This is a genomic window from Stenotrophomonas sp. B1-1 (assembly GCF_010894375.1).
Classification (GTDB): domain Bacteria; phylum Pseudomonadota; class Gammaproteobacteria; order Xanthomonadales; family Xanthomonadaceae; genus Stenotrophomonas.
The window spans coordinates 1-54512 of sequence record NZ_JAAIUZ010000017.1 but is presented as its reverse complement, the minus strand read 5'-3'; the positions used below and the strand labels follow the sequence as shown (position 1 = coordinate 54512).

Genomic DNA, 54512 nt, shown 5'->3' with positions numbered 1-54512 from the left:
CCGCGCACAGGTTGCCGCGGTTGTGGCGGCCGGGCAGCGGCGTGTTGCGGGTATCGAACACCGCCTGCTCGCCACGGTGCACGATGTCGCCGCGCATGTGCCAGCCCTGCGGCTGGTTGAACCAGACCACCTCGCTGTCAGGCAGCACCAGCGCGGCCAGATGCGGATCGGCGGCATTGAGCACGGCGATGCGCGGCGCCGCTTCGGTCACCAGACGCAGCTTGTCTTCAATGTAGCGCTGCTCGCTGCCGTGCCAGTCCAGGTGTTCGGGGAACAGGTTCAGCACCACCGCCACCTGCGGCCGTGCGCCACTGCGCGCCACTTCGCCGGTCTGGTAGCTGGACAGTTCCACCGCCCAATAGTCCGGCGCGGGCTGCGGGTCCAGCACCTCCAGCAGCGGCAGGCCGATGTTGCCGACCAGGCCGGTGCGATGGCCGGCGGCACGCAGCAGGTGCGCAACCAGCGCGGTGGTGGTGCTCTTGCCCTTGGTGCCGGTCACGCACACGGTGTCGTGCACGATGCCATCGGCACCGGCATGTTCGGCGAACCACAGCGCGGTGCCGCCGATGAAGACCGTGCCCTGCGCGGCCGCCGCCAGCGCGATCGGCTGGTACGGGCTGATGCCGGGCGACTTGATCACCACATCGAACGCGGCCAGCGCCTCGGCGGTGGGTTCACCGCGCACGTCCAGCCGCCCCTGCGTTTCCGCACGCGCCGCCTCGGCCTCGGCGGCAGGGCAGAACAGGCTCAGGGCCAGCGCGGGCAGGCGCGCACGCAGCACCGCGAATGCCGCACGGCCCTCACGTCCCCAGCCCCACAGCGCGACGCGCCTTCCTTCAAGCTGCGAAATCTTCACGCACCTGTTCCCACAACGCGGCCGGAATGCGGTGCTCGCCCTGCAACAGCAGCAGCGGCGCCAGTTCCAGTTCGGCGGCGTCCAGCTGCGGCTGGATCTCGTTGCAGAAGCGCTTCACCAGCACGTCTTCCTTCCATTCCGGGCGCTGCGCCAGGGTCGCCATCGCCGCACGCGATTCGCGGCCTTCGCCCACGCATTCGAACGGCTTGTGGTCCTGGAATTCCAGCAGCGCATCGAAGCCAGCGGCCTGCTCGGCATCGTCCAGCAGGTTGCGGCCGAAGATGCGCACCAGGCGCGTCTTGGGCATGAACGGGGCCAGCGCCAGGAACACGAAATGGCACTTCGGGCAGACGCCGCACCAGCGGTTCACCGGGCGCTCGCCCAGGATGTGGAAATTGCGGTTGCAGCTGGAGAAATGCGCGTCGTAGAAATCGGTCTTGGCGAACTGGCGGGCCACTGCCAGCTCGGACATCGGCCGCAGCAGCGAGTAATAGTGCAGATCGGCGGCCACCTGCTGCTGCACGTGGTTGCCGAAGGCCTGCTCGAAGGCCCAGCCCTTGGACCACTGGTGGTTCACTTCACCGGTGCCGGGAATCTGGCTGCCGTAGCTGGCCGAACGTTCGTTGGAGAACACCACCTGGTCCACGCCCTGCAGCAGCGCGGCCAGCACCATGATCGCCGAGTTCACCGCGGTGACCGGAATGTGCCCGTTCCACGCGCCCTGGCGGTTCAGCTCGAACAGTTCCGGGGCCAGCGCGCGGCCCAGGTTCAGGGTCGGCAGGCCGGTGCGTTCGGCACAGGCGCGGATCAGCTGCGAACCGCCGATCCAGGTCACCGTCTCGTCCACGCCGGCACGGCGCAGCGCTTCAATGCTGACCAGCGAATCCTTGCCGCCGCCGATGGCCACCAGCGCGTGCGGCTGCAGGCCCAGTGCCGGCGCCTGCACCGCCTCGCCCTGCACCGGCAGGCGGAAGCGCCCGCGCAGGTTCAGGCCGTTGCGGTAGGCGAACTCGCCCAGACCATTCAGGTAGATCGTTTCCACCAGCGCAGCGGTATCGGCATCGATCGCATAGCTGTCGATGCTGACCGTCTCCGGCACGCCCGCCTTGTAGTAACTGACGCCGGCGATCAGGTGCAGCAGCTGCAGTGCGCGCTGCACGGCGGCGGTGCGCGCGTCGTCCAGTACGAACGGCGCACCGGGCACGCTGATGGTTTCCACCATCTCAGGGCCGTCATCGAAAGCGTAGACCAGCTTGGCCACGCCGGTGTCCGCGGCGAATTCGCAGCGGACGAAGCGGAAGCGGGAAACCTGGTGTTTATCGAAAGCAGTCATGGTGGATCCAGTTCAAGCGCGGTCAGGCACGGGCCCGCGCGCGTGCGCGGGTCGTGTCGGTGGGCGGGTGCAGGGTGCGAAGGCTGGCGATCACTCGATCACGTCTTCGCGCGGCATCGCCCGCTGGTTGTAGGTGTTGGACATCACATAGCCGTAGGCACCGGCATCGGCGATCAGCATCACATCGTCCGGCGCGGTGGACACCGGCAGCTTGCGGCGCTTGCCGAACACATCGCTGGATTCGCAGATCGGGCCGACCACATCGAATGCCGCCTCGGCATAGCCGCCCTGGCGGCTCAGGTTCTCGATGTCATGCCAGGCGTCGTACAGGGCCGGGCGCATCAGCGTGTTCATGCCGGCATCCAGGCCGACGCGGCGCACGCCGTCCTTTTCCACCACCTGGGTGGCGTGGGTCAGCAGTACGCCCGATTCGGCCACCAGGTAGCGGCCCGGCTCGATCGCCAGGCGGAACGCCGGGTGCAGCGCCTTCACTTCGGCCAGGCCTTCGGCCCAGGCGTCCAGGTCGAACGGCTCGTCTTCTTCGCTGTACGGAATCGGCAGGCCGCCACCGATATCGATGGTCTGCACGCTGCCGATGCGGCGGGCGAAACCGGCCAGTTCATCGCACATCAGGCGCCAGTGCTGCGCCGTTTCCACGCCGCTGCCCAGGTGCGCGTGCAGGCCGACCACGCGGGTGCCCAGCTCGGTGGCCGCGCGCACGAATTCGTCCACGCGGGCAATCGGCAGGCCGAACTTCGACTCCTTGCCACCGGTGCGCACCTTGGCATGGTGGCCTTCGCCACGGCCCAGGTCCACGCGCAGCCACAGTTCGCGGTTGCGGAACAGGTCCGGCCAGCGCTGCAGCGCCTCCACGTTGTCCACGGTCACGGTCACGCCCAGGGCGAACGCGGCTTCGTATTCGCTGCGCGGGCAGAAGCTGGGGGTGAACAGCACGCGCTTGGGCGACAGTTCCGGCAGGTGCTGGAACACGTGCTTCAGTTCACCGTGCGATACGCATTCCAGGCCGAAGCCTTCGGCTTCCAGCAGCTGCAGGATGGCCGGGTGGCTGTTGGCCTTGATCGCGTAGTAGCGCTGGTCGATCGGCTTGATAGCGGCCAGCGCGCGGGCGCGGGCGCGCACGGTGGGCAGGTGGTAGACGTAGCGCGGCGTGCCGGCGTCGGCCAGCTGCAGCAGGTGCGCACGCTGGCCACGCCACCACGGCGTGCCGCGCGGGCGCACGGTGCCGGCAATCTCGCGCCAGCGCGGGCCGAACACTTCGGTTTCTTCCACCGGCATGGCGCCGCTGTCGATCAGCTCGGCATGCAGGATCGGCAGCAGGCCATCGGCATCGGCCTCGTCGATCACGAAGGTCAGGTTCAGGTCGTTGGACGACTGCGAGATCATGTGCACGCGCTCGCGGCCGAACGTGGCCCACACGTCCGACAGCTTGTGCAGCAGCGAACGCATGCCACGGCCGACCAGGGTGATGGCCGCGCACGGCACGATCACCTTCACCTTGCAGATCTGCGACAGGTCCGCCGACAGCGCGGCCAGCACATCGGTGTTGACCAGGTTCTCGGACGGGTCCAGCGACACGGTGACGTTGGTTTCGGCCGAACCGATCAGGTCCACCGACAGCCCGTGCTTCTTGAACAGGCCGAACACATCGGCCAGGAAGCCGACCTGCTGCCACATCCCGATGCCTTCCATCGACACCAGCACGATGCCGTTGCGGCGGCTGATCGCCTTCACCCCCGGCACCGGCGCGGCTGTGCCGTCGATGCTGGTGCCCGGCAGTTCCGGGCGCTCGGTATCGAGGATGGCCATCGGCACGCCGGCGTCGCGGCAGGGCTTGATCGAGCGCGGGTGCAGCACCTTGGCGCCGGTGGTGGCGATTTCCTGCGCCTCGTAATAGTCCAGGCGGGTCAGCAGGCGCGCGTCGGGCACGTCCTTGGGATTGGCGCTGAACATGCCCGGCACGTCGGTCCAGATTTCCACGCGGCTGGCGCCCAGCAGCGCACCGAAGTACGCCGCCGAGGTATCCGAACCACCGCGGCCGAGGATGGCGGTACCGCCGTCGGCATGGCGGGAAATGAAGCCCTGGGTGATCAGCAGGCGGGTCGGCTGCGCACGGAAGCGCTGCGCCCATTCGCCGTCGGCACGCCACTGGCAGTTCACCGACAGGCGCTGCGACCAGTCGCTCTGGTTCGGCTGCGGCGGCATCGCGTCCAGCCACTGGCGGGCATCCATCCAGCCCATGTCCAGGCCCGAGGCGTGCAGGTAGGCCGCGCCCAGGGTGGAAGACAGCAGCTCGCCCTGGCCCAGCACTTCGGCCTGCCAGTCCAGCGTACGGGTGGCGGCGCGGGCATCGTCCAGCAGACCCTGCAGCACGGCCAGGCGCTCGGCCAGCACGTCGTGGCCCAGGCCCAGTTCATCCAGGAAGCCCAGGTGGCGTTCGACCAGCGCTGCCACGCGGTCACGGCTGTCGGCCGCGCCATCGGCAATGGCGGTCAGTTCATTGGTCACCCCGGACAGCGCCGAAACCACCACCAGCACGCGCGAGCCGGTTTCTTCCGCGCGTTTTTTCGCCAGCTTCCCGATCGTGTCCCAACGGTGGCGACGCGACACCGAGGTGCCGCCGAACTTCAGTACGATCCAACGATCGACAAGGGGGGAAGCTGACATGGATAGGCTATGTGTAATGTGGGGAAGCCGCCCACGGGGGCGGAACCTTCGATTCTAAGCCCAATGGACCCGCCGATGCCCGCCTTCCGCTACCTGCAGCTCGATGTCTTCGCCGCCCAGCCCGGCCGCGGCAACCCGCTGGGGGTGGTGCTGGGCGCCGAGGGCCTGTCCGGGGCCCGCATGCAGGCCCTGGCCGCCTGGCTGAACCTGTCGGAGACGGTGTTCTTCCTGCCCCCCAGCGCGCCCGGCGCCGACTACCACATCCGCATTTTCACCCCGGCCAGCGAACTGCCGTTTGCCGGCCATCCCAGCGTGGGCGCGGCCTGGGCGGCGGTCACCCGGTGCCTGGCGCACCCGCGCGACGGCGCGCTGGTCCAGCAGTGCGCGGCCGGGCTGCTGCCAGTGCGGGTGAGCGGCGCGGCCGATGCCCCGCACATCGAACTGGCCAGCCCGCCGGCCCGCCGCCTGCAGACCGCCCCCGGCGCGGTGCCGGACGCGCTGCAGGCACGGGCCGCCGACGGTCAGGCGCCCGAGCTGTGGGACAACGGCCCGCGCTGGTGGCTGCTGCCGCTGCGCGATGCCGCCGCAGTACGCACGCTGGCGCCGGACATGGCCGCCCTGCGCGACTGGAGCAATGCCACCGACGCCACGGGCGTGGCGGTGTTTGCCGCCGAAGACGCCGCGCAGCACCAGTGGGTGGTGCGCGCGTTCTGCCCCGGTGATGCGGTGAACGTGCCCGAAGACCCGGTGACCGGCAGCGCCAACGCGCTGATCGGCGCCTGGCTGGGCGAGCGCGGCGTGCTGCCCGGCGGCAGCGGCAGCTACGTGGCCAGCCAGGGCCGCGAGGTCGGCCGCGATGGCCGCGTCCATGTGCGGGTGGATGCCCAGGGCACGGTGTGGATCGGCGGCCATGTGCAGTGCGTGATCGACGGCCACATCAGCTGGTAGCGCCGGGCCATGCCCGGCGGCATCACCGCACCGCGCTGCGCGCTCGCGGGGCATGGCCCCCGCGCTACCATCCCCCATTTCGTTGGAGTTGCCCCTGATGTCCGCACGCCGTTTCCTGCAGTTGGATGTGTTTTCCCCGCGCGCCGGTGCCGGCAATCCATTGGCCGTGGTGCTCGATGCCGAAGGCCTGGACGACACCACCATGCAGGCCATCGCGCGCTGGACCCGCCTGCCGGAAACCACCTTCGTGTTCCCGCCCGAAACGGCCGGCAGCAGCTACCGCCTGCGCATGTTCAGCCCGCAGAAGGAAGTCCCGTTCGCCGGCCACCCCAGCGTCGGCACTGCCCATGCGGTGCTGCTGGCCGGGTTGGCCACGCCGGTGGACGGCGTGCTGGTGCAGGACGGCATTGCCGGCGCGCTGCCGCTGCAGGTGATGGGCGAAGGCGCGCAGCAGCGCATCGCCATCCGCACCCCGCGCGCGCAGCTGGCCGAGACTGCGACGGCCGATGACCCGCGCCTGGCCGCTGCGCTGCAGGGCTGGCCGCTGGGCACCCTGCCCCCGGCACGCATGCAGGGCGGCCGCAGCTGGTGGGTGGTCCAAGTGGCCGATGAAGCACAGCTGCGCGCACTGCAGCCGGACTGGGACGCGATCGCCACCCTGGCCGAATCCACCGACAGCATGGGCGTGTTCGCCTACGCCTTCAGCGATGGCGACGAGGGCTACGATCTGGCCGTGCGCGCCTTCGTGGGCAACGGGCGGCGCTTCGAAGATGCCGCTTCGGGCGCGGCGAATGCGGTGCTGGCGGCCTGGCTGGACCTGCGCGGGGTGCTGCCGCGCGGCCGCGAACCGTATGAAGTCAGCCAGGGCCGCGAGGTCGGCCACGATGCGCGCCTGACCCTGCGGGTCGATGCGGACGGCGAAGTGTGGTCCGGCGGCCAGGTGCAGACGGTGATCGCCGGCACCCTCGATTGGTGATCGCTGTGGGGCGCCGGGCATGGCCCGGCGCTACCCGGCCTCAGCCCAGTTCGGCATCCAGGCTGATCGGCACCGCACTCAACGCCTTGGACACCGGGCAGTTCTGCTTGGCGTCATCGGCAATGGCGCGGAACTGGGTCGCATCGATGCCCGGCACCACGGCCTTCACCTTCAGGCGGATCTGCGAAAGCTGCGGGCCGCCTTCCATCGACAGATCCACCTTGGCTTCGGTGTCCAGCGAGGTCGGTGTAAACCCTGCTTCGCCCAGTTTGGCCGACAGCGCCATGGTGAAGCAGCCCGCGTGCGCGGCGGCGATCAGCTCTTCCGGATTGGTGCCCTTTTCCTCGCCGAAGCGGCTGTTGAAACCGTAGCGGGTCTTGTCCAGCAGCCCACTCTGCGGGGTGCTCAACTGGCCCTTGCCCGACTTCAGATCCCCTTCCCAGTGCGCGGTGGCGTGTCGCGAGATTCCCATGTGCTGCTCCTGCGTGGCGTTGGTGAACGCTTACCCTGCCACGGCCGGCGTTAGCCCTGCGTCGCTCCGCCGCAGTGGCAAACGCTGTCCCGGGCCAGCGCCGTGGACACTTCTTCGCCAGGCGATGGCGCATTTTTCCCTTGTTTTCAGTACTTTCGCGCAGATCGCCCGCATCCCGCAGCGCACCAGAGCCGCGCAATCCCCTGCCGCGCGCCATGTACTGAATCGGTCTGGATATGAAAAAACCTGCACTTTCAGCACTCCGGGCTATTGGCGGCGCCCACGAGTTGCCCTACATTGCGCTTGCCGACGGGGTTCGGCGCCGACCAAACAACCAACCGTTCACGGAACAGGAAACCATGGCAAAGACCGCTAAGAAGGCTGCCCCGAAAAAGGCAGTGAAGAAAGTCGCGACGAAGGCAGCCGCCAAGCCGGCCGCTCCGAAGCCGATCAAGGAAGTGCTGACCAAGTCGGGCCTGGTTGCACACATCGCTGAAGCGTCCGGCGTTGTCGCCAAGGACGTGCGCGCTGTGCTGGCCTCGCTGGAAAGCGCTGTCGCTTCCTCGGTGCACAAGAAGGGCGCTGGCTCCTTCACCCTGCCGGGCCTGCTGAAGATCTCCACCGTCAATGTGCCGGCCAAGCCGAAGCGCAAGGGCATCAACCCGTTCACCAAGGAAGAACAGTGGTTCGCCGCCAAGCCGGCCACCACCAAGCTCAAGGTTCGCCCGCTGAAGAAGCTCAAGGACGCTGCGCTGTAAGCGCGCGCCCCACGGCGATCTTCTGACGGGACGGCCCAGGCCGTCCCGTTTTTTTTGCGCGCAATGTACCCACGCCCAGACAACCCGCCAGTAGATCCACGCCATGCGTGGATGCGCGCCACCCCAGGACAGTCCGCAACACAGCGTTTCCCTGCGCGTGCCCTGCCCGCCCACAGCCGCGCCAGCATTGGCCGCAGCCGGCATTTTCCGCTTCGGGAACGAACCGGGTGGAACACTGCGTGCAGCGCGGGCCGTCGCCGCCGGTCACCGCCTTGCCTATGGTGGGCACATCCCCCACCTACAGGCGAGCACACCTCTCATGGCCAGCCCCTCCACCCGCTACCGGATCTCGGTGACCCCCATCGAAAAGGACGGGCACCAGTGCACCGGGCGCTGCACCATCGAACTGGAACACCGCGCCAGCCGCGACCTGATGCGCCTGCTGGAAGCCGCCCCGCGCACGCCCGGCCTGAGCGGTGACGAGCGCGCCACCCTGGTGGTCGCCGCGCAGTTGCTGCGCGATATCGTCCAGCGCCATGCCGACAGCGAAGGCCACGCCCTGGCGACGGTGGCGCCCGACCTGCTGGCCGCGCTGCAGGCGTTGGACCAGCGCATCGCATCGCGCTGATTCCCGCCCAGCCGATACACTGCCGCCTCCCATTGGCCTCGGGGAGGAGGCAGACATGCGCAGTATGTTGGGCGGGTGCCTTGCCCTTGCCCTGATCGGGTGTTCGCGCGCCCCGGTGGACGCACCCGCGTCGGCCGCCACCACCGCCGCGGCGGCCGACGCAGCTGTCGCGACGGCCCCTGCTGCCGACGCCCCGCCAGGCGCCCTCGCAACGCAGACGGTTGACCCGCTGTTCGGCGCAGTCGCAGCCGGCAGCGAAGCACCCGCCCATATGCTCAACCGCTACATGCTGGACCTGCTCAACGGCAACCGCAGCAGCAGTGATGCGGCCTGGACCTTCGCCCCGGCCGACCCGCGGCATGCCGACGACGCGCTGCTGCGGCAGCTGCCGGACCTGCGCAGCCTGCGGCTGGACAGCGAACCGCCCGTTCCCCGCGACCACGAACGCCCCAGCCGACTGCTGGAAGTGCCGGTACGGGTGCGTGCCACGACCGGCCAGGGCAGCTTCCGCTTCCACGGCTGGTACCGCGTGCAGCCACGCGCGGACGGCCAGGGCTGGCAGATCCAGTCGGCGAAGCTGGAACCCACGCTGGACTGAATCCCTTTCGCAGCGTGCACCCGCGATTCAGCGGCCACCGCTACTCTGTGAGCCACCCCACCACCTGCCCGGTCACCGCCATGCGCCTGCGTTCCCTGCTGACCCGTGTTGCTGCATCCACTGTCCTGATCGCCGCGGCGATCGGCGCACAGGCAGCCCCCTCGATTTCCGGCCGCGAACTGTCGGTCGGTGCCAGCGACGTCCAGCAGTATCTGGATGGCAGCTTCCCGCGTACCCAGGACGCGCTGGGCGGACTGATCGCCCTGACCATGAGCCACCCGCAGCTGAGCCTGCCGGCTGGCGAACGCTTGAACCTGGGCATGGACCTGGCCTTGGCCACCGCGGGCGGCAACCCCACCAACCTGGGCAAGGTGAAGCTGAGCAGCGGCCTGCGCTACGACGCACAGACCCAGGGCTTCCACCTGCAGGAGCCGACCGTGGACGATTTCACCCCGGCCAGCCAGGGCGGGCGCCTGGATTCGCGCACCCGCGCCCTGCTCAACGCCGCCCTGAGCGACTACGCGCGCCGCGAACCCATCTACAAGCTGGACCCGGCCGTGGCCGGCGTGCTGGGCGCCCTGCAGGTGCAGTCAGCGCAGGTGAAGAACGGCAAGCTGGTGGTCACCTTCAACCAGAACCTGGGCAGCCTGGTGCCCGCCGGCCTGCTGGGCAAATAAGGTAGCGCCGGGCATGGCCCGGCGCTACCGCTCACGCCGCCAACGGGATATCGTCGGGCACGCCAGGTGCAGGCGGCCCTTGTAGAGTCGAGCTTGCTCGACTGCCCTTAGCAAAGCAGTCGAGCATGGCCCGACGCTACAGATACCGCTCAGCGCTTGGGCTGCAGCATCGTGCCGGTGCACTTGGGCGAACCGCAGCGGCACTCCCAGATCTTCTTCAGCTTGGCGGTGTGGCGCTCGGCCAGCACGATGCCGTAGTTGTAGGTCAGCTCTTCGCCGTCCTTGATATCGCGCACCGCCTCGATGAACACCTTGTCGCCGCGGCTGTCACCGTCTTCGTCTTCCTCGATCACCGCTTCGCAGTTCGGGTCGCAGCTGTGGTTGATCCAGCGCGCGTCGTTACCCTTGTAGTTGGCATCGATCACCCAGTCATCGTTCAGGGTGAACAGGAAGGTGTGGCCGCTTTCCACATCGCCGCTGTCATCGGCATCGACATCGCCATGGCTGCGCAGCAGGCCCTTGTACTGGATCACGCGCTCGCCCTGCTTGATCGGGGCCACGGCGAACACGCCGTTGCCATGGATGGCGGACTTGCGGGCTTGGATCTTCTTGGGCATCGGCAAGGGGGTTGGCAGCAATAGGAACCCCGATTCTCACCCATTCACAGTGATTGCGAAAATCACCCCCATGCCGCAGCATGTCGCCCCACCCCGCTGCCGGGGTGCCCCGCCGCCGGCCCAGCGCCGGCTGAATGGCCGGGTTGGATGCCGGCGAAGAAAAGCGTACAATTTCAGTCCGCTTTAAGAACCACTCGCATCCCCATGTTGCGCGTCACCAAGCTCACCGATTACGCCACCGTCGTGCTGACCGTGCTCGCCGCCCGCCCGGGCGAGGTGCTCAGTGCCACCGAACTGGCTGAATTCACTGGTCTGGAACCGCCCACCGTCAGCAAGGTGCTCAAGCCGCTGGCCCAGGCCGGTCTGGTCGAAGGCCTGCGCGGCGTGCGCGGCGGCTACCGGCTGACCCGCGCGCCCGGGCAGATCACCCTGTTCGAGGTGGTCGAAGCGATGGAAGGGCCGCTGGCCCTGACCGAATGCAGCCACGACCACCACCAGTGCGGCATGGCGCCCAAGTGCGGCGCGCGCAGCAGCTGGCGGCTGATCAACGATGTGGTGTCCGAGGCCCTGCGCGCTGTCAGCCTGGCCCAGATCCTGCCCCCTCTTCCCCTTGTCGATGACGAACAGCGCCGCACCATCGCTGTCGACGTCGTCTCCTGATCCGTAGGCAGCCCCCCCATGGCCACCGAAACCATCGAAACCGTCGCCCACGACGACACCCCCAACCGCGAGATCCACGAGCAGCTCGGCCGCAAGTACTCGGCCGGCTTCATCACCGAGATCGAATCGGACTCGCTTCCTGCCGGCCTGGACGAGGACACCATCCGTGCCCTGTCGGCCAAGAAGGAAGAGCCGGAATGGATGACGCAGTGGCGCCTGGACGCCTACCGTCACTTCCTGACCATGCCGATGCCGAACTGGGCCAAGCTGCAGATCGCCCCGATCGACCTGCAGGCGCTCAGCTACTACTCCGCGCCGAAGGGCCCGAAGTACGCCTCGCTGGATGACGTGCCCAAGGAACTGCTCGATACCTACGACAAGCTGGGCGTGCCGCTGCACGAGCGCGCCAAGCTGGCCGGCGTGGCGGTGGACGCCGTGTTCGACTCGGTGTCCGTCGGTACCACCTTCCGCAAGGAACTGGCCGAGAAGGGCATCATCTTCTGTTCCATGTCCGAGGCCATCAAGGAACACCCGGAGCTGGTGCGCCAATACCTGGGCACCGTGGTGCCGGTGGGCGACAATTACTTCGCCGCGCTGAACTCGGCCGTGTTCTCCGATGGCAGCTTCGTGTTCATTCCCAAGGGCGTGCGCTGCCCGATGGAACTGAGCACCTACTTCCGCATCAACGCCGGCCACACCGGCCAGTTCGAGCGCACCCTGATCGTGTGCGAGGACAAGGCCTACGTGTCCTACCTGGAAGGCTGCACCGCGCCGATGCGCGATGAGAACCAGCTGCACGCCGCGGTGGTGGAACTGGTGGCGCTGGAAGACGCGGAGATCAAGTATTCCACGGTGCAGAACTGGTACCCGGGCGACGAGAACGGCGTGGGCGGCATCTACAACTTCGTCACCAAGCGTGCCGAATGCCGTGGCGCGCGCAGCAAGGTCACCTGGACCCAGGTCGAGACCGGTTCGGCCATTACCTGGAAGTACCCCTCCTGCGTGCTGCTTGGCGACGATTCGGTGGGCGAGTTCCATTCGGTGGCGCTCACCCACCACCGCCAGCAGGCCGACACCGGCACCAAGATGATCCACGTCGGCAAGCGCACCAAGAGCAAGATCGTCAGCAAGGGCATCAGCGCCGGCCGCGGCCAGAACACCTACCGCGGCCTGGTCAAGGTCGACCGCAACGCCGATGGCGCGCGCAACTACACCCAGTGCGATTCGCTGCTGATCGGCAAGCAGTGCGGCGCCCACACCTTCCCCTACATCGAGGTGAAGAACCCGGGCGCCACCGTCGAGCACGAGGCCACCACCTCGAAGATTTCCGACGACCAGCTGTTCTACTGCCGCGCCCGTGGCATCAGCCAGGAAGACGCGGTGTCGATGATCGTCGACGGCTTCTGCAAGCAGGTGTTCCGCGAACTGCCGATGGAATTCGCAGTGGAAGCCAAGAAGCTGCTGGAAGTCTCGCTGGAAGGGTCGGTGGGTTGACCCGCCTGCTGCCTTCGTTCTGATTATTCAGCCACGCACGGCGTGGCGCTACTGGATTCGTATCATGCTGAAGATCGACAACCTCCACGCCCGCATCGGCGACAAGGAAATCCTCAAGGGCCTGTCGCTGGACGTGAAGCCCGGCCAGGTGCACGCCATCATGGGCCCCAACGGCGCCGGCAAGTCCACCCTGGGCAATGTCCTGGCCGGCCGCGACGGCTACGAAGTCACCGAAGGCAGCGTGCAGTTCGACGGTGTGGACCTGCTCGACCAGGACCCGGAAGCGCGCGCCGCCGCTGGCCTGTTCCTGGCGTTCCAGTACCCGGTGGAAATCCCCGGCGTGAACAACACCTACTTCCTGCGCGCCGCACTGAATGCACAGCGCAAGGCGCGCGGCCAGGACGAGCTGGATTCCATGCAGTTCCTCAAGCTGGTGCGGCAGAAGCTGGCCGTGCTTCACCTGAAGGACGAGCTGCTGCACCGTGGCGTGAACGAAGGCTTCTCCGGTGGTGAGAAGAAGCGCAACGAGATCTTCCAGCTGGCCGTGCTGGAGCCGAAGCTGGCGATCCTGGACGAAACCGATTCGGGCCTGGACATCGACGCGCTGAAGAGCGTGGCCGACGGCGTGAACGCGCTGCGCGCGGCCGACCGTTCGTTCCTGGTCATCACCCACTACCAGCGCCTGCTGGACTACATCAAGCCGGACGTGGTGCACGTGCTGGCCGACGGCCGCATCGTCAAGACCGGTGGCCCGGAACTGGCGCTGGAACTGGAAGCCCACGGCTACGACTTCCTGAAGGATCGCGTGGTGCGCGAGGCGGCCGTCTGATGAGCGCCCTGCTCGACTCGATGGCCCAGGCCTTCTGCGGCAGCGATGCGCGCCGCGACGTGCTCGATGCCGCCCTGCGCGACGGCCTGCCGGCTGCACGCAGCGAAGCCTGGAAGTACACCTCGCTGCGCCAGCTGGAGCGCCGCGCCTTCGCCCCCGCACCGCAGGCCCCGGCCGCGCTGGATGCCGAGGCACTGGCGGACATTCCCGCACCGCGCCTGGTGTTCGTCAACGGCCGTCTGCACGATGGCCTGAGCGACACCCACGGCCTGCCGGCCGGCGTGCAGCTGGAAGCGCTGTCCAGCGCACTGGCCGCCGGCGAGGATGCCGCGCGCTTCCTTGGCCGCCGCTACGAGCGCAGCGACGAAGTGTTTGCCCGCCTCAACGCCGCCCTGGCCGATGAAGGCGTGGTGCTGCGCGTGGATGAAGGCGTGCAGGTTGAAGTGCCGCTGCAGCTGGTGTTCGCCAGCGTGGTCGGCGATACCGACCTGGCCTGGCACCACCGCCACCTGATCGAACTGCGTGCCGGCGCCAGCCTGGGCGTGGTCGAGCACCGCTTCAGCGTGGGCGATTCGGCCCACCTGGACAACACCGTGCTGCACGCCCACGTCGCCCGCGATGCCGTGCTCACGCACGCCCGCGTGCAGGCCGGCAGCGCGCGCCAGACCAGCTTCCTGCGTACCGATGCGGTGCTGGCGCGCGATGCGCAGTACCACCGCGTGGATCTGGAACTGGGCGCCGCACTCAGCCGCCACGAGCTGAACGTGCGCCTGGAAGGCGACAACGCACAGCTGACCGCCAACGGCGTGCTGCTGGGCAATGGCCGCCGCCACGTCGACACCCGCCTGGGCATCGACCACATTGCCCGCGATACCCGCAGCGAGCTGCTGTGGCGCGGCGTGGCCGCCAACCGCAGCCGCGTGGTGTTCCATGGCGGCATCCAGATCCGCGAAGGCGCCGATGGCACCGACGCGAACCTGTCCAACAAGAACCTGCTGCTGTCGGCCGATGCCGAGATCGACACCCAGCCGGTGCTGGTGATCGACGCCGACGAAGTGAAGGCCGCACACGGTGCCACCGTCGGCCAGCTCGATGCCAACGCGCTGTTCTACCTGCGCTCGCGCGGCCTGCCGCAGGCCGAGGCGCAGGCGCTGCTGAGCGCCGCGTTCTGCCACGAACCGCTGAAGGTGCTGCCCGACGCGCTGCGCGAGCAGCTGGCACGGCGCCTGGACAAGGCCCTGGCCGAGGCAGGCGTGGCATGAACCTGTCCACCCCGCGCCCGATCGAAGAACGCGCCGCTGCCCCCGACTGGGACCGCGTGCGCCTGGACTTCCCGCTGCTGATGCGCGAAGTGCACGGCAAGCCGCTGGTCTATTTCGACAACGCCAACACCGGCCAGAAGCCGGTGCAGGTGATCGGCGCGGTGGACGAGTTCTACCGCCGCTACAACGCCAATGTCAGCCGTGCGGTGCACGCGCTGGGCACCGAAGCCACCGACGCCTACGAAGGTGCGCGCAACAAGCTGGCGCGCTTCCTGAACGTCCGCGCCAGCGAGCTGGTGCTGTGCAGCGGCACCACCTTCGCACTGAACCTGGTGGCGTATTCGTGGGCGCTGCCGCGGCTGAAGGCCGGTGATGTCATCCTGGTCTCGCGCATGGAGCACCATGCCAACATCGTGCCGTGGCAGCTGGTCGCCCAGCGCACCGGCGCGACCATCCGCGTGGCCGAGATCACCCCCGAGGGCGCGCTGGACCTGGATGCACTGCGCCAGGCCATGACCCCCGAAGTCAAGCTGCTGGCCGTGGCCCACGTCTCCAACGTGCTGGGCACGGTCAACCCGGTGCGCGAGATCTGCCGTGAAGCGCGCAAGCGCGGCATCGTCACCGTGGTCGATGGTTCGCAGGCCGTGCCGCATCGCAAGGTGGACGTGGCCGCGATCGGCTGCGACTTCTATGCCATCACCGGGCACAAGATGTGCGGCCCGACCGGCACCGGCGCGCTGTGGGCACGCCGCGAACATCTCGACGCCATGCCGCCGTTCCTCGGCGGTGGCGAGATGATCAAGGAAGTCAGCTTCGACGGCACCGTGTTCAACGACGCCCCGCACAAGTTTGAAGCCGGCACCCCGAACATCGCCGGCTTCATCGGCCTGGGCGTGGCCGCCGATTACCTGGACGGCCTTGGGCTGGAGCACGTGGAAGCACGGGAGGCGGAACTGCTGGCGCACTTCACCGAGGAACTGCAGAAGATCGATGGTCTGCGCATCTTCGGCACCACGCCGGACAAGGCAGCCGTCGTCTCGTTCCTGATCGACGGCGCGCACTCCCACGATCTGGCCACCCTGCTCGACCTGGAAGGCGTGGCCGTGCGCTCGGGCCAGCACTGCGCGCACCCGCTGCTGCAGTACTACGGCGTCGCCGCCACCTGCCGTGCCTCGCTGGCGTTCTACAACACCCACGCCGAGATCGAGCGCTTCATCGTGGCGCTGAACAAGGTGCGCAAACTGCTGGGCTGAGCCCGCAGAGCGGGGCCAGCAAGGGGTCAGATCCCTTTCGCAGCGCGAAAGGGCTCTGACCCCGTCAATGCACCAGCCAACCGCCGCTGCGACTGCAATGCCTTCCGTATCGAAGCCAGATCCCCCGCAGGAATGCCCTGTTCGATGAACGCGGCGTAGCGCCTGCGGCGCTCCTCCACATCCGCAGCCATCAGCTCGAACGCAGAATGCGGCACCAACAGCGCGTTCACCCTGCCCGATGCATTGGCCCCGTAGCTCGACCAGCGGTAGTCCCCGGGATGCGCCACCATCTCCGCCCGCACCGGATGGAGCTCGATGTAGCGCTGGCAGGCGAGCAGGTACCGATCCGAATCCACCAGCGTGGAGTGAAAGCGCCCTTCCCAGAGGGTGCCGCTTCGGCCCTGCCGCTCGTTCACCCGGCGCACATAGGCACGGCTCACCGCCTGCATCATCCTCGAGAGCCCACCGGGCGAATCAGGTGTCACCAGCAGATGGACATGGTTGTGCATCAGGACGTAGGCGTGGACCCGGCATGCCTGCTGATCCGCCTGGCTGCACAGCAGACGCAGGTAGGCAACGCGGTCGCCATCGCTGAAGAACACCGTCTGCCGGTTGTTGCCGCGCTGGACGACGTGCTGCGGGAAACCTGGTGCATCAATGCGGCGCGGGCGGGGCATGGGCGTCTCCGATTGCCAAGGGGGTCAGAGCCCTTTGCCGGGCAAAGGGATCTGACCCCCAGCATCTGCTGCTGCCGCTCCGAAGGCAGTCGGTCGACTACCCGCCATGGCGTCGTCCGATTGGGGTCAGAGCCCTTTCGCGCTGCGAAAGGGATCTGACCCCATCCCATTGCCCCGGACCATTTGCGGGCGCGCCCACCCCACCTAGAATGGCGGCATGAGCACCCTGACTTTCCGCGCCGCCACGCCGGCCGACATCCCCGCCCTGATCACCCTGGTCACCTCCGCCTACCGTGGCGATGCCAGCCGCGTGGGCTGGACCACCGAAGCCGACCTGCTGGACGGTGCCCGCATCGACGCCGAAGGCATCCAGGCCGACCTGGACCGCCCGCGCTCGACCATCCTGCTGGCCGAACGCGAGGGCCACATGGTGGCCTGCGCCCACGTCGCCGATGTCGACGGCAAGGGCTACTTCGGCATGTTCTCGGTCGACCCGGCCCAGCAGGGCGGTGGCGTCGGCAAGCAGCTGATGGAAGCGGCCGAAGCCCATGCCGCGCGCGAGTGGCAGCTGCCGGTCATGCAGATGACGGTGATCGACGTGCGCGACGAACTGATCGCCTTCTACGAGCGCCGCGGCTACCAGCGCACCGGCATCAAGAAGCCCTTCCCCTATGGCGACGAACGCTTCGGCATTCCCAAGCGCGACGACCTGCGCTTTGAAATCCTGGAAAAGCCGCTGGCCGGGGCATCGGCATGAGCGAGGCCTGGACCTTCGTCTGCGCCGGCGCGGAACTGCTGCCGGGTGAAATGAAGAGCGTGTTCGACGAGGTGACCGGCACGCCCATCGTCGTGTTCAACCTGGACGGCGAGCTGTATGCGCTGGAAGACCAGTGCACCCACGAGGAATTCGAACTGTCCTCGGGTGAGTTCAACACCAGCGAAGGCAGCATCGAATGCGTGCTGCATGGCGCGCGGTTCGACGTGCGCGATGGTCGCGCCCTCTGTGCCCCGGCCTACACCGCCGTGCCGAAGTTTCCGGTGAAGCGCGAGCACGACGCAATCTGGACCCGCGACGACCGCGATTGACCCAGCAAGGGCGTTGCGCGCCCCGGCGCGCGCCCGTCCACCCCAGGGGCGGATTGAACCCGCACTGGCCGCCACCGGCCCGCTAGGCCGCCCCAGGCCCGTTCACGAACGCCCGCCGACTGCGCAGATGCGAATCATTATCGTTGGTGTTATCCTGCGCGCCTCATTCGTAACGGTTTGTAACGCTCCCGCGCCATGGCTTTGCCTGCGGCCACCGCCACGCTGTGCCAGCTTGCCCGTCAGGGGTGGCCGCTGCTTGCCGCAGCGCTGCTGACCCTGTTGCTGGGCTGGTCGGCCCTGCATGAGGGCCGGGGCGCGGCAGCACCGTCGATGATGGCGGCCTCCCCAGCCACTGTGCTGGACAGCGCGCCGCACGCGCCCGACGGCGGCCTGCCCCCTGACGAGCCCCTGCCGCGCAGCGAAGCGCCGGCCGAAGGTGGGCCCGAAGACGAACCCCTGCCGCCTGCGCAGCTCTGCCAGAGCACGCCGCCGGTCGCGCCGCCGCACACCACGGTCGCCCCGGCAGTCACCACGGCGGTCGCCACCGGCAACCGGCGCCAGCCGCCCTCGCACGCGCCTCCGGCCACCCTGGCCTGATCGCGGCGCGCCTGCGCGCGCTTCGCCGCATCCCGGCCACCCTGGCCTGATCGCGGCGCGCCTGCGCGCGCTTCGCCGCATCCTCGTTTCCCGCCCGCCTCCGCGGTGCGCGCGTTCCTGTTCCCGCCCTCGTTCCCGCCCCTGTCGCGCACGCGCCGACGGCCCATTCCTGTCTTTCATTCCCATGCCCATGAGCCCCATCAAGAGCCGCAAGCACGCCACCCCGCTTCGTTCCCTGCCGCTGGCCACCCTGGCCGCCGGCCTCGGCCTGGCCACCCTGCCCGCCCTGGCCCACGCCGAAGCGGCCGACAACGCACGCACCTTGGACAAGATCGACGTGCACGCCACGCGCGGCTACAAGGCCGACAAGGTGGCCTCGCCGAAGTTCACCCAGCGCCTGCAGGACACCCCGCAGACCATCCAGGTCATCACCAGCGACCTGTTCAACCAGCAGGGCGCCACCACGCTGACCGAGGCGCTGCGCAACAGCCCCGGCGTGGGCACCTTCTATGCCGGCGAGAACGGCAACACCACCACTGGCGATGCGCTGTTCATGCGCGGCTTCGACACCTCCAACAGCCTGTACGTGGACGGTGTGCGCGACCTGGGCTCGATCTCCCGCGATGTGTTCAACATCGAACAGGTGGAAGTGACCAAGGGCCCGGCCGGCACCGACAACGGCCGTTCGGCACCGACCGGTGCGATCAACCTGGTCAGCAAGCAGGCCAACCTGCAGGACGCCACCTCGGCCAGCATTTCGCTGGGCAGCGACCAGCAGCGCCGCACCACCGCCGACTGGAACCAGTCGCTGGGCGCCACCAGCGCGCTGCGCATCAACGGCATGTGGCAGGACAGCGACCAGCCCGGCCGCGACCACGTGCAGAACAAGCGCTGGGGCATCGCACCCTCGCTGGCCTTTGGCCTGGGCACCGCGACCCGCTACTACCTCAACCTGCTGTACGTGAAGCAGGACAACGTGCCCGATGGCGGCGTGCCCACCCTGGGCCTGCCGGGCTGGACCCCGCAGCCGACCCTGGAAGCACTGGCCGGGCACCCGGTCAATCCGGAAAACTTCTACGGCACCCGCGCCGACCACGATGACGTGACCGCGCAGATGGCCACCTTCCGTTTCGAGCACGACTTCAACGACAGCGTGCGCCTGACCAACACCGCGCGCTGGGGCCGCACCGAACAGGACTACCTGCTCACCGCCTTCATGGGCACCGGCGTGCGCGGCGCGGGCGGCCGCCCGACCGGCAACATCACCTACACCAACCCGGCCGACCTCTCCAGCTACGCCATCGCGCGCAGCCTGCCGACCTTCAAGGACCAGCGCAATACGATCCTCACCGATCAGCTGAACCTGCGCGCGGACTTCGCCACCGGCGCGGTCGGCCACGCACTCAGCGCCGGCCTGGAATTCACCCGCGAAGAACTGGACAGCTACGGCCAGGCCGCCGCTGCCGGCACCAGCTGGCCGGCCGCCAACCTGTACGACCCGGACTGGAACGTCAGCGGTCTGAACTGGGCGCACAACGGTGCCGACGCGCACGGCAAGACCACCACGTCCTCGGTCTACCTGTTCGACACCCTGTCCTTCGGTGAAAGCTTCCTGCTGACCGCCGGCGTGCGCGCCGACCACTACAGGACCGAGTACGCCAGCGCGTCGGTGTGTGGCGGTCGTGGCGGCCCGGTGTGCGGCAGCAACCCCACCGGCACCGTGCTGCGCAACCCCACCCTGGAAGCCAGCGACACCCTGCTGAACTGGAAGCTGGGCGCGCTGTACAAGGTGGGCGACACGGTCAGCCTGTACGCCAACTACGCCATTTCCCAGCAGCCGCCGGGCGGCGCGAACTTCCAGCTGAGCAGCTCGGCCAGCAGCGCCGACAACCCCAAGCTGGACCCGCAGAAGGCCAAGACCTTCGAAGTGGGCAGCAAGTGGGGCTTCATGGATGACGCACTGGCGGTGAACCTGGCGCTGTTCCAGACCGACGTGGACAACGAGATCAACACCACCGTGCTGGACGATGCCGGCAACCCCACCCAGACCGGCAGCAAGCGGGTGAAGGGCGTGGAACTGTCGGCGGTCGGCCGGGTGACCGAGAACTGGTCGGTCAGCGCCGGCTTCAGCCATCTGGATACCGAAGTGAAGGAAGGCGCGAAGGTGGCCGCCGACGGCACCACCAACCTGACCTACACCCCGGACGATACGTTCACCGGCTGGACCAGCTACGTGCTGCCGTACGGCATCACCGTGGGCGGTGGCGTGCGCTACGCCGCCGGCATGCACCGCGGCACCGACGGCGCGGTGGGCACCCCGTCGTTCACCAAGTCCTATGCGGTGTACGACGCCATGGTCTCGTGGGACGTGAACGAGCACGTGTCGCTGCGCTTGAATGGCTACAACCTGTTCGACAAACAGTACGTGGCCAGCATCAACAAGAGCGGCTACCGTTACACCCCGGGTGCACCGCGCACCTTCCTGCTCAGCGCGGACATCCGCTTCTGATGCAGCGCGCGGGGGAGCCCGTCTCCCCCGCGCCTTTGAAGGAACCGCCATGCTGCTGCACATTCCGCAGGTCCTGTCTTCCGACGATGTCGCCCAGCTGCGGCAGCGCCTGGATGCGGCCGACTGGGCCGATGGCCGCGAAACGGTGGGCGTGCAGGGTGCCCGGGTGAAGCACAACCAGCAGTTGCCCGATGCATCGCCGTTGAAAGCCGAACTGGGCAGCATCGTGCTGGCCGCGCTGCAGCGCCACCCGCTGTTCTTCGCCGCGGCCCTGCCGCTGAAGATCCTGCCGCCACGTTTCAACCGCTACACCGGTGGCGGCACCTACGGCTTCCATGTGGACGGCGCAGTCATGAACCTGGCCCACGGCGAACAGCTGCGCTCGGACATTTCCTGCACCCTGTTCCTGTCCGCGCCGGAGGAATACGACGGCGGCGAGCTGGTGATCAGCGATACCTACGGCGAACACGAAGTGAAGCTGCCCGCCGGTGACCTGATCGTCTACCCGTCCAGCAGCCTGCACCAGGTCACTCCGGTCACCCGCGGCGCGCGCGTGGCCTCGTTCTTCTGGGTGCAGAGCATGATCCGCGACGATGCCCAGCGCCGCCTGCTGTGGGAAATGGACACCTCCATCGAGCGCCTGCGGCAGACCAGCGCCGACCCCGGTGCCGTACTGCAGTTGACCGGCGTGTACCACAACCTGCTGCGGCGCTGGAGCGAGGTCTGAGCGATCTACCCGGCACGCGACGCCACATGACAATCGTTCTCATTTGCAACTGCTAACCGCTCTCATTATAATCACGCCCCGTTGACGCCGGCGGTTCCGGCCGCTCCCAGGGTTGCCGATCTTGCTTGGCCCGCTTCGCCCCCGCCCGCTTCGCCACGTGCAGCTTGGTACCGCCATGCGCGGCCGCCGGCCTGCACTGGCCAGTCTGTTGGCGTGGATCGCGATGCTGGCGTTGCTGCTGGGCACCCTGCCGCTGTTGCCGGTTGCCCACGCGGGCCTGGCCCAGGCGCAGCAGCAGCCGCTGGAAGAGCGTGGCGGTGAGCGCGGCGCGCACGAAGAGGCACCGGCCAAGCTGCGCCGTTGCGCTGCAACCCCGCAGAAGAAAACCGACACGTCGCCGCCCCTGCTGCTGGCGCGCCAGTGGCTGCACAGCGAACTGCAGTTGATCCCCACCGCGCCGGCGCATGCCGTCGCGCAGACGGACTGGCCGCTGGCCGCTCCGGACACGCCCTGGGCCGACGCGCCCGGGCGTCGCCAGCAACGCGGCCAGGCGCCGCCGCTGGCCTGATCCCCGGCCCTGGCTGACCGCATCGGCGGTACAGCCAGCGCGCCGCTGCGTGTTCGTTCCCTGCCGCCCCTGACCGGGCATTCCTGCCGCCACCGCGCCTGCCGCGCGGTTCCGCGCGCGCTCGCATCCTTCGAGGTTCCTGCCATGGCCCAGCGCCATCGTGTTCGTTCGTCCCTGTCCCGCCACCTGCTGACCAGCGCCGTGCTGGCAGCCTTCGCCGCCCCTGCCTACGCCAACGGTGCCGCCGCCGGCGCACCGCAGACCCTGGATACCGTGGTGGTCACCGCCTCGGGCTTCGAACAGAAGATCACCGACGCCCCGGCCAGCATTTCCGTCATCACCCAGGAAGAGCTGACCACCCGCCCCTACATGACCCTGCTGGACGCGGTGCGCGACCTGGAAGGCGTGGACGTGGGCGAAACCCGTGACAAGACCGGCCAGGGCACCATTTCCATGCGTGGCATGGGCTCGGATTACACGCTGATCCTGGTCAACGGCCGCCGCCAGAACAACCACGGCGACATCTATCCGAACAACTTCGGCGGCAACCAGTTCAACCACATCCCGCCGCTGGATGCGATCGAGCGCATCGAAGTGATCCGCGGCCCGGCCTCCACCCTGTACGGCGCCGATGCCATGGGCGGCGTCATCAACATCATCACCAAGCGTTCGCTGGACCGCTGGAGCGGTTCGGCCACGCTGGGCGGCACGTTCGAAACCGACGACCAGTTCGGCGACGACCGCACCGCCGATGTCTACGTGACCGGCCCGCTGGTGCCCAACGTGCTGAACCTGTCGGCGCGTGCCAGCTGGTACGACCGCGATGCCTCCAACCCGGTGTACAGCCCGGTGCTCGACCCCAGCGGCGTGGCCCATGACCGCTCGCTGGGCTTCGGTGGCGGTGGCAAGACCGTGGACAACACCAACAAGGCCGGCGGCATCAGCCTGGACTGGAACATCAGCGATGCCCAGCGCCTGACCCTGGACTACGACACCTCGCGCCAGGAGTACGACAACGCGATCAAGATCAACGATGCCGGCGAAGAGGAATATCCGGTCGGCACCGTGGACAGCATCAGCAGCATCTGGCGCAGCAGCAACTTCTGCCGCGGTGCCAGCGGCGCCAACGCCAACGCCTGCCGCAACAACGGCGGCACCTGGTCGCGCCGCGCCGATCCGCGCGTGGGCTACAGCCCCAGCCAGGAATTCACCCGCGATGCCTGGGCGATCACCCACGAAGGCCGCTGGGGCTTTGGCAACAGCCTGGTTTCGCTTTCGCACGTGGCCACCAACAACGACGGGCGCACCATGCCCTTCACCGTGGCCGAGCGCGTGCAGCTGCTGCAGATGATCGATGCCACCGGCCCGTATGCCGGGCTGCCGCTGGCCGAGCGCCGCGCGCTGGCCGAATCGACCTTCCTGCCGCGCCCGGCGCGCACCCTGGAAAGCGAGCAGTACACCCTGGATGCGAAGCTGGACATTCCGTTCCAGGCCGCCGGCCAGCACGTGGCCGTGGTCGGCGCGCAGGTGATCCGCGGTGAACTGACCGACGGCGTGTTCGGTACCGAACGCGGTACGCCGGGCCTGAGCCAGGACCACAACATGTACTCGCTGTTCGCCGAGGACACCTGGACCGTGCTGGCACCGTTGGCGATCACCTACGGCCTGCGCTACGACGACCATGAAGTGTTCGGCGACCAGCTCAGCCCGCGCCTGTACGGCGTGTACACCGTCAACGAAGCCTGGACGGTGAAGGGTGGCATCAGCACCGGCTTCAAGACGCCCAAGACCACCCAGCTGTACGACGGCGTGATCGGTTTCGGTGGCCAGGGCACCTCGCCCATGTTCGGCAACCCCGACCTGAAGCCGGAAACCAGCACCAGCACCGAACTGGCCGTCTACTGGCAGCACCCGGCCGGGCACAGCTTCAACGCCACCGCCTTCCACAACCGCTTCGACGACAAGATCGCCTCGCAGCCCTGCGGCGCCGCGCTGACCCTGTCGTGCAGTTCCACCGGTGAATATGCCGATCTGGGCTATGCCAGCAGCACCCGCACGGTGAACATCGACGAGGTGGTGATCCAGGGTGCCGAAGTGGCCGGACGCTGGAACATCAGCGATCAGTTCAGCCTGCGCGCCAACTACACCTTCACCGACAGCGAGCAGAAGAGCGGCGCCGAAAAGGGGCGGCCGCTGGGCAACAGCGCGCGGCACATGGCCAACGCCACCTTCGACTGGCGCGCCAGCGACCGCTTCAACGTGTTCCTGACTGCCGAAGCACGCTCCAAGCGCTATGGCGGCATCAGCACGGTGACCGGCCAGGAACGCTACTACAAGGATTACACCGTGCTGCACCTGGGCGCCTCGTTCGAGGCCACCGAGTGGCTGACGGTGAACGCCCGCATCAACAACCTGCTGGACCGCGACTTCACCACCTACCAGACCTTCTTCACCGATCTGGACGGCGATGGCATCTACACCGATGACACCAACGAAGTGCTGTTCGAGGACGACTACAACAACAAGGACAAGGCCCGCAGCGTCTGGGTCAGCCTGAACTTCCGCTTCTGAGTGGCGGCACCGGCCTGATGTGGTGGGTGCCCACCGCCCTGCTCTGGTGGGTGCCAACCTTGGTCGGCACCGCCCTGCTGTGGTGGGTGCCAACCTTGGTTGGCACCGCCCTGCTCTGGTGGGTGCCCACCTTGGTCGGCACCGCCCTGCTGTGGTGGGTGCCAACCTTGGTTGGCACCGCCCTGCTGTGGTGGGTGCCAACCTTGGTCGGCACCGCCCTGCTCTGGTGGGTGCCAACCTTGGTCGGCACCGCCCTGCTCTGGTGGGTGCCAACCTTGGTCGGCACCGCTCCATCCCCGCATGGCGTGGAGCTACCCGCGCGGGATACACAACGACACCTAATTGCGAGCCATTCTCATTAATGCTGTAATGGGTGGTCTTCACCTGCCCCGAAAAACACCGTGAGCCGTCCTGCCTCGTCCACCGTGCAGCAGCAACAGAGCCGTGGCTTCTGGCTGCGTACCCTGCACCAGTGGCACTGGATCAGCTCGGCGGTGTGCCTGATCGGCATGCTGCTGTTCGCGGCCACCGGCCTGACCCTGAACCATGCGGCGAAGATCGAAGCCAAGCCGCAGGTGCAGAACCAGCAGCTGGAACTGCCGCAGGCACTGCTGGCCCAGCTGGGCACACGCGAAGACGGCAACGCGCCGATCCCGCGCCCGGCGCGGCAGTGGCTGGACCAGCAGCTGGGCATCGCCATCGGCGGCCGCCCGGCCGAATGGTCGCCCGAAGAAATCTATCTGTCGCTGCCGCGCCCCGGCGGCGATGCCTGGTTGAGCATCGACCGCGAAACCGGCGCCGTGGAATACGAATCCACCTCGCGCGGCGTGGTGTCCTACCTCAACGACCTGCACAAGGGCCGCAACGCTGGCCCCGCCTGGGGCTGGTTCCTGGACCTGTTCGCGGTGGCCTGCCTGGTGTTCTGCATCACCGGCCTGTTCCTGCTGCACCTGCATGCGCGGCAGCGGCGCATGACCTGGCCGCTGGTCGGCCTGGGCCTGATGATTCCGCTGCTGATCGCCCTGCTGCTGATCCACTGACTTCCAACCGTTCCCTTCGGAGCCGCCCCATGCGCGTCACCCTCACCATCGCCCTCAGCGGCCTGCTGGCCACCAGCCCCGCCTACGCCACCACGTTGGACATCAACGTTGAAGTGCCCAAGCTCAACGTAGCCGAGTACCACCGCCCGTATGTGGCGGTGTGGCTGGAAGGTGCCGACCAGAAGGTCGCCGCCAACCTGTCGGTCTGGTACCAACAGACCAGCAACAGCGAAGGCCACGGCACCAAGTGGCTGCCCGACCTGCGCCAGTGGTGGCGCAAGAGTGGCCGCACCCTGCAGGTGCCGGTGGACGGCGTGACCGGTCCCACCCGCCCGGCCGGCAAGCACGCGCTGTCGTTCACCGACAAGCAGCCGGCGCTGAAGCGGCTGGCCCCCGGCAACTACACCCTCGTGGTGGAAGCGGTGCGCGAGGTGGGCGGCCGCGAACTGCTGAAGATCCCCTTCACCTGGCCGGCCACCGCCGCACAGAACGGCAAGGCGCAGGGCGCCACCGAACTGGGCCTGGTCACCCTGGCTGTGAAGCCCTGATTCCCCTTTCCGGGGTCAGAGCCCTTCCTGCGGAAGGGATCCGACCCCGGGGTCGGATCCCTTTCCAGCGGAAAGGGCTCTGACCCCACCCACCCAACGTCCCTGGAGTCTTCCGCATGAAGCGCACGCTCGTCCTAGCCGCCGCCCTGGCCGCTGCTCTTCCGTTCTCCGCCCTGGCCCACAAGGCCTGGCTGCTGCCCTCGCAGACCGTGATCGCCGGCAACGCGCCGTGGATCACCGTCGATGGCGCCGTGTCCAACGACCTGTTCTATTTCAACCACGTGCCGCTGCGCCTGGAATCGCTGGTGATCACCGCGCCGGACGGCAGCACCGTGCAGCCGCAGAACGCGGCCACCGGCAAGTACCGCAGCGTGTTCGACATCGAACTGAAGCAGCAGGGCACCTACCGCATCGCCTCGGTGAACGATGGCCTGTTCGCCACCTACGAACTGAACGGCGAACGCAAGCGCTGGCGCGGCACCGCCGCCACCTTCGGCGAACTGCCCAAGGATGCGAAGAAGCTGGAAGTAAGCCAGTCGGTGGGCCGGGTGGAAACCTTCGTCACCAACGGCGCGCCGAACGACACCGCACTGAAGCCGACCAACCGCGGCATCGAACTGGTGGCCGTCGGCCACCCCAACGATCTGTTCGCCGGTGAGCAATCGACCTTCCGCGTGCTGGTCGATGGCAAGCCGGCTGCCGGCCTGGACTTCGAGATCGTGCGCGGCGCCACCCGCTACCGCAATGCGCAGGACGAACTGAAGGTGACCAGCGACGCCAAGGGCGAGATCAAGGTGACCTGGTCGGAAGCCGGCATGTACTGGCTGGAAACCGGCACCGAGGACAACAAGACCTCGGTGAAGCAGGCCGCCAAGCGCCGCCTGAGCTACGTCGCTACGCTGGAAGTCCTGCCGCAGTAACCACACCGCGGCGGTGCCGGGACGCTTCCGGTGCCGCCGCCTGCACCGCCTGACATGACCGATACCTCGCTCGACATCGCCCGCCTGGGTGGCACCACCATGGGCACCACCTGGAGCGTTTCGCTGGTGGCGCCGCGCCAGCGTGACCTGCACCCGCTGCATGCGGGCATCCAGGCCCGCCTGGACGACGTGGTCGCGCAGATGAGCACGTGGGAACCCGGTTCCGACCTGAGCCGCTACAACCGCGCGCCGGCGGACCAGTACTGCGTGCTGCCGGCTGAAACCCGCCACGTGCTGGCCTGTGCGCAGGCCATCGCCACCGCCAGCGACGGCGCCTTCGATCCCACGGTGGGCCCGCTGGTGGCGCTGTGGGGCTTCGGCGCGCATGCCGGTCCACGCAACCTGCCCAGCACCGATGTGCTGCAGGCCACGCGCGCGCGCTGCGGCTGGCAGCGCCTGCAGTGGCAGGGCGACGCGCTGCTGCAACCGGGCGGGCTGGAACTGGACCTGTCGGCAATTGCCAAAGGCTTCGGCGTGGATCATGTCGCAGCGTGGCTGCGCAGCCAGCAGATCGATGCGGCGCTGATCGAAGTGGGCGGCGAGCTGGCCGGCTATGGCCACAAGCCCGACGGCCAGCCATGGCGCGTACTGGTGGAATCGGCGCCGGAAGAAGATGCCGCCAGCGAGCTTCCGCCGCGCGTGCTGGCGCTGCACGGCAAGGCGGTGGCCACCTCGGGCGACCGCTGGCACCAGTACAGCACTGATGGCCAGGCCTACAGCCACAGCCTGGACCCGCGCACCGGCATGCCGGTACGCCAGGTCGCCGCGGCCGTGACCGTGGTGGCCGACGATGCCATGCACGCCGACGCCTGGGCCACCGCGCTCACCGTGCTGGGCCAGACCGCCGGCATGGCACTGGCCGAGCGCGAGGGGCTGGCCGTGCGCTACCTGCAGCGCAGTACCGGTGGCCCGCAGGAACATCTGAGCAGCGCCTTCCAGCGCCTGCTGGACGAGCAGGCCGCATGAGCCGCCGTCCCTCGCGCGCACTGCTGGGAAATCTGCTGGTGCTGGCGCTGCTGGCCGTGGCCGCCATCGCCCTGCTGCGCCTGCACCAGGGGGAAACCTGGTGGCAGGGCGCACCGACGCAGCGCCATTGGCATGCCGCACTGATCGCCCTGGTGCTGTACGCGCTGGCCTGCACGGCAGTGTGGTGGCGTGGCCGCCGCCGCGACGACCGCAGCGCCGATGGTGCCGCACCCGTGCTGCTGGTCTGGTCCAGCCAGACCGGCTTCGCCCGCGAGCTGGCCGAACGCAGCGCCGAGGCCCTGCGCGCGGGCGGGCTTCCGGTACGCCTGCGCGGCCTGCATGAAGTGGATGCCACCCTGCTGGCCGACAGCACCCGTGTGCTGTTCATTGCCAGCACCACCGGCGAAGGCGATGCGCCCGACCATGCCCTGCCCTTCCTGCGGGGCGCGATGAGCGCATCACCTGCATTGGGCCACCTGCACTACGGCGTGCTGGCGCTGGGCGACCGCAGCTATGGGCACTTCTGCGCCTTCGGCCACCAGCTCGATACGTGGTTGCGCCAGCACGGCGCCCATCCGATGTTCGATGTGGTCGAGGTCGACAATGCCGACCCGGCCGCACTGCGCCACTGGCAGCAGTTGCTGGGGCAGATCGGCGGTGGTGCCAGCGAACTGCCCGACTGGAGCCCAGCCGAATATCAGCCTTGGACGCTGCTGCAGCGCGCGCATCTCAATCCGGGCAGCCTGGGCGGGCCGGTGTACTGGCTGCGCCTGCAGCCGCCGGCGGGCAGCGATGCGCCGTGGCAGGCCGGCGACATCGCCGAAGTCGGGCCACAGCACGCCGCGCACAGCACGCGCGACTGGCTGCAGTCGAACGGCTTCGATCCGGCGCTGGAGCTGGACGACGGACAGACCCTGCTCGACCGGGTTGCGCGTTCGCACCTGCCCAACCTGGTTGCACGCGGCGACCTTGCCGGCCTGCTGGCGGCACTGCAGCCGCTGCCGCATCGTGAGTATTCCATCGCATCGGTTATGGCCGATGGCGCGCTGGAACTGCTGCTGCGCCGCCAGCTGCGTGCCGACGGTACAGCGGGCATCGGCAGTGGCTGGCTGTGCGACCACGCCGCCATCGGCGAACCGGTGCAACTGCGCCTGCGCCGCAACGACAACTTCCATGGCGTGGCCGCCAACGTGCCCCTGCTGCTGATCGGCAACGGCACCGGCATCGCCGGCCTGCGCGCGCACCTGCACGAACGCGCCCGTACCGGCGCGCAGCGCACCTGGCTGCTGTTCGGCGAACGCTCGGCGGCCCACGATTTCCACTTCGGCCACGAACTGCAGGCGATGCAGGCCAACGGCACGCTGCAGCGGCTGGATGCGGTGTTCAGCCGTGATGGCGGCGCGCACCGCTACGTACAGGACCGGCTGCTGGCCGAAGCGGCAACGCTGCGGCAGTGGGTCGATGAAGGCGCCACGATCCTGGTCTGCGGCAGCCTGCAAGGCATGGCCCCGGCAGTAGATGCAGTGATCGAGCAGGTGCTGGGTGCCGAGGGCAAGGAAGCACTGCTGCTGGCCGGCCGCTACCGCCGCGACGTGTACTGAGGGGTCGGATCCCTTTCCGCAGGAAAGGGCTCTGACCCCATCCACACATGGCCCGGCGTTACCCTACGCTCGTTACCCGTATCGCCAACAACTCACCACCGCCCTGCAACGCGTGGCGCTGGCGCTCACCGGCGGCCAACCATGCGGTATCCCCGGCCTGCAGCGGCGGCAGCCTGCTGTCGGCGCCGAAGTCGGCATGCCCGGCCAGCAGGTACAGCGCCCAGGCCACGCCCGGTTCGCAGAAGAAGAACATCGATCCCACAAGCGGCCGGTGCAGCAGCTCGGCCTGCAGCACATCGCGCTGCCACATCAGGTTGAAATCGTGGGTGGGGCCATCCACCAGCTCCCCCTGCAGCGTCTGCTCGCCCGCAAAGCGCACGCGCCCGTGCGGCGGCAGCACCTCGGCCACATGGCCATCTTCGAAGCGCAGGCGCACGCCGTTGCCATGCAGCAGCACCAGCTCGCGCTCCACCCCGGGAAACGCCGAAAACGCAGCATCCTGCTCGATCTCGGCCACCGACAGGCGCAGCGCCCAATCATCGCCGTGTGCCGGCAGGCGCAGGATCTCGCGGGTCCAGCCCAGACCATTGCGCCAGCGTTCGCGGCGGTAGTCCAGGCTGGAAATCACCTGGCTCGGGGTGTGCAGCAGGGAATCGGTGTCCATGCCCGCATTGTAGGTGCGTGCGTCAGTTCGCGCCGCCACAGCCACCGTCCAGCAGCTTGGAATGCTTCAGCCAGTCCGGATCGGGGTAGTAGGCAAAGACCAGGGCGCCACCGCGCAGCGAATCGATCAGCGGCCGCGACACCGACAGCCGCACCGCCGGGCAGCCCAGGCTGCGGCCCAGCCGCCCCTGCAGCCGCGCCACCGTCGGGTTCACGTAGGGCGCACCATGGATCACGATCGCGCGATCGCGCGCCAGGTCGTTGTAGCCCGGCTCCAGCCCATCCAGGCGCAGCGAATAGCCGTTGCCGCCCATGTAGGTTTCCTTCGCGGTGAAGGCCCCGATGCTGGACATGAAGCTGCCATCGCGGTTGGAAAAATGCTCGGTGCGGTTGCCACCGCTGTTGCGCCCGTGCGCCACCCACTCCTCGAACAGCAGGCGCTGGCGTGCCAGGTCGAACACCCACAGCCGCTGCTCGGTGGACGGCCGCGAGTAATCGATCACCGCCAGCCGTTGGCCGCTGACGCCCAGCTCGGGGCGCTGCAGGGAACAACGCAACGCCGTTGCCGCCAGCTTCAGTACCTGGCGGTCGGCATTGGGCGCGGTGCGTGCCAGCAGCGCGGTCAGGTCTTCGGTGCTGGCGGTGGCCGCCGCCGGCGGTGCGGCGGCAGAGGCCGCACCGGCCAGGATCGCCAGCAGGCCGCCAGCGGCCCGCCAGCACGTGCGTGAAACGTTCATGGGTGACGGCAATCTGCTCAGGACTTCTTCGACGTGGGCGCGGCCGGTTCCGATTCCAACACCGGCTGCATGCCCGATTCAGCCGCGCTTGGGCGTACCGCCGGCAGCGAGGTCACCAGCAGGGTCGTGCCGGGCACCAGCACCTGGTACAGCTGGTGGGCGAAATCGGCCGGCAGCGCCATCGGCAGCGAGGGCGTGGCCAGCAGGTCCGGCGTGGCCTGCGCGCTGTCCTGGCCCAGCAGCGGATACGCCGTCCACTGGTGCAACCGCTGCTGTGCATCCAGCGGGCTGGGCGTATCGCTGTAGCCCTGCCCCATCACGAACAGCGTGGTGCCCTGGAACGCCGGCAAGGCGTCGGCGCGCAGCGGCGATTCGCCGATCATCACCCCATCGCGCAGCACATACAGGCGCTGGTCCTGCAGGCTGACCAGGATGCCGACCTGGCCGGCAGGCGCGGCGGCATCGTTCCACCACGCCGCGGCAGCGCTGCCTGCTTCGCCGTCCGGCAGCGCCTGGCCCTTGGCATTCACCGGCGCCAGCACGGCCGGGTAGGCCAACGTCATCGGCGCGCTCTTGGCATCGGCCACCACCACCGTGTCGCCGCGCTGGGTGGCACTGAACAGTTTCTGCGCGAAGGCCTGCGGCAGGCGCACGCAGCCGTGCGAGGCCGGGTGACCGGGCAGGCTGCCGCCGTGCAGGGCAATGCCGTCCCAGGTCAGCCGCTGCATGTAGGGCATGGGCGCGCTGTTGTAGAGGTTGGAGCGGTGGTCCTTGTCCTTCTGCAGGATGGTGAACACACCGGTGGGCGTTTCGTGCCCGGTCTTGCCCGAGCTGATCGTGCTCAGCCCGATCGCGATGCCGTTGCGGTACACATAGGCGCGCTGCTCATCCAGGCTGACCACCAGCACGATCGGGCCGGACGGCGAGATTTCCGGGTGCCACAGATATTCGCCGGGCTTCAGATCGGTCGGCCCGCGCACCTCGGCGCTGGCCGTAGCCGTTGCAGCGGCAGGCGTGGCCGCGCTGACCGCACTGGTGGCGCAGGCCAGGGCAAGCGCCAACGGCAACGCAAGACGATGAAGGGACATCCGATGGCTCCATTCCATGGGGAGCCCCCACGCTACACCATCGCCACGTCGTGGCCGTGCGCAGAAAAAGAAATTGCCCGGCGACACCACCATGTGTCGTACCGGGCAATCGTCACGTCCCTGTCAGCCTGCTGCCATTCCCCGCGTCCTGCGGTATGGGAATGGTGCGTCCTGCACGCGGCCGCGTCTGTCCTGTTTGTATCTCAGCCCCTTCCACAGGTCTGTGATGCCACCATCCTGGTGATTGGTGTCGCCTCCGTGCGACGGTCGGTGGTCACGGCCTTCCTGTCCGCGACCAGTGAACCAGCCTCCTGCCGGTTCCGACGATCCTGTTGTCATCGCCTCGGTACGGTTCGCACCGGTACCGATCCGGGTACCGGATCCGCGGGCAACAGCCTGTTGCCGACGGTGATCCGCTGTCGATTCCGTTCAACGATTCCTGTCCCTATCCCCTTCACCTGCGCCAGATCCTCTACGCGGTGAAACGGGCCGTGTGTGCGCCGGTGCTCGACGATTGCCGCAGCCTTCCTGGCCCCGACCATCGCCAGTCCCTGCTGCAGCGCCTGGGCATCGGCCCGGTTGATGTCGATGGGCTCGGCGGCTTGCGCCCCCAGCATCCACATTCCCAGCACCAGCGCCCTTAACACGACACTCCAAGGCACGACGTGTATCTCCTTGTGGTTCTGGCCGTCCCGACCGGCAATCCCGTCGGCCGAAACAGTGTCCGTCACCACATGTGCACAGCCTATCGGTTTCACAGATTTCTAAAAGCCAGCCAACTACCCGACGTCGTGTAGGAAAAACCCTACCCCCACCACAGGCGTAGAATGCGCGGATCAGCCATGCAACCGGAGTTTCAGATGGACAGCGCCAAGCTCGGCCAATTCGTCAATGAAAAGTGGGACAGCGAAATCGTGCCGCAGTTGGTCGACTACATCCGCATTCCCAACAAGTCGCCGATGTTCGACGCCAATTGGGTGCAGAACGGCTACATGGAGCAGGCGGTCACCCTGATGGAAAACTGGGCCAAGGCCCAGCAGCTGCCCGGCCTGAAGGTCGAAGTGGTCCGCCTGGAAGGCCGTACCCCGCTGATTTTCCTGGAAATTCCGGCCACCGGCGCGGAAACCGGCGACGACACCATCCTGCTCTACGGTCATCTGGACAAGCAGCCGGAAATGACCGGCTGGGACGACGACCTGGGCCCGTGGACCCCGGTGCTGCGCGGCGACAAACTGTACGGCCGCGGTGGCGCCGATGACGGCTACGCCATTTTCGGCTCGCTGGCCGCCGTGCTGGCCCTGCAGGCCCAGGGCCTGCCGCACGCGCGTTGCGTGGTGCTGATCGAAGCCTGCGAAGAATCGGGCAGCTACGATCTGCCGGCCTACGTCGACCATCTGGCCGACCGCATCGGCAAGCCGTCGCTGGTGGTCTGCCTGGATTCGGGCTGCGCCAACTACGACCAGCTGTGGTGCACCACCTCGCTGCGCGGCCTGACCGGCGGCAACTTCACCGTGAAGGTGCTCAACGAAGGCGTGCATTCCGGCGATGCCTCCGGCGTGATCCCGTCCAGCTTCCGCCTGCTGCGCCAGATCCTGTCGCGCATCGAGGACCAGGACACCGGTCGCATCCTGATCGACGGCATGAACGTGGAGATCCCGGCCGAGCGCCAGGAACAGGCCAAGCGCGCCGCCGAAGTGGTCGATACCGAGATCTTCGAGAAATTCCCGATGGTCGACGGCCTGCGCCCGATGAACGACGACCTGGCCGAGCTGGTGCTCAACCGCACCTGGCGCCCGGCCCTGTCGGTCACCGGCATCGGCGGCATGCCGCCGCTGGAATCGGCGGGCAACGTGCTGCGTCCGCAGACCTCGGTGAAGCTGTCGCTGCGCCTGCCGCCCACCGCCGATGGCAAGACCTGCGGCGAACTGCTGAAGGAAGCGCTGCTGCGCGACCCGCCGAACGGCGCCCAGGTCACCCTGGACCTGGAAAAGGCCTCCACCGGTTGGAACGCCCCGGCCATGGCGCCGTGGCTGACCCAGGCCATCGACGATGCCAGCCAGGCCTTCTTCGGCAAGCCGGCCATGTACATGGGCGAAGGCGGCTCGATCCCGTTCATGGGCATGCTGGGCGAGAAGTTCCCGGGCGCCCAGTTCATGATCACCGGCGTGCTCGGCCCGCACTCCAACGCCCACGGCCCGAACGAGTTCCTGCACATTCCGATGGGCAAGAAGGTCACCGCCTGCGTGTCCAAGGTCATCAGCGAACACTACGCTGCCAGCCTGCGCGGCGAGACCAGCGGTTCGCCGGTGGCCGCCGACAGTGGCACCCGCCACGGCGACCACGGCTGCTGCTGATCGCGGCACACCGTGACGGACGCAGCCCGGCCTTGCTAGGCTGCGTCCACCCCCAGCGGAAACCACGCGCATGAATGGTCTTTTCGGCAGCAGCAGCTGGTTGTACATCCTGCTGGTCGGCTTCTTCGTCGGCCTGCTCGGGCGCTTCTTCATGCCCGGCAACAACCGTATGGGCTGCCTGCTGACCATCGTGCTGGGCATTGTCGGTGCGCTGGTGGCCGGGTGGTTCGGCCAGTACATGGGCTGGTACCGCCCCGGCGAACCGGCCGGCTTCCTCGGTGCCGTGGTCGGCGCGGTGGCCGTGCTGGCCCTGATGCGCCTGTTCAGCCCACGCCGCTGACATCCCCCTCTCCTCTTTCCTGAGCGTGGCGCGCCTGGCGCGCCCGGAACCGCCTGCATGACCGAACCTGCTTCCGATCCCCAGCGCAGCGCGCAGCGCCTGCAGTGGGCCCGCACCCAGCTGGACGACGCCCACGCGGTGGTCGAACGCGCTTCGGTCGATGCCGGCCTGCGCAGCTACTGGCGCACCACCAGCACGCGCGGCAGCCACATCGTGATGGATGCCCCGCCCGGCCTGGAAGATCCGCAGCCCTGGCTGCGCATGCGCGGGCTGCTGCACGACCACGGCCTGCGCGTGCCCGGCCTGTTGGCCCAGGACCTGGAGGCCGGCTTCCTGCTGCTGGAAGACCTGGGCGGGCCGACCCTGGCCAAGGTGCTGGACGAACGCAATGCCGATGCCTGGTTCGAGCGCTCGATCGACCAGCTGCTGCGCCTGCAGGCCATTGCCGTACCCGAGGATTTCGGCCACTTCGGTGAGGCCCTGCTGCAACGCGATGCCGGCCTGTTCGAAGAATGGTTCCTGCAGCGCCACCTGGGCATCACCCTGGACTGTGGCGAAGCCGAAGCACTGCAGCTGGTGCAGCGCCGCCTGATGGACAACGCGCTGGGCCAGGCACAGCTGATGACCCACCGCGACTACATGCCGCGCAACCTGATGCCGGTGGACGACGGCCCGGCCATTCTCGACTTCCAGGATCTGGTACGGGGCCCGATCGCCTACGACGCGGTCAGTCTGTTCAAGGATGCCTTCCTGAGCTGGCCGCTGCCGCGCGTGGACGGCTGGCTGGCGCTGTACCACCAGCGCGCGCAGGCGGCCGGCCTGCCGGTGCCCGACCGCGCCACCTTCCTGCGCGACGCCGACTGGATGGGCGTGCAGCGCCACCTGAAGTGCCTGGGCATCTTCAGCCGCCTGCGCTACCGCGACAACAAGGGCCACTACCTGGACGACGTGCCGCGCTTCATCGGCTATCTGGACGAAGTGCTGCCGCGCTACCGCGAGCTGGCGCCGCTGCAGCAGCTGCTGGATGCCCGGATCAAGCCGGCACTGGCCGAACACGCCGCGCCGCTGCGCGTGGCCCGCTGAAGGCGCTGCGATGAAGGCCCTGATCTTTGCCGCCGGCCTGGGCGAGCGCATGCGCCCGCTGACCCTGCATACGCCCAAGCCACTGCTGGCGGTGGCCGGCAAACCGCTGATCGTCTGGCACCTGGAACGCCTGGCCGCGCTGGGCGTACGCGAGGTGGTGGTCAACACCGCCTGGCTGGCCGAGCAGTTCCCGGCCACGCTGGGCGATGGCAGCCAGTGGGGCCTGCGCCTGCACTTCGTGCTCGAAGGCGCTACGCCGCTGGAAACCGGGGGCGGCATCCTCAATGCCCTGCCGCAGCTGGGTGATGCACCGTTCCTGGTGGTGAACGGAGATATCTGGACCGATTTCGATTTCGCCACGCTGCCGCGCGAGCCGCAGGGCCAGGCGCACCTGGTGCTGGTGGACAACCCCGCGCAGCACCCGCAGGGCGATTACCGGCTGGATGCGCAGGGCCTGCTGCACCACGACCGTGCCGGGCCGTGCCTGACCTATGCCGGCATCGGCGTGTACCGGCCATCGATCGTGGCCGACTGGCGCGCGGTGATCGGCGATGCCGCGGGCAGCGAGCGGGTGCCGCCGAAGTTCTCGGTGGTCCCGCTGCAGAAGCATTTCATGGCCCAGGGATTGATGACAGGACAGCACCATCGCGGGCGCTGGACCGACGTCGGCACGGTCGATCGCCTGCGCGCGCTGGACGCGGAGTTGACCGCCAACGGCTGAGCCCCTCGTGGCTGGGCGCCTGATCGGTAGAGTCGAGCTTGCTCGACTACAAAGCCGCGCCTGGCCGGGCGGGGTGGGTTCGCGGGGGACGCCGTAAACCCTTCCATGGGGGCTTGGCCGCGGCATCCATGCCGCGGACACCCCCGCGAACCCACCCCGCCCGGCCTCTGACAGTTTCCGTGGGCGTCCAGCCACGGAAAAGAAAAAGAAAAGCAGAAGCGGGTCGCTTCGCTGCGCTCGCTCATCTGTGTCGACCAAGGTCGACACCTACCAACAGCCGCAGGGAGCTGTCAGAGGTGGGGCGGTGTGGGCTTGCAGGACCGCAGGCGCCATGGATGGCGCCTACGAGCCCCCATGGATGGGTTTACGGCGTGTCCTGCAAGCCCACAGCGCCCCGCCCCCCCCAGGAAGCCAGCTGTTGCACTTGATCTTCAGCGGGTGCAGGGCAGCAGCCCTGCAACAAAAAAACCCCACCCTCAGTAACGCGGGCGGCCTTCTTCCAGCACCTGGCGCAGGAACGGCACCGTGATCCTGCGTTTGGCCGCCAGCGATTCCCGGTCCAGCCAGTCCAGCAGGGTAATCAGCCCACCCAGCTCGCGCCCGGTGTGCGACAGCAGCCACTCGATGGCCGCCTCATCAATGGCCAGCCCACGCCGCAGCGCACGCTCGCGCAACACCGCCGCGCGGCCTTCTTCGTCCAGCGGCTGCAGCAGCACGCGCACGCACTGCCCCAGCCGCGAACGCAGGTCCGGCAGCAACAGGCCCAGCTCGCCCGGCGCCGACTGCGCGGTGTACAGCACCGTCGCCCCGGCCGCGCGCGCGCGGTTGTGGAAGTCGAACAGCGCCACCTCGTCCTCGCGGTTTCCGGCCACGGCATCCAGGCCATCCAGAGCGATCAACTCGCGCTGTTCCAGCCCTTCCAGTGCCACCCGCACCCGGCCCGCCACGCTGGCCAGCGGCACGTAGGTCGGCAGCCGGCCCGCCTGTTCGGCGGTCGAACACATCGCCAGCGCCTGGTGGGTCTTGCCGGTGCCGGCCGCGCCTTCCAGGTACACCCAATCGTGGCTGGCGCCCAGCGCGATCGCACGCAGCTGCGCCAGCGCGCCATCCGGCGCGCCGATGAAGGTTTCCAGACGCTGGTCCCGCGGGTAATGCAGGGCCAGCGGAAGTTGCGGCACACCAATCACCTGGGGTCCGGGCCGTTCTCGTAAGGGGTGACGATGATATGGGGCGCATCGACCACGCCATCAAGCACGATGGACGGCTTCTCGCCCGCGTACAGCTCGCTCTGGCGGTAACGCTGGTGTGCATAGCGCAGCAGCACGTTGCTCACCGCCGCCACCGGCAGCGCCAGCAGCATGCCCAGGAAGCCGAACAGCTGCCCACCGGCCATCACCGCGAAGATCACCGCCACCGGGTGCAGGCCGATCTTGTCGCCCACGATGCGCGGGGTCAGCACGTAGCTTTCCAGCAGCTGGCCCACGGTGAACACCACGCCCACCAGCAGCAGCAGCTTCAGGTCTATGCCCTGCGCCTGCACCAGCGCGGCCACCACCGCCATCACGATGCCGGTGGTCGCGCCCAGGTAGGGAATGAAGCTGATCAGACCGGCCACCAGGCCGATCAGCAGGCCCAGCTTCAGCCCGACCAGCGACAGGCCGGCGGCGTAGATCACCCCCAGCGCCACCATCACCAGGAACTGGCCGCGGATGAACGCCCCCAGCACATCGTTGGATTCGCGCGCCAGGTTGCTGATGGTGCCGATATGGTTGCGCGGAATGACCGAGGCAACGCGCTCGACCAGCTTGTCCCAGTCACGCAGGAAGTAGAACGCCAGGATCGGCAGCAGTGCCAGGTTCACCACCCAGGTCACCACGGTGAAGCCCGAGCGCGAGACATAGCCCATGAACGTGGTGGCGAAGCCGCCGGCCTGCTGCCAGTGGCTGCGCACCCATTCGATCAGGCGGTCCGGGTCCATCCACTGCATCACTTCCAGGCCGGTCTTCTGCTCGAACCACGGAATGCCCTTCTGCATCAGCCACGCCTGCGCCTGCGGCACGGCCGCGACCAGGGTGGTGATCTGGCGCTCGATCATCGGCACCAGCACCAGCATCAGCCCGGTGATCAGCAGGACCATCGCCACGAACACCAGCACCACGCCGGTATTGCGCGACAGGCCACGGGCCTCCAGCCGGTCCACCAGCGGGTCGCCCAGCCAGGCCAGCGCCAGGGCCAGCACGAACGGGGTCAGGATGGGGGCCAGCAGCCACACCACCCAGCCCACCATCAGGGCCACGGCCACGTACTTCAGCCGCCGCAGGAACTGCGCGATTTCCGCCTCCGGGCTCAGGATCATCGCAGGCGGTACTCGTTGCTGACCGGCGGTGCCACCGGCGCACCGGTGCTGTCATCCAGCGGGGTGGGCAGTGCGGGCAGCGTGGCCGAGGGCACCAGCACGCCGTTGTCGCCCAGCATGCGGTTGAAGCCGGCCAGGCCCGTGGTCATTTCCAGGTTCAGTTCCAGATGGTCGGCGGTGGCGCGAAGCGGGGTGACATTGCGCACCACCGGCACCTCGCGCAGGCCCGCGGCCAGGCGCAGGTAATCATCGCTGCCGTTGATGCCGGTCACCACCACGCGGTAACTGCCAGCCTGGCCGGTGGCCGCGCCCGCCTTGGCGTAGCGCTTCACCAGCGCATCGGCGGCGCCGTCGGCACCGGCGGCCATCGCGCGCATGGCGTTGGCGTCCTTGCTGGTCCACTTGTTCAGTTCACGGCCGTTGTCCACGAACACCCAGTCGGCCTGCCAGCCGCCGTTGGCGCGGTACAGCTTGCCGATCAGCTGCATGGGCGGGGCGTAGCGCGACGAAGCGCGGGCCACCGCGGCACTGTCCTGGCGCCAGATGGCCCCCACCAGCGCCTGCTCGGCGGCGCCACCGCTGGGCAGGCCCAGCTTGTAGCCGCGCTCGATGGCCCGGTTCAGCAGCGGGCGGGCGGCGTTGGCCTGCTGCACGCTGACCAGGCGCGGGCCACTGCCATCGTCCACGGCCATCCAGACCACCGGCTTGGGCCGCGGCTGCGGCCACAGCGGCAGGCCCAGGGCCGAGACCAGTGCGTCCACATCGTCTTCGCGGAAGCGCGCGACCAGCAGGGTGCGGTAGCTGGGGGCACCGCTGGCACCCACGCTCTGGTCCTGCTTGTAGTCGTAGCTGGCCACGTAGTCCTTGGCGTTGCGCAGCGCCTGCGCCACGCCCGGGCGGCTCATTGCGCTGCGGTCGCCGGACAGCTTGCCCAGCACCACGCCCAGGGCACGGGCCAGGCCGCCATTGCGGTCGCCCTCGGCCTGGCTGTTGACCGGGACTTCGGCTTCATAGGCACCGCTGGCGGTAGCAACATCGCCTTCGGTTCGCAGGCCGCTCTGGGCCATCGTGGCCACCGGCAGGCTCAGGGCCAGAAGCAGGGGGAGAAACAGGCTGCGGCGCATCAGGACATCCATTGGCTCGACGTATCCGGGGGGAATTGTTGCCCGAATACGGCCTGTGCGCCAATCCGGCCTGTTAAAATCGCCCGTTCAACCCCTGCCAGCGCCGACGCCCGTGACCAACACCCCGTCTTCCGCCCCTTCCCCCCTCACCTACCGTGATGCGGGTGTCGACATCGACGCCGGCAACGAGCTGGTCGAGCGGATCAAGCCCCTGGTCAAGCGCAGCTTCCGCCCGGAAGTGATGGGCGGCCTGGGCGGCTTCGGCGCCCTGTTCGACCTGTCCAACAAGTACCGCGAGCCGGTACTGGTGTCGGGCACCGACGGCGTGGGCACCAAGCTGAAGCTGGCCCACCAGTTGAACCGCCACGATACGATCGGCATCGACCTGGTGGCCATGTGCGTGAACGACGTGCTGGTGCAGGGCGCCGAACCGCTGTTCTTCCTGGACTATTTCGCCACCGGCAAGCTGGACATCGACACCGCTGCGGCGGTGGTGGGCGGCATTGCCAACGGCTGCACCGAGGCCGGCTGCGCGCTGATCGGCGGCGAAACCGCTGAAATGCCCGATATGTATGCCCCGGGCGAATACGATCTGGCCGGCTTCACCGTGGCCGCCGTGGAAAAGAGCGAACTGAAGGATGGCGCCAGCGTGGCCGCCGGCGACGTGCTGATCGGCATCGCCTCCTCCGGTCCGCACTCCAACGGTTACTCGCTGGTGCGCCGCATCTATGACCGCGCCGGCCAGCCGGCCGACCTGGTGCTGGAAGACGGGGTGAAGCTGGTCGATGCGCTGATGGCGCCGACCCGCCTGTACGTGAAGCCGATCCTGTCGCTGCTGAAGTCGCACGGCGAGGCGATCCACGGCATGGCCCACATCACCGGTGGCGGCCTGACCGAGAACATCATCCGCGTGGTGCCCGAAGGCCTGGGCCTGGATATCCAGGCCTCGTCCTGGACCCTGCCGCCGGTGTTCCAGTGGCTGCAGAAGGAAGGCGCCGTGGTGGACAGCGAAATGTGGCGCACCTTCAACTGCGGCATCGGCTTCGTGCTGATCGTTGCCCCCGACCAGGTCGCCGCCGTGTCCGCCGCCGTGCAGGCACAGGGCCTGCAGCACTGGACCATCGGCCAGGTCACCCCCGCTGCCGGCGCAGAACGCGTCCGCATCGGCTGATCCGGCACAAAGGAGCCCGCATGGACGCATTGCCCCCTACCGCCAACGACCTGCCGCCGCCGGCGCCCGCCCCCGCGGCGCCGGTGCTCACCGCCGAGGACAGCAACCACCTGCGGCTGCTGTCGATCTTCCACTACGTGGTGGCGGGGCTGGCGGCAGTGTTCGCGCTGATCTTCGTGTTCCACATCGTGATGGGCGTGCTGATGCTCAACGGCACCCTGCCGATGAACTCCAACGGCCAGCCCACCTCGCTGCAGGAACAGCGCTTCATGGGCTGGATGTTCATCGTCATGGGCGGCGGCATCGTGTCCTGCGGCCTTGCGCTGGCGGCGTGCATCGCCTGGGCCGGGCGCTGTCTGCAGCAGCGCCGCCGCTATCTGCTGTGCCTGGTGGTGGCCGGCGTGTCCTGCCTGTTCACCCCGTTCGGCACCGTGCTGGGCGTGTTCACCCTGATCGTGCTGCTGCGGCCGCAGGTGAAGGCCGCCTTCGAAGCCAACGCCCCCACCCGCCGCTGAGACCGCCATGGCCGCCGTACCGCCCCCGCTGAACGCTCCCCGTGGCTGGACCGACATCCAGATCAATGGCCACCTGCATACGCTGAAGATCCTGTTCTACGTCTATGGCGGCGTGCAGGTGCTGCTGTGCCTGCTGCTCCTGCTGGGCGCGGTGGGCGGCTACGTAAGCGAAAGCCGCAGCACCGACCCGAATGCCTCGCCGCTGCTGCTGGCGGTGGTGTTTGCCGGTTTCGCGGTGGTCATCGGCGCGTTCGCCGTGCTCAGCCTGGTGGCCGCGCGCGCACTGGGTGACCGGCAGCGGCGCACCCTCTGCCTGGTCGCCTCCGGCGCCGCCTGCCTGGGCGGTGCGCTCGGCATCGGCCTGGGCGTGTACGCCCTGGTGGTGCTGCTGCGCCCGGACGTGACTGCACGGTTCGTCGCCCCCGGTAGCGCCGTCGTCGCATGACCGCACGCATTGCCGTACTCGCCTCGGGCCGGGGCAGCAACCTGCAGGCCATCCTGGACGCCATCGCGGCGGGCCGGCTGGACGCGCAGGTGGTGGCAGTGCTGTCGGACAAGCCCGACGCGGCCGCGCTGCTGAACGTGGCGCCGGCGCAGCGCTGGGCGCGTTCGCCCAAGGACTTCACCGACCGCGCCGCGTTCGATGCCGCGCTGGGCGATGCCCTGGCCGGGTTCGCACCGGACTGGATCGTCTGCGCCGGCTACATGCGCATCCTTGGCGCCGATTTCGTACAGCGCTTCAGTGGCCGCCTGGTCAACATCCACCCCTCGCTGCTGCCGCTGTACAAGGGCCTGCACACCCATGCCCGCGCGCTGGAAGCGGGCGATGCCGAAGCCGGGGCCAGCGTGCACTTCGTGGTGCCCGAACTGGACGCCGGCGCAGTGCTGGCCCAGGCACGGGTGCCGGTGCTGGCCGGCGATGACGCGCAGACCCTGGCCACGCGGGTGCTGGCAGTGGAGCACCCGCTGCTGATCGCCACCCTGTCGTTGCTGTGCCAGGGGCGCCTGGCTGAACGGCAGGGGCAGCCGCAGTTCGACGGTCACCCCCTGTTTAACCCGCTGGCCCTAGATTCCGCCGGGAACCTGAACCGGTAACGCCCGTGCACACGCCCTGCTGACTGCGGGGCTGGCATCCTGCCCCCTCCTGCGGTTCCTGCCCGCCATGAAGACCACGCCGTTGTTGCGCAAATTCCTGCTGCTGCCGATTGCTGTGCTCGCCTGCGCGGCCTGGGGACAGGCCACGCCCCCGGATGCGCCTGCCGCCGTACCCGCCGCGCCGGCGGTGCCCATGCCGCCTGCACTGGCCTGGGAACCGCCGCCGCTGCAGCCGTTCAGCGCCACCTACCAGGCCTTCTACAAGGGCAAGGAGGCCGGCGATGCCACCATGCAGGTCACCCACACCGGCGGCAACCAGTGGCGGGTGGACATGCAGGTGGTCGGCCGCCGCGGCTTTGCCAGCGTGCTGGGGCTGAACATCGAACAGAGCACCGTGTTCGAGGAACGCGCCGGCGCCTATGCACCGCTCAGCCAGAGCACGGTGCGCAAGGGCCTGTTCCTGGGCAAGAAGGCGGTGGGCACCTACAACTGGCAGGCCGGCACCGCGCAGTGGAGCGGCGATGTGAAGAAAGACCGCGCCCAGCCCATTCCGCTGCAGGCCGGTGACCAGAGTGCCCTGCTGATCAACCTGGCGATCATGCGTGACGCCCGCCCGGGCGCGACCATGCATTACCGCTATGTCGACATGGGCCGGGTGCGCCAGCACGACTACCAGGCCGCCGCCGAAACCGAGAACGTGGCCGTCGGCGATCTGTCCTACAACGCGCTGCGGGTGTTCCGCACCAACGGCGGCAGCAACGAAACCATTCTCTGGATCGCCAACGGTGTCCCCACGCCGGTGCGCATCCTGCAACGCGAAGATGGCGAGGACCGCGTGGACCTGCGCCTGATCGAATACCAAGGAGTGTGAGCATGAAGACCCTGACCCGCCCCCTGACCTGGATCGCCGCGGCCGCGCTGTCCGTCGCCAGCCTGCCGGCCATGGCGCTGCAGCCGTTCAAGGCCGACTACTTGGCCAGCTACATGGGCATGCAGGCCAACGGCACCATGACCCTGGCCAGCGAAGGCGCCAACAAGTGGCGTTACAGCCTGAACGTGAAGAACCAGCTGGCCGACCTGAGCCAGAGCACGGTGTTCGAGGAAGTGCGCGGGCAGCTGCGTCCGCTCAGCAGCCAGGACCGTTCGGCGCTGCTGGTGAAGAAGCGCAACGTGCAGGCCAACTACAACTGGAGCAGCAACCAGGCCACCTGGACCGGCGATATCAAGCCCGACCGCGCCGGCCCCATCGCGCTGAAGGCCGGCGACATGGATGCACTGCTGATCAACCTGGCCATCGCCCGCGACCTGGCTGCCGGCAAGCCGCTGACCTACCGCATGGTGGACGAAGGCCGCATCAAGAACATGACCTACAAGATCGTGGGCAAGGAAGCGGTGACCGTGGGCGGCAAGAGCTACCAGGCCACCAAGGTCTCGCGCGTGGACGGCAACAAGGAACTGATCGCCTGGATCGTGCCGGAATTCCCGGTGCCGGCGCGCATGCTGCAGAAGGAAAGCGGCCGCGACGCGCTGGACCTGACCATCAAGGCGATGAATTGACCGCCGGGGTCGGAGCCCTTTCCGATGGAAAGGGATCCGACCCCTGGCGCCACACAGAAAAACGCCCGCTTGCGCGGGCGTTTTCTTTATTTCTTTTCCTCGGCCGCGGCCGGCTTGAACTCGGTGCGGCAGTCCACGCGGATCTGCTCACCGGTGCCGCGCCAGACGAACGTGCGGCAGTGCCGGTTGCCGTCCTGGCTGTCATTCACCGCCACCGCGTAGAACGACTGGATGATCTCGTCACGGGTCACCGTGCCGTCACCGTTCCAGTCCATGTCCTTCTGCTCGATGCCCTTGGTGATGGCCAGGTTGGCGTACCAGGCATAGCCCAGCCACGCCAGCGCCAGCAGCACCAGGGCCAGCAGCGCCTTGCGGCGGCGGGTGAACCTGCCGCGCAGGATCATGCGGTCACGCGCCGGATGGTGGCGCCCAGCGAAGACAGCTTCTCTTCGATGTTTTCGTAGCCGCGGTCCAGGTGGTAGATGCGGTCGATGGTGGTATCGCCATCGGCCATCAGGCCGGCCAGGATCAGCGACGCCGATGCACGCAGGTCGGTGGCCATCACCGGCGCACCGCTCAGGCGCTCGGCACCGCGCACGATGGCGGTGTGGCCTTCGATCTGGATGTCCGCACCCAGGCGCAGCAGTTCGTTGACGTGCATGAAACGGTTTTCGAAGATCGTTTCATTGATCACGCCCACGCCGTCGGCCACGCAGTTCAAGGCCATGAACTGGGCCTGCATGTCGGTCGGGAACGCCGGGTACGGCGCGGTGGTCAGGTTCACTGCCTTCGGCCGCTTGCCCTGCATGTCCAGGGTGATCGAATCCTCAGTGGTCTCGATCTTCGCACCGGCTTCCACCAGCTTGGACAGCACCGCATCCATGGTGTTGGGGCGCGCACGGTTCACCGTCACCTTGCCACCGGTCATCGCCGCGGCCACCAGGAAGGTGCCCGTCTCGATGCGGTCGGGCAGCACTTCATGGCGGCCACCGGTCAGGCGCTCGACGCCTTCGATCACCAGGCGGGCGGTGCCCACGCCTTCGATCTTCGCGCCCAGCGCGATCAGGCAGTGCGCCAGGTCGGTCACTTCCGGTTCCATCGCGGCGTTGTCCAGGATGGTGGTGCCTTCAGCCAGCACGGCCGCCATCAGCACGTTCTCGGTGCCGGTCACGCTGACCATGTCGAAGGTGAAGTGGCCGCCCTTCAGGCGCTTGGCGGCGGCCTTGATGAAGCCGTTTTCCACCACGATGTCCGCACCCAGCGCCTGCAGGCCCTTGATGTGCTGGTCCACCGGGCGCGAACCGATCGCGCAGCCACCCGGCAGCGACACTTCGGCAGCGCCGAAGCGGGCCAGCAGCGGGCCCAGCACCAGGATCGAGGCGCGCATGGTCTTGACCAGCTCATACGGTGCCACGTGCTGGTTCACCGAACGCGGGTCGACCACGATCGCGCTGCCGCGCGACAGCGTGCCCTGGTCGATGGTGACCTTGGCGCCCAGCTCGCCCAGCAGCTTCACCGTGGTGACCACATCGTGCAGGTGCGGCACGTTGGTGATCTCCACCGGCTCGTCGGCCAGCAGGGTTGCACAGAGGATGGGGAGGACGGCGTTCTTGGCGCCGGAGATGCTCACTTCACCGTGCAGCGCAGCGCCGCCGGTCACAACGATCTTGGCCATGTATAGGGAATCTTCTGCGGTTCAGCCGGCTTCGGCCGGGGTCACGGTTTTCAGCGCCAGCGCGTGGATCGCGCCGCCCATCAGGTCGCCCAGGGTGGCATAGACCATCCGGTGGCGGGCCAGCGGCATCTTGCCGGCGAAGGCCTCGCTGACCACGGTCGCTTCGAAGTGCACGCCGTCGTCGCCACGCACGTCGGCGCGGGCGCCGGGCAGGCCGGTTTCGATCAGGTTGCGGATGGTGTCGGCGTCCAACGGGCTTTCCTAATAAAATGAGCCCTCATTCTACTTCCGCTGCGTGGCGTCCGCATGGCCGAGTCCCCCCTGCCTTCCCGTTCCGTCGATCCCGCTGCCCTGGTGGCCAGTGGCCAGCGCGTGTTCGAGATCGAACAGCAGGCCCTGCAGGCCGTGGCCGGGCGCCTGGGCGAGGCCTTCCAGCAGGCCTGCCAGACCATCCTGGGCAGCCGCGGGCGCGTGGTCGCCACCGGCATGGGCAAATCCGGGCATATCGCCCGCAAGATCGCCGCCACCCTGGCCTCCACCGGCACCCCCGCGTTCTACGTGCACCCGGGTGAAGCCGGCCACGGCGACCTGGGCATGATCACCGAGGACGATGTGGTGCTGGCCCTGTCCTATTCAGGCGAATCGGACGAGATCCTGATGCTGCTGCCGGTACTCAAGCGCCAGGGCAACACCCTGATCGCCATGACCGGCCGCGCCCAGTCCAGCCTGGCCAGCGCCGCCGACATCCACCTGGACGTAAGCGTGCCGGCCGAAGCCTGCCCGCTGGCCCTGGCCCCCACCTCCAGCACCACCGCCTCGCTGGTGATGGGCGATGCGCTGGCCGTGGCGCTGCTTGACGCGCGCGGCTTCACCGCCGATGACTTCGCCCGCTCGCACCCGGCCGGCAGCCTGGGCCGCCGCCTGCTGCTGCACATCACCGATGTGATGCACAGCGGCGAGGACCTGCCCAAGGTGGACGCCGGCGCCAGCCTGAGCGAAGCCCTGATGGAGATGAGTCGCAAGCGGCTGGGGATGACCGCCGTGGTCGATGCCCAGGGCGTGCTGATCGGCCTGTTCACCGACGGCGACCTGCGCCGCGCACTGGACAGCGCGCTGGACGTGCGCACCGCCCGCATCGCCGACATCATGACCCGCAGCCCGCGCACCATCGGCGCCGACCAGCTGGCCGTGGAAGCGGCGCGCCTGATGGAAACCCACAAGATCAACGGCCTGATCGTGGTCGATGAGCAGGGCCGGGCCGTCGGCGCGCTGAACATTCATGACCTGTTGCGGGCCCGGGTGGTTTAACCAATAGTCCGTAGACCCCATTCAGATACCAACACCGAGTCCGACACCCTGATGCCCTGGTCCCCCCTGCCCGCCTTCCCCGCCCATCTGCTTGCCACCGCGGCCCGCATCCGCCTGGCCTGCTTCGACGTGGACGGTACCCTCACCGACGGTCGGCTGTACTACGACAAGGACGGCAACGAGAGCAAGGCGTACTTCGTGCAGGATGGTCTGGGCCTGAAACTGCTGCAGCAGCACGGTATCCACCCCGTGCTCATCACCGCGCGCAACAGCCAGTCCGCGCTCAAGCGCGGCGCCGATCTGGGCATCGACACCCAGATCGCCGTGGGCGACAAGCTGGCCAGCGTGCAGGCCTTGTGCGCCCAGCATGGCATCGGCCTGGACCAGGTGGCCTTCATGGGCGACGACCTGCCCGACCTGGCCCCGATCGGCGCGGTCGGCCTGGCCGTGGCCCCGGCCAACGCGCACCCCTGGATCGCCGAACGCGCCCACTGGCAGACCCGCAGCGAGGGCGGCCGTGGTGCCGCGCGCGAGCTGTGCGATGTGCTTCTGGCCGCGCAGGGCCATGTGGACGCCGTGCTGGCAAGGTTCGGCGCATGAATATCGCACGCGTGAACTGGCGTACCGTGCTTGGCGTCGGCCTGCTGCTGGCGGCGCTGCTGAGCAGCTGGGCCGCCCTGCGCAACCGCGACAAGGGCCCGGTGAGCGAAGGCCAGGACGCTGGCGTGGATTACATCCTGCACGATTTCCAGATCGTGGCCCTGGACGACCAGGGCAAGGAATCGACCACCCTGCGCGCGCCCCTGCTGGAACGCCAGCGCGGCGACCAGACCATCAACATCGCCACGCCGCTGTTTGAAATGCCCGATGCCGAGGGCCGGCACTGGACGCTGCGCGCCGAGACCGGCTGGCTCAGCGCCAAGGGCGATGAGATGAAGCTGCGCGGCAACGTGGCCGGCGACAGCCCGGTCGCCCCCGGCGTGGTGCCCACCACCTTCCGCACCGACCACCTGGACGTGTTCCCGAAAGAGAACCGTGCGCGCACCGACGCGCTGGTCACCATGACCCGACCGGGCATGGAACAGTCCGGCGTGGGCTTTGAAGTGGATTCGAAGAACAACACGTATCATTTCCTCAGCCAGTCCAAGGGCCGCTACACGCCCAAGCGCTGATTCCGCCGCCGGCCCGCGACGTCTTCCCGACAGGCGCAGCGCCAGCAGCACCCACCCGGCCGCCCGCTTACCCGCGGGCGCCTCCCACCGGTAGAACGGACCCCGATGAAGATTCCCTTTGCAGCCGTGCTCGCGCTTGGTCTTCTTGTCCCCAGCGCCGCCTTCGCCAAATCCAGCGACCGCAACGAAGACATGCACATCGACGCCGGTGCGCAGTCCGGTTCGCTCACCGGCGACGGCAAGACCACCCTGTCGCAGGGCGTGGTGATCACCCAGGGCACCCTGGACCTGCGCTCGGCCCAGGCCGAGATCTACATGAAGGACGGCGAAGCGGTCCGCGCCGTGTTCACCGGCAAGCAGGCCAAGATGAAGCAGCAGCTGGATGACGGCACCTGGGTCGATGCGGTGGCCGACAACATCGACTACGACGTCAAGAGCGATACCGTCACTTTGACCGGCAACTACAAGGTCACCAGCGCGCGCGGCACCAATGCCGGACAGCGCATGGTCTACAACATGAAGAGCGGCGAGATGAATTCCGGCGGCGACGGCAGCCGCGTGCGCACGGTCATTCCGCCCAAGAACAAGACGCCGGCTGCGCCGGCCGGGGGCAAGAAGTAATGCTCGTCGCCAAGGGCCTGCGCAAGCGCTACAAGCAGCGCGAAGTGGTCAAGGATTTCGGCCTGACCCTGGACGCCGGTGAAGTGGTGGGCCTGCTCGGCCCCAACGGCGCCGGCAAGACCACCTGCTTCTACATGATCGTGGGCCTGGTCGCGGCCGATGCCGGCAGCATCGTGCTGGACGGCCAGGACATCACCGACGACCCCATGTATACCCGTGCCAAGCAGGGCGTGGGCTACCTGCCGCAGGAACCGTCGGTGTTCCGCAAGCTGACCGTGGCCGACAACCTGCGCCTGGTGCTGGAGCTGCGCGACGATCTGGATTCGGCCGGCCGCGAGCGCGAACTGAACAGCCTGCTGGACGAACTGCAGCTGGGCCATGTGTCCGAACAGCTGGGCGCCAGCCTGTCCGGCGGCGAGCGCCGCCGCTGCGAGATCGCCCGCGCGCTGGCCGCCAAGCCGCGCCTGATCCTGCTGGATGAACCGTTCGCCGGCGTCGACCCGATCTCGGTGGGCGAAATCCAGCGCATCGTCACCCACCTGAAGCAGCGTGGCATCGGCGTACTCATCACCGACCACAATGTGCGCGAAACCTTGGGAATCTGCGACCGCGCGTATATCCTCGCAGAGGGCACCGTGCTGGCCCAGGGTTCGCCCGAGGCGATCCTGGACAACGCAGACGTGCGTCGCGTCTACCTTGGAGATTCCTTCAAGCTGTAAGGCGGCCGCCGGGCCCACTCCCCTCCGTTCGGCACAGGCATGAAGACTCGGCTGCAGACATCGTTGGGACAGCACCTGGTGCTGACACCGCAGCTGCAGCAGGCGATCAAGCTGCTGCAGATGTCCAGCACCGAGCTGGAGCTGGAAATCGCCCAGGCGGTGGAAAGCAACCCGTTGCTGGACTGGGCCGAAGGTGATGATGCGGCCGCAGGCAGCGAACAGGACGGCGGCGCCGACAACGACGCGCCGCCCACCGCCGATGCCAGCGAGAACGGCGGCGACGACTGGGCGCCGGCGGAACTGGACTGGAGCAGCGCCGGCAGCAGCGGCAGCTTCGACGACGATGACGACACCGGCAGCGCCGCAGAGCGCGTGGCCGAGACCGAAACGCTGGCCGACCACCTGTTGTGGCAACTGCATCTTTCGCACCTGTCGCTGCGCGATCGCAGCATCGGCGCGGCCCTGATCGATGCACTGGAAGACGATGGCTACCTGCGCGAACCGCTGGCCACCATCGCCGAAACCCTGTTGCCGGCCATCCATGCCGGCGAAGACGAAATCCTCACCGTGCTGCACCAGATCCAGCGCTTCGATCCGGTGGGCGTGGCCGCACGTTCGCTGGGCGAATGCCTGCAGCTGCAGCTTGCGGTGCTGCCAGCCGACACGCCCGGCCAGGCGCTGGCCCGGCAGATTGCCGCCGGCCCGCTGGAACGGCTGCCGCGCAGCGGCGTGGCCGGCATCGCGCAGGAACTGAAACAACCGCTGGCCGAGGTCGAGACCGCCGTGGCCCTGCTGCGCTCGCTCGACCCCCGCCCCGGCACGCAGATCGCCCCGCTTTCGCAGGACACCTACGTGGTGCCCGATGTGGTGGTGTGGCGGCACGGCGGTGTGTGGCGCGCGGCGCTGGCCGCCCATGCCGGGCCCAAGGTGATGATCCACCGCGGCTACGAACAGATGATCCGTCGCTGCGGCGATGCCGATGCCGGCTATCTGCGCAGCCAACTGCAGGAAGCGCGCTGGTTGTTGAAGGGCCTGCAGGCCCGCGGCGAAACCCTGCTGCGCGTGGTGCGCTGCCTGATCCAGCAGCAGGCCGGCTTCCTTGAGTTCGGCGAACAGGCCCTGCGGCCGCTGACCCTGCGCGAGATCGCCGGCGAACTCGGCCTGCACGAATCCACCGTCTCGCGTGCCATCGCCCGCAAGCACGTGCGCACGCCGCGCGGCACCCTGCCGCTGCGTGCCTTCTTTGCCTCCGGCATCGACACCGACGGCGGTGGCGAAGCGTCCAGCACCGCCATCCAAGCCATGATCCGGCGCCTGATCGATGACGAGAACCCGCGCAAGCCGCTTTCTGACGCCAAGCTGGCTGACCTGTTGAAAACGTCGGGAATCCCGGTAGCGCGACGCACCGTAGCGAAGTATCGTGAGGCCATGAACATCTCCGCCTCGCACGAAAGGGTCAGAATCGCTTGACGCGCCGCCGCGCCCGGCGGAGAGGTTCATTGGCACATCCGAACACAGGAGAAACCCGATGCGCATCGAAACGTTTGGCAAAGATGTCGAAGTCACCCCGGCCCTGCAGTCCTATGTGGAGGACAAGCTGGCCCGGATCGGCAAGCACTTCGACCAGCACTGCGAAGCGCGGGTAACCCTCAAGCTGCAGAAGACCGAACACCACGTCGACGCCAGCCTCAATATTCCCGGCCAGACCCTGCATGCCGAGGCCAACGGCCAGACCATGTACGCCGCGATCGATCTGCTGGCGGACAAGCTTGACCGCCTGGTGATCAAGCACAAGGAGAAAAAACAGCAGCACGCACCGCTGCCGGTGGGCGACAATGGCGGCTGATCGCCACCGTTCCCCGCAGACATGCCCCTGACTGACCTTCTGGCGGCCGTGCAGACCCAGCTCTGCACGGCCACCGACCGCGACAGCGTCCTGCAGACCGCCGCCGGCCTGCTGGCCTGCCGCCAGGCCAATGCCGAGCAGATCTACCAGAACCTGTGCCAGCGCGAAGCGCTGGGCAGCACCTGCATCGGCGAGGGCATCGCCATTCCGCACGGGCGCGCGCCCGCGCTGGACCGGCCCCGCGGCGCCCTGCTGCGGCTGGCCACCCCCATCGATTTCGGCGGCGACGCCCCGGTGGACCTGGTGTTCGCCATGGCCGTGCCCGCCCACTACACCCACCAGCACCTGATGCTGCTGTCCGAACTGGCCGAACTGTTCTCTTCGCCGGCCATCCGCCAGGCCCTGCGCGAGGCCGGCGACGCGCGCAGCCTGCGCCAGGCCCTGGACCTACCCCCTTCGGCGAGCGCCGCATGAATACCAGCATCACCGCACGTGAACTGTTCGAACAGCAGCGCGAGCGGCTGGCACTGCGCTGGGTTGCCGGCCAGTCCGGCGAAAAGCGCGAACTGGAAGCAGGCAACACGGTGTCCCGGCGCCCCTCGCTGGCCGGTTACCTCAATGCGATCTACCCGAACAAGGTGCAGATCCTGGGCACCGAGGAACTGTCCTGGCTGGACGCGCTGGAACCGCGGCAGCGCTGGGAAACGATCGAGAAGATCATGCATTCGCACCCGCTGGCGCTGGTCATCACCCGCAACCAGCCCTGCCCGGAAGACCTGCGCGCGGCCGCCGATGAATCCGGCACCCCGCTGTGGGTGTCGCCCAAGCGCGGCCATGAACTGCTGAACCACCTGTCCTACCACCTGGCACGCACGCTGGCACCGCGGGTGATCCTGCACGGCGTGTTCATGGAAATCTATTCGATCGGCGTGCTGATCACCGGCGAGGCCGGGTCGGGCAAGAGTGAACTGGCGCTGGAACTGCTCAGCCGTGGCCACCGCCTGGTGGCCGACGATGCCCCCGAGTTCACCCAGATCGCCCCGGACGTGCTCGATGGCACCTGCCCCGAGCTGCTGCAGGACCTGCTGGAAGTGCGCGGCCTGGGCGTGCTGAACGTGCGCGAGATGTTCGGTGATACGGCGGTAAAGAAGAACAAGTACCTTCGCCTGATCGTGCACCTGACCAAGCCGATGACCGAGCCCACCCCGCATGGCTACGAACGCCTGACCGGCGATTCCGGTACCCGCCATGTGCTGGACCTGGACGTGCCGCTGATCACCCTGCCGGTGATGCCCGGCCGCAATCTGTCGGTGCTGACCGAGGCGGCCACCCGGCTGCACATTCTACGTACCAAGGGTATCGACCCGGCGGCGATGTTCATCGCCCGCCACAGCAACCTGCTGGAACGGCGAACACCCTGAGCCCACTGCAAAGAGCCTGTCCATGAGCACCGCCTCCCCCACCGCCCCGACCCTGATCATCGTCAGCGGCCTGTCCGGCTCGGGTAAATCCGTCGCCCTGAAGACCTTCGAAGACCAGGACTACTACTGTTCGGACAACCTGCCGATCCGGCTGCTGCCGGATTTCGTACGCAGCGTGCTGGACAACCACGACGGCGCAGCGCCGCGGCGGCTGGCGGTCGGCATCGACGTGCGCGGGCAGAGCGACCTGAGCCAGCTGTCCGATTGGCGCCAGCAGGCCACCGACGCGGGCGTGCAGGTGAAGGTGCTGTTCTTCGAGGCCAGCGACGAAACCATGCTCAAGCGCTACGCCGACACGCGCCGGCGCCATCCGCTGAGCCAGCTGGGCCTGTCGCTGCCGGAAGCGATCGCCCGCGAACGCGAACTGGTGGCGCCGCTGCGCCGCGAGGCCGATGCCGTGGTCGATACCAGCGCCCTGAACGTGCACCAGCTGCGCCGCCGCATCATCACCGAATTCGCGCTGGGCCATGCCACGCGCCTGTCGCTGCTGTTCGAATCGTTCGCCTACAAACGCGGCGTGCCGGCCGAGGCCGACTTCGTGTTCGATGCGCGCGTGCTGCCCAACCCGCACTGGGACCCGGACCTGCGCGCCCTGAGCGGCCGCGAACCGGGCGTACGTGATTACCTGGAAGCGCAGCCGGACGTGCAGCGCTACCTGACCCAGCTGATGGATTTCCTGGACACCTGGCTGCCGAAGCTGGGCGATGGCACGCGCAGCTACGTGACCGTGGCCTTCGGCTGCACCGGCGGCAAGCACCGCTCGGTGTTCCTGGCCGAGCGCATGGCCCGGCACGCCCGCGAAATGGGCTGGGACGACGTGGCGACTTATCACCGCGAACAGGATTGACGAGGCGGCCAGCCCCTGCGCTGTTGGTAGGTGTCGACCTTGGTCGACACGTCCTGCGCTGTTGGTAGGTGTCGACCTTGGTCGACACGTCCTGCGCTGTTGGTAGGTGTCGACCTTGGTCGA

General features: G+C 68.2%; 59 protein-coding genes (1 of these 59 running past the window's edge). 43 read left to right on the top strand and 16 right to left on the bottom strand.

Going from position 1 to position 54512, the window contains the following annotated elements; all coding sequences use genetic code 11:
* The 3 genes from murD to G4G00_RS13505 all read right to left on the bottom strand — a co-directional run.
* Positions 1-856, bottom strand: partial view of a UDP-N-acetylmuramoyl-L-alanine--D-glutamate ligase gene (gene murD, locus G4G00_RS13515; RefSeq protein ID WP_108752413.1) — the 5' portion only. It extends 554 nt beyond the left edge of the window; only the first 856 of its 1410 coding nucleotides appear in the window; it begins with the start codon at positions 854-856; its stop codon lies off the left edge, out of view.
* Positions 837-2189 carry a UDP-N-acetyl-alpha-D-muramoyl-L-alanyl-L-glutamate epimerase gene (murL, locus tag G4G00_RS13510; RefSeq protein ID WP_108752412.1) on the bottom strand — a complete coding sequence of 451 codons (1353 nt, stop codon included), beginning with the start codon at positions 2187-2189 and terminating at the stop codon, positions 837-839. The genes murD and murL overlap by 20 nt, the downstream gene beginning before the upstream one ends.
* 90 nt (positions 2190-2279) lie before the next feature.
* Positions 2280-4874 (bottom strand): bifunctional aspartate kinase/diaminopimelate decarboxylase, encoded by a 2595-nt coding sequence (locus G4G00_RS13505; protein WP_164274283.1) that lies wholly within the window; start codon positions 4872-4874, stop codon positions 2280-2282.
* 75 nt (positions 4875-4949) lie between these two features.
* On the opposite strand from G4G00_RS13505, the gene G4G00_RS13500 reads away from it, so the two are divergent.
* Positions 4950-5822 carry a PhzF family phenazine biosynthesis protein gene (locus G4G00_RS13500; RefSeq protein WP_108752410.1) on the top strand — a complete coding sequence of 291 codons (873 nt, stop codon included), beginning with the start codon at positions 4950-4952 and terminating at the stop codon, positions 5820-5822.
* Positions 5823-5919: 97 nt separating this feature from the next.
* Positions 5920-6798 carry a PhzF family phenazine biosynthesis protein gene (locus tag G4G00_RS13495; protein ID WP_108752409.1) on the top strand — a complete coding sequence of 293 codons (879 nt, stop codon included), beginning with the start codon at positions 5920-5922 and terminating at the stop codon, positions 6796-6798.
* Between the two features lie 40 nt (positions 6799-6838).
* Here G4G00_RS13495 and G4G00_RS13490 read toward each other — a convergent pair whose 3' ends face one another.
* Positions 6839-7270, bottom strand: coding sequence for an OsmC family protein (locus G4G00_RS13490; RefSeq protein WP_108748849.1), 432 nt, complete (start codon positions 7268-7270; stop codon positions 6839-6841).
* Positions 7271-7629: 359 nt separating this feature from the next.
* Between G4G00_RS13490 and G4G00_RS13485 the strand changes: the two genes are divergently transcribed.
* From G4G00_RS13485 to G4G00_RS13470, 4 genes are all read left to right on the top strand, one after another.
* On the top strand, positions 7630-8028 hold the full coding sequence (locus tag G4G00_RS13485; RefSeq protein WP_108748848.1) for an HU family DNA-binding protein: 399 nt from the start codon (positions 7630-7632) through the stop codon (positions 8026-8028).
* A gap of 319 nt (positions 8029-8347) precedes the next feature.
* Positions 8348-8656, top strand: a complete 309-nt coding sequence (locus G4G00_RS13480) for a DUF3861 family protein (RefSeq protein ID WP_108752408.1) — start codon at positions 8348-8350, stop codon at positions 8654-8656.
* 55 nt (positions 8657-8711) lie between these two features.
* Positions 8712-9254, top strand: coding sequence for a hypothetical protein (locus G4G00_RS13475; RefSeq protein ID WP_108752407.1), 543 nt, complete (start codon positions 8712-8714; stop codon positions 9252-9254).
* 80 nt (positions 9255-9334) lie between these two features.
* Positions 9335-9931, top strand: a complete 597-nt coding sequence (locus G4G00_RS13470) for a DUF1439 domain-containing protein (RefSeq protein ID WP_108754744.1) — start codon at positions 9335-9337, stop codon at positions 9929-9931.
* Positions 9932-10080: 149 nt separating this feature from the next.
* Here G4G00_RS13470 and G4G00_RS13465 read toward each other — a convergent pair whose 3' ends face one another.
* Entirely contained in the window at positions 10081-10548 is a 468-nt protein-coding gene (locus tag G4G00_RS13465) for an SET domain-containing protein-lysine N-methyltransferase (RefSeq protein WP_108752406.1), read from the bottom strand.
* A 204-nt stretch (positions 10549-10752) separates the two neighbouring features.
* Between G4G00_RS13465 and G4G00_RS13460 the strand changes: the two genes are divergently transcribed.
* From G4G00_RS13460 to G4G00_RS13440, 5 genes are all read left to right on the top strand, one after another.
* On the top strand, positions 10753-11208 hold the full coding sequence (locus tag G4G00_RS13460; protein ID WP_108748843.1) for an SUF system Fe-S cluster assembly regulator: 456 nt from the start codon (positions 10753-10755) through the stop codon (positions 11206-11208).
* A gap of 18 nt (positions 11209-11226) precedes the next feature.
* The gene (sufB, locus tag G4G00_RS13455; protein WP_108748842.1) at positions 11227-12702 is read left to right on the top strand and encodes a Fe-S cluster assembly protein SufB; all 1476 of its coding nucleotides are present in this window, start codon (positions 11227-11229) and stop codon (positions 12700-12702) included.
* A 64-nt stretch (positions 12703-12766) separates the two neighbouring features.
* A complete protein-coding gene (sufC, locus tag G4G00_RS13450; RefSeq protein WP_108748841.1) occupies positions 12767-13531 on the top strand; it encodes a Fe-S cluster assembly ATPase SufC in 765 nt (254 codons plus the stop codon).
* Positions 13531-14793 carry a Fe-S cluster assembly protein SufD gene (gene sufD / locus G4G00_RS13445; RefSeq protein ID WP_108752405.1) on the top strand — a complete coding sequence of 421 codons (1263 nt, stop codon included), beginning with the start codon at positions 13531-13533 and terminating at the stop codon, positions 14791-14793. The genes sufC and sufD overlap by 1 nt, the downstream gene beginning before the upstream one ends.
* On the top strand, positions 14790-16046 hold the full coding sequence (locus G4G00_RS13440) for a cysteine desulfurase (protein WP_108752404.1): 1257 nt from the start codon (positions 14790-14792) through the stop codon (positions 16044-16046). Before sufD ends, G4G00_RS13440 begins: the two co-directional genes overlap by 4 nt.
* Positions 16047-16072: 26 nt before the next feature.
* On the opposite strand, the gene G4G00_RS13435 is transcribed toward G4G00_RS13440, so the two are convergent.
* The gene (locus G4G00_RS13435) at positions 16073-16723 is read right to left on the bottom strand and encodes a transposase (protein ID WP_164274278.1); all 651 of its coding nucleotides are present in this window, start codon (positions 16721-16723) and stop codon (positions 16073-16075) included.
* A 217-nt stretch (positions 16724-16940) separates the two neighbouring features.
* Here G4G00_RS13435 and G4G00_RS13430 point away from each other — a divergent pair, with 217 nt between their 5' ends.
* From G4G00_RS13430 to G4G00_RS13375, 12 genes are all read left to right on the top strand, one after another.
* Positions 16941-17480 (top strand): GNAT family N-acetyltransferase, encoded by a 540-nt coding sequence (locus tag G4G00_RS13430; RefSeq protein ID WP_164274275.1) that lies wholly within the window; start codon positions 16941-16943, stop codon positions 17478-17480.
* Positions 17477-17809: a non-heme iron oxygenase ferredoxin subunit gene (locus G4G00_RS13425; protein WP_108748836.1), complete on the top strand. Its 333-nt coding sequence runs from the start codon at positions 17477-17479 to the stop codon at positions 17807-17809. The genes G4G00_RS13430 and G4G00_RS13425 overlap by 4 nt, the downstream gene beginning before the upstream one ends.
* 195 nt (positions 17810-18004) lie before the next feature.
* A complete protein-coding gene (locus G4G00_RS13420; protein ID WP_108752401.1) occupies positions 18005-18406 on the top strand; it encodes a hypothetical protein in 402 nt (133 codons plus the stop codon).
* 190 nt (positions 18407-18596) lie between these two features.
* The gene (locus tag G4G00_RS13415) at positions 18597-20915 is read left to right on the top strand and encodes a catecholate siderophore receptor Fiu (RefSeq protein ID WP_164274272.1); all 2319 of its coding nucleotides are present in this window, start codon (positions 18597-18599) and stop codon (positions 20913-20915) included.
* A gap of 49 nt (positions 20916-20964) precedes the next feature.
* On the top strand, positions 20965-21642 hold the full coding sequence (locus tag G4G00_RS13410) for a Fe2+-dependent dioxygenase (protein ID WP_108755601.1): 678 nt from the start codon (positions 20965-20967) through the stop codon (positions 21640-21642).
* 175 nt (positions 21643-21817) lie between these two features.
* A complete protein-coding gene (locus tag G4G00_RS13405) occupies positions 21818-22210 on the top strand; it encodes a hypothetical protein (protein ID WP_164274269.1) in 393 nt (130 codons plus the stop codon).
* 144 nt (positions 22211-22354) lie between these two features.
* Complete coding sequence (locus tag G4G00_RS13400; RefSeq protein WP_164274267.1) at positions 22355-24781, top strand: TonB-dependent receptor; 2427 nt, start codon at positions 22355-22357, stop codon at positions 24779-24781.
* Positions 24782-25182: 401 nt separating this feature from the next.
* Complete coding sequence (locus G4G00_RS13395; RefSeq protein WP_108748831.1) at positions 25183-25821, top strand: PepSY-associated TM helix domain-containing protein; 639 nt, start codon at positions 25183-25185, stop codon at positions 25819-25821.
* A 29-nt stretch (positions 25822-25850) separates the two neighbouring features.
* Positions 25851-26369, top strand: a complete 519-nt coding sequence (locus G4G00_RS13390) for a DUF2271 domain-containing protein (RefSeq protein WP_164274264.1) — start codon at positions 25851-25853, stop codon at positions 26367-26369.
* A 116-nt stretch (positions 26370-26485) separates the two neighbouring features.
* Positions 26486-27289 carry a DUF4198 domain-containing protein gene (locus G4G00_RS13385; protein ID WP_108752395.1) on the top strand — a complete coding sequence of 268 codons (804 nt, stop codon included), beginning with the start codon at positions 26486-26488 and terminating at the stop codon, positions 27287-27289.
* A gap of 54 nt (positions 27290-27343) precedes the next feature.
* Entirely contained in the window at positions 27344-28315 is a 972-nt protein-coding gene (locus G4G00_RS13380) for an FAD:protein FMN transferase (protein WP_164274262.1), read from the top strand.
* On the top strand, positions 28312-29916 hold the full coding sequence (locus G4G00_RS13375; RefSeq protein WP_164274259.1) for a flavodoxin domain-containing protein: 1605 nt from the start codon (positions 28312-28314) through the stop codon (positions 29914-29916). The genes G4G00_RS13380 and G4G00_RS13375 overlap by 4 nt, the downstream gene beginning before the upstream one ends.
* Positions 29917-29974: 58 nt before the next feature.
* On the opposite strand, the gene G4G00_RS13370 is transcribed toward G4G00_RS13375, so the two are convergent.
* From G4G00_RS13370 to G4G00_RS13355, 4 genes are all read right to left on the bottom strand, one after another.
* Entirely contained in the window at positions 29975-30580 is a 606-nt protein-coding gene (locus G4G00_RS13370) for a HutD family protein (protein ID WP_164274256.1), read from the bottom strand.
* A 22-nt stretch (positions 30581-30602) separates the two neighbouring features.
* On the bottom strand, positions 30603-31316 hold the full coding sequence (locus G4G00_RS13365; RefSeq protein ID WP_164274253.1) for a murein L,D-transpeptidase catalytic domain family protein: 714 nt from the start codon (positions 31314-31316) through the stop codon (positions 30603-30605).
* A 17-nt stretch (positions 31317-31333) separates the two neighbouring features.
* On the bottom strand, positions 31334-32404 hold the full coding sequence (locus G4G00_RS13360) for a L,D-transpeptidase (RefSeq protein ID WP_164274250.1): 1071 nt from the start codon (positions 32402-32404) through the stop codon (positions 31334-31336).
* Positions 32405-32739: 335 nt separating this feature from the next.
* Complete coding sequence (locus G4G00_RS13355) at positions 32740-33135, bottom strand: helix-hairpin-helix domain-containing protein (RefSeq protein WP_240336160.1); 396 nt, start codon at positions 33133-33135, stop codon at positions 32740-32742.
* Positions 33136-33264: 129 nt separating this feature from the next.
* Here G4G00_RS13355 and G4G00_RS13350 point away from each other — a divergent pair, with 129 nt between their 5' ends.
* From G4G00_RS13350 to murU, 4 genes are all read left to right on the top strand, one after another.
* Positions 33265-34758 carry a M20 family metallopeptidase gene (locus G4G00_RS13350; protein WP_108748823.1) on the top strand — a complete coding sequence of 498 codons (1494 nt, stop codon included), beginning with the start codon at positions 33265-33267 and terminating at the stop codon, positions 34756-34758.
* Positions 34759-34828: 70 nt separating this feature from the next.
* A complete protein-coding gene (locus G4G00_RS13345; protein ID WP_108748822.1) occupies positions 34829-35098 on the top strand; it encodes a GlsB/YeaQ/YmgE family stress response membrane protein in 270 nt (89 codons plus the stop codon).
* 57 nt (positions 35099-35155) lie between these two features.
* On the top strand, positions 35156-36181 hold the full coding sequence (locus tag G4G00_RS13340; RefSeq protein WP_164274245.1) for a phosphotransferase: 1026 nt from the start codon (positions 35156-35158) through the stop codon (positions 36179-36181).
* Between the two features lie 10 nt (positions 36182-36191).
* Entirely contained in the window at positions 36192-36902 is a 711-nt protein-coding gene (gene murU, locus G4G00_RS13335; RefSeq protein WP_164274243.1) for an N-acetylmuramate alpha-1-phosphate uridylyltransferase MurU, read from the top strand.
* A 476-nt stretch (positions 36903-37378) separates the two neighbouring features.
* Here the strand turns inward: murU and hda are convergent, their stop codons facing one another.
* From hda to G4G00_RS13320, 3 genes are read right to left on the bottom strand one after another with little or no spacing between them, the layout of a single operon-like run.
* Positions 37379-38086 (bottom strand): DnaA regulatory inactivator Hda, encoded by a 708-nt coding sequence (gene hda / locus G4G00_RS13330; RefSeq protein ID WP_108754742.1) that lies wholly within the window; start codon positions 38084-38086, stop codon positions 37379-37381.
* Positions 38086-39258, bottom strand: a complete 1173-nt coding sequence (locus tag G4G00_RS13325; RefSeq protein WP_108748819.1) for an AI-2E family transporter — start codon at positions 39256-39258, stop codon at positions 38086-38088. The genes hda and G4G00_RS13325 overlap by 1 nt, the downstream gene beginning before the upstream one ends.
* Complete coding sequence (locus tag G4G00_RS13320; RefSeq protein ID WP_234412305.1) at positions 39255-40382, bottom strand: DUF2066 domain-containing protein; 1128 nt, start codon at positions 40380-40382, stop codon at positions 39255-39257. Before G4G00_RS13320 ends, G4G00_RS13325 begins: the two co-directional genes overlap by 4 nt.
* 112 nt (positions 40383-40494) lie before the next feature.
* Here G4G00_RS13320 and purM point away from each other — a divergent pair, with 112 nt between their 5' ends.
* The 6 genes from purM (at position 40495) to G4G00_RS13290 (ending at position 44720) form a co-directional block, all read left to right on the top strand.
* A complete protein-coding gene (purM, locus tag G4G00_RS13315; RefSeq protein ID WP_108748817.1) occupies positions 40495-41553 on the top strand; it encodes a phosphoribosylformylglycinamidine cyclo-ligase in 1059 nt (352 codons plus the stop codon).
* 20 nt (positions 41554-41573) lie between these two features.
* Positions 41574-42068, top strand: a complete 495-nt coding sequence (locus G4G00_RS13310) for a hypothetical protein (protein WP_108752386.1) — start codon at positions 41574-41576, stop codon at positions 42066-42068.
* A 7-nt stretch (positions 42069-42075) separates the two neighbouring features.
* Positions 42076-42513, top strand: coding sequence for a hypothetical protein (locus G4G00_RS13305; protein ID WP_108752385.1), 438 nt, complete (start codon positions 42076-42078; stop codon positions 42511-42513).
* Positions 42510-43163: a phosphoribosylglycinamide formyltransferase gene (purN, locus tag G4G00_RS13300; RefSeq protein WP_164274241.1), complete on the top strand. Its 654-nt coding sequence runs from the start codon at positions 42510-42512 to the stop codon at positions 43161-43163. Before G4G00_RS13305 ends, purN begins: the two co-directional genes overlap by 4 nt.
* 67 nt (positions 43164-43230) lie before the next feature.
* The gene (locus G4G00_RS13295; RefSeq protein WP_108752383.1) at positions 43231-44034 is read left to right on the top strand and encodes a DUF3108 domain-containing protein; all 804 of its coding nucleotides are present in this window, start codon (positions 43231-43233) and stop codon (positions 44032-44034) included.
* A 2-nt stretch (positions 44035-44036) separates the two neighbouring features.
* Positions 44037-44720, top strand: a complete 684-nt coding sequence (locus G4G00_RS13290) for a DUF3108 domain-containing protein (protein ID WP_108748812.1) — start codon at positions 44037-44039, stop codon at positions 44718-44720.
* Between the two features lie 86 nt (positions 44721-44806).
* On the opposite strand, the gene G4G00_RS13285 is transcribed toward G4G00_RS13290, so the two are convergent.
* Genes G4G00_RS13285 through G4G00_RS13275 form a run of 3 tightly spaced genes read right to left on the bottom strand, consistent with a single transcriptional unit; the run spans position 44807 to position 46647 of the window.
* On the bottom strand, positions 44807-45124 hold the full coding sequence (locus tag G4G00_RS13285) for a hypothetical protein (protein ID WP_108748811.1): 318 nt from the start codon (positions 45122-45124) through the stop codon (positions 44807-44809).
* Positions 45121-46395: a UDP-N-acetylglucosamine 1-carboxyvinyltransferase gene (gene murA, locus G4G00_RS13280; RefSeq protein ID WP_108752382.1), complete on the bottom strand. Its 1275-nt coding sequence runs from the start codon at positions 46393-46395 to the stop codon at positions 45121-45123. Before murA ends, G4G00_RS13285 begins: the two co-directional genes overlap by 4 nt.
* A 21-nt stretch (positions 46396-46416) precedes the next feature.
* Positions 46417-46647: a BolA family protein gene (locus G4G00_RS13275; protein WP_108748809.1), complete on the bottom strand. Its 231-nt coding sequence runs from the start codon at positions 46645-46647 to the stop codon at positions 46417-46419.
* Positions 46648-46701: 54 nt separating this feature from the next.
* Between G4G00_RS13275 and G4G00_RS13270 the strand changes: the two genes are divergently transcribed.
* From G4G00_RS13270 to rapZ, 10 genes are all read left to right on the top strand, one after another.
* Positions 46702-47703 (top strand): KpsF/GutQ family sugar-phosphate isomerase, encoded by a 1002-nt coding sequence (locus tag G4G00_RS13270; protein WP_108761413.1) that lies wholly within the window; start codon positions 46702-46704, stop codon positions 47701-47703.
* A 51-nt stretch (positions 47704-47754) separates the two neighbouring features.
* Positions 47755-48303, top strand: coding sequence for an HAD hydrolase family protein (locus G4G00_RS13265; protein ID WP_108752380.1), 549 nt, complete (start codon positions 47755-47757; stop codon positions 48301-48303).
* Entirely contained in the window at positions 48300-48875 is a 576-nt protein-coding gene (gene lptC / locus G4G00_RS13260) for an LPS export ABC transporter periplasmic protein LptC (RefSeq protein ID WP_108752379.1), read from the top strand. Before G4G00_RS13265 ends, lptC begins: the two co-directional genes overlap by 4 nt.
* 105 nt (positions 48876-48980) lie before the next feature.
* Complete coding sequence (lptA, locus tag G4G00_RS13255; protein WP_108752378.1) at positions 48981-49496, top strand: lipopolysaccharide transport periplasmic protein LptA; 516 nt, start codon at positions 48981-48983, stop codon at positions 49494-49496.
* Complete coding sequence (gene lptB / locus G4G00_RS13250) at positions 49496-50215, top strand: LPS export ABC transporter ATP-binding protein (protein ID WP_108748804.1); 720 nt, start codon at positions 49496-49498, stop codon at positions 50213-50215. Before lptA ends, lptB begins: the two co-directional genes overlap by 1 nt.
* Before the next feature lie 39 nt (positions 50216-50254).
* Positions 50255-51685: an RNA polymerase factor sigma-54 gene (locus G4G00_RS13245; RefSeq protein ID WP_164274238.1), complete on the top strand. Its 1431-nt coding sequence runs from the start codon at positions 50255-50257 to the stop codon at positions 51683-51685.
* Between the two features lie 58 nt (positions 51686-51743).
* On the top strand, positions 51744-52061 hold the full coding sequence (raiA, locus tag G4G00_RS13240) for a ribosome-associated translation inhibitor RaiA (RefSeq protein WP_108748802.1): 318 nt from the start codon (positions 51744-51746) through the stop codon (positions 52059-52061).
* A gap of 21 nt (positions 52062-52082) precedes the next feature.
* A complete protein-coding gene (locus G4G00_RS13235; RefSeq protein WP_164274235.1) occupies positions 52083-52535 on the top strand; it encodes a PTS sugar transporter subunit IIA in 453 nt (150 codons plus the stop codon).
* Positions 52532-53482, top strand: coding sequence for an HPr(Ser) kinase/phosphatase (gene hprK, locus G4G00_RS13230; RefSeq protein WP_108748800.1), 951 nt, complete (start codon positions 52532-52534; stop codon positions 53480-53482). The genes G4G00_RS13235 and hprK overlap by 4 nt, the downstream gene beginning before the upstream one ends.
* Before the next feature lie 22 nt (positions 53483-53504).
* On the top strand, positions 53505-54389 hold the full coding sequence (rapZ, locus tag G4G00_RS13225) for an RNase adapter RapZ (RefSeq protein WP_164274231.1): 885 nt from the start codon (positions 53505-53507) through the stop codon (positions 54387-54389).
* The last annotated feature ends 123 nt before the right edge of the window (positions 54390-54512 follow it).

Bases quoted from the DNA above. Each gene is read 5' to 3' on its own strand.
- G4G00_RS13235 (WP_164274235.1), top strand. From the start codon at position 52,083: ATGCCCCTGACTGACCTTCTGGCGGCCGTGCAGACCCAGCTCTGCACG.
- G4G00_RS13340 (WP_164274245.1), top strand. From the start codon at position 35,156: ATGACCGAACCTGCTTCCGATCCCCAGCGCAGCGCGCAGCGCCTGCAG.
- G4G00_RS13405 (WP_164274269.1), top strand. From the start codon at position 21,818: ATGCGCGGCCGCCGGCCTGCACTGGCCAGTCTGTTGGCGTGGATCGCG.
- hprK (WP_108748800.1), top strand. From the start codon at position 52,532: ATGAATACCAGCATCACCGCACGTGAACTGTTCGAACAGCAGCGCGAG.
- G4G00_RS13380 (WP_164274262.1), top strand. From the start codon at position 27,344: ATGACCGATACCTCGCTCGACATCGCCCGCCTGGGTGGCACCACCATG.
- G4G00_RS13420 (WP_108752401.1), top strand. From the start codon at position 18,005: ATGGCTTTGCCTGCGGCCACCGCCACGCTGTGCCAGCTTGCCCGTCAG.
- G4G00_RS13370 (WP_164274256.1), bottom strand. From the start codon at position 30,580: ATGGACACCGATTCCCTGCTGCACACCCCGAGCCAGGTGATTTCCAGC.
- G4G00_RS13440 (WP_108752404.1), top strand. From the start codon at position 14,790: ATGAACCTGTCCACCCCGCGCCCGATCGAAGAACGCGCCGCTGCCCCC.
- G4G00_RS13375 (WP_164274259.1), top strand. From the start codon at position 28,312: ATGAGCCGCCGTCCCTCGCGCGCACTGCTGGGAAATCTGCTGGTGCTG.
- G4G00_RS13360 (WP_164274250.1), bottom strand. From the start codon at position 32,404: ATGTCCCTTCATCGTCTTGCGTTGCCGTTGGCGCTTGCCCTGGCCTGC.
- G4G00_RS13505 (WP_164274283.1), bottom strand. From the start codon at position 4,874: ATGTCAGCTTCCCCCCTTGTCGATCGTTGGATCGTACTGAAGTTCGGC.
- G4G00_RS13295 (WP_108752383.1), top strand. From the start codon at position 43,231: ATGAAGACCACGCCGTTGTTGCGCAAATTCCTGCTGCTGCCGATTGCT.
- sufD (WP_108752405.1), top strand. From the start codon at position 13,531: ATGAGCGCCCTGCTCGACTCGATGGCCCAGGCCTTCTGCGGCAGCGAT.
- G4G00_RS13345 (WP_108748822.1), top strand. From the start codon at position 34,829: ATGAATGGTCTTTTCGGCAGCAGCAGCTGGTTGTACATCCTGCTGGTC.
- rapZ (WP_164274231.1), top strand. From the start codon at position 53,505: ATGAGCACCGCCTCCCCCACCGCCCCGACCCTGATCATCGTCAGCGGC.
- G4G00_RS13385 (WP_108752395.1), top strand. From the start codon at position 26,486: ATGAAGCGCACGCTCGTCCTAGCCGCCGCCCTGGCCGCTGCTCTTCCG.
- G4G00_RS13425 (WP_108748836.1), top strand. From the start codon at position 17,477: ATGAGCGAGGCCTGGACCTTCGTCTGCGCCGGCGCGGAACTGCTGCCG.
- G4G00_RS13465 (WP_108752406.1), bottom strand. From the start codon at position 10,548: ATGCCCAAGAAGATCCAAGCCCGCAAGTCCGCCATCCATGGCAACGGC.
- G4G00_RS13320 (WP_234412305.1), bottom strand. From the start codon at position 40,382: ATGCGCCGCAGCCTGTTTCTCCCCCTGCTTCTGGCCCTGAGCCTGCCG.
- G4G00_RS13495 (WP_108752409.1), top strand. From the start codon at position 5,920: ATGTCCGCACGCCGTTTCCTGCAGTTGGATGTGTTTTCCCCGCGCGCC.
- G4G00_RS13485 (WP_108748848.1), top strand. From the start codon at position 7,630: ATGGCAAAGACCGCTAAGAAGGCTGCCCCGAAAAAGGCAGTGAAGAAA.
- sufC (WP_108748841.1), top strand. From the start codon at position 12,767: ATGCTGAAGATCGACAACCTCCACGCCCGCATCGGCGACAAGGAAATC.
- G4G00_RS13470 (WP_108754744.1), top strand. From the start codon at position 9,335: ATGCGCCTGCGTTCCCTGCTGACCCGTGTTGCTGCATCCACTGTCCTG.
- G4G00_RS13350 (WP_108748823.1), top strand. From the start codon at position 33,265: ATGGACAGCGCCAAGCTCGGCCAATTCGTCAATGAAAAGTGGGACAGC.
- G4G00_RS13270 (WP_108761413.1), top strand. From the start codon at position 46,702: ATGGCCGAGTCCCCCCTGCCTTCCCGTTCCGTCGATCCCGCTGCCCTG.
- lptA (WP_108752378.1), top strand. From the start codon at position 48,981: ATGAAGATTCCCTTTGCAGCCGTGCTCGCGCTTGGTCTTCTTGTCCCC.
- G4G00_RS13245 (WP_164274238.1), top strand. From the start codon at position 50,255: ATGAAGACTCGGCTGCAGACATCGTTGGGACAGCACCTGGTGCTGACA.
- G4G00_RS13480 (WP_108752408.1), top strand. From the start codon at position 8,348: ATGGCCAGCCCCTCCACCCGCTACCGGATCTCGGTGACCCCCATCGAA.
- G4G00_RS13490 (WP_108748849.1), bottom strand. From the start codon at position 7,270: ATGGGAATCTCGCGACACGCCACCGCGCACTGGGAAGGGGATCTGAAG.
- G4G00_RS13435 (WP_164274278.1), bottom strand. From the start codon at position 16,723: ATGCCCCGCCCGCGCCGCATTGATGCACCAGGTTTCCCGCAGCACGTC.
- murA (WP_108752382.1), bottom strand. From the start codon at position 46,395: ATGGCCAAGATCGTTGTGACCGGCGGCGCTGCGCTGCACGGTGAAGTG.
- G4G00_RS13475 (WP_108752407.1), top strand. From the start codon at position 8,712: ATGCGCAGTATGTTGGGCGGGTGCCTTGCCCTTGCCCTGATCGGGTGT.
- G4G00_RS13410 (WP_108755601.1), top strand. From the start codon at position 20,965: ATGCTGCTGCACATTCCGCAGGTCCTGTCTTCCGACGATGTCGCCCAG.
- raiA (WP_108748802.1), top strand. From the start codon at position 51,744: ATGCGCATCGAAACGTTTGGCAAAGATGTCGAAGTCACCCCGGCCCTG.
- G4G00_RS13305 (WP_108752385.1), top strand. From the start codon at position 42,076: ATGGCCGCCGTACCGCCCCCGCTGAACGCTCCCCGTGGCTGGACCGAC.
- G4G00_RS13365 (WP_164274253.1), bottom strand. From the start codon at position 31,316: ATGAACGTTTCACGCACGTGCTGGCGGGCCGCTGGCGGCCTGCTGGCG.
- G4G00_RS13415 (WP_164274272.1), top strand. From the start codon at position 18,597: ATGAGCCCCATCAAGAGCCGCAAGCACGCCACCCCGCTTCGTTCCCTG.
- G4G00_RS13460 (WP_108748843.1), top strand. From the start codon at position 10,753: ATGTTGCGCGTCACCAAGCTCACCGATTACGCCACCGTCGTGCTGACC.
- G4G00_RS13310 (WP_108752386.1), top strand. From the start codon at position 41,574: ATGGACGCATTGCCCCCTACCGCCAACGACCTGCCGCCGCCGGCGCCC.
- G4G00_RS13390 (WP_164274264.1), top strand. From the start codon at position 25,851: ATGCGCGTCACCCTCACCATCGCCCTCAGCGGCCTGCTGGCCACCAGC.
- G4G00_RS13285 (WP_108748811.1), bottom strand. From the start codon at position 45,124: ATGATCCTGCGCGGCAGGTTCACCCGCCGCCGCAAGGCGCTGCTGGCC.
- lptC (WP_108752379.1), top strand. From the start codon at position 48,300: ATGAATATCGCACGCGTGAACTGGCGTACCGTGCTTGGCGTCGGCCTG.
- G4G00_RS13400 (WP_164274267.1), top strand. From the start codon at position 22,355: ATGGCCCAGCGCCATCGTGTTCGTTCGTCCCTGTCCCGCCACCTGCTG.
- G4G00_RS13325 (WP_108748819.1), bottom strand. From the start codon at position 39,258: ATGATCCTGAGCCCGGAGGCGGAAATCGCGCAGTTCCTGCGGCGGCTG.
- murL (WP_108752412.1), bottom strand. From the start codon at position 2,189: ATGACTGCTTTCGATAAACACCAGGTTTCCCGCTTCCGCTTCGTCCGC.
- sufB (WP_108748842.1), top strand. From the start codon at position 11,227: ATGGCCACCGAAACCATCGAAACCGTCGCCCACGACGACACCCCCAAC.
- G4G00_RS13500 (WP_108752410.1), top strand. From the start codon at position 4,950: ATGCCCGCCTTCCGCTACCTGCAGCTCGATGTCTTCGCCGCCCAGCCC.
- G4G00_RS13265 (WP_108752380.1), top strand. From the start codon at position 47,755: ATGCCCTGGTCCCCCCTGCCCGCCTTCCCCGCCCATCTGCTTGCCACC.
- G4G00_RS13290 (WP_108748812.1), top strand. From the start codon at position 44,037: ATGAAGACCCTGACCCGCCCCCTGACCTGGATCGCCGCGGCCGCGCTG.
- purN (WP_164274241.1), top strand. From the start codon at position 42,510: ATGACCGCACGCATTGCCGTACTCGCCTCGGGCCGGGGCAGCAACCTG.
- lptB (WP_108748804.1), top strand. From the start codon at position 49,496: ATGCTCGTCGCCAAGGGCCTGCGCAAGCGCTACAAGCAGCGCGAAGTG.
- murU (WP_164274243.1), top strand. From the start codon at position 36,192: ATGAAGGCCCTGATCTTTGCCGCCGGCCTGGGCGAGCGCATGCGCCCG.
- G4G00_RS13430 (WP_164274275.1), top strand. From the start codon at position 16,941: ATGAGCACCCTGACTTTCCGCGCCGCCACGCCGGCCGACATCCCCGCC.